The sequence below is a fragment of the Promicromonospora umidemergens genome (genome assembly GCF_024171995.1).
GTDB lineage: Bacteria > Actinomycetota > Actinomycetes > Actinomycetales > Cellulomonadaceae > Promicromonospora > Promicromonospora umidemergens.
Window position 1 is genome coordinate 57672 of the sequence record NZ_JAMTCT010000010.1, and the last position, 56160, is coordinate 113831.

A 56160-nucleotide genomic window follows, 5' to 3' on the forward strand; every position below is an offset into this window, starting at 1 on the left:
ATCGCCAAGTACAACCAGCTGCTGCGCATCGAAGAGGCGCTCGACGAGGCAGGCACCTACGCCGGCCGGTCGGCGTTCCCGCGCTTCCAGGGCTGATTCGGGGCCCGTACCGAGAGGTCCGCGCCAACCCAGGGATTCGGTCCATAACCATGCACGGTTGTGGGCGGAATCGCTGGGCTGGGGCGGACTTTCGCGTTTCGACACACGGCGCGCCGGAGGTAATGCCCGTACAACGGCCCGGCGAATCGGCACAATCGACCCATGCCTTCCTCACGTCGCCCGGCGCGGCCCTCGGGTTCGGCCCGCGGCTCGGGCGCGCGCCCGTCGTCGGCCCCGGGCGCGGGGTCGGGTGCCAAGGCTTCGGGCGCGAAGAAGGCCAAGGGGACAGCGCCGGTGGCCAAGGGCAAGGCCGCGCCGAAGAAGCAGTCCAGGTCGTCGACGAAGGGCACGTCGGCGAAGGGCACGTCCGCGAAGCCTGCCTCCCCGAGGGCCACATCGAAGGACGCGCCGTCGAAGGGCGGGTCGGCCGCGCGCAAGCCAGCCGCACCGTCGTCGGCGAACCGCCGTACCGCTGCGCCCCGGAGCACGCCCGCACGTTCTTCAGCAGCGCGCCCGACAGCACGCCCGGCAGCGCGCCCGGCAGCGCGCGCGGGTACGGCGGCTCCGCGGGGTGCGCGGCCGACGTCGGGCGGGGGAGCGAAGCGGCCCACCCAGCCGCGCCGCCGAACTGCGGCCACGGGCAGCGTCGCACCGCCGACGCGGCCGGCACGTGCCGACCGGAAACGAGGCAGCTTCGGGCTCGTGCTGCCTGAGGTGCTGACGGTCCGGGCGATGGTCCTGTCCGTGGTGGTGCTCCTCGCGGTGGTGCTGCTGCTACCGACCGTGCGGGCTGTCGTGACGCAACAGGCCGAGCTGCGTGAGCTGCGCTCGGAGCTGAGCCAGCAGCAGGACCAGAAGGCTGAGCTCGAGACGGAGCTGGCGCGCTGGGACGACCGGTCGTACGTGATCGAGCAGGCACGGTCCCGGTTCCGGTTCGTCATGCCGGGCGACAAGGTATGGCGCCCGCTCGACACCGATGCGGTGCAGGAGGAGGAGCCGGCGGCCGGTGCCGTCGAGCCCTCGCCAGGCGCGGCCGAGGACGCGGACACCCCCTGGTACACGAGCGTCTGGGACTCCGTGCGGATCGCGGGCGGCGAGGAGTAGGTCTGCGTGGCCCAGTCCGCGGACTGGGCCACAATGGGTGGGTGAACACCGCGACTGAAACCGTGTCCGACGACGATCTGCGCGTCCTGGCCGAGCAGCTCGGCCGCGAGCCGCGCGGCGTCGTGGGGATCGCGGCACGTTGCGTGTGCGGCCGGCCGACCGTGGCGCGCACCGCGCCCCGGCTGCCCGACGGGACCCCGTTCCCGACGGTCTTCTACCTGACGCACCCCGGCGCGGTGGCCGCCGCCTCGACGCTCGAGGCGAACGGTGTGATGAAGGAGATGACGGCGCGGCTCGAGTCGGACGACGAACTCGCCGCCGAGTACCGGAAGGCGCACGAGCACTACCTCGGGCAGCGCGAGGCCATCGCGCACGTCGACGAGATCGCCGGCATCTCGGCCGGCGGTATGCCGACGCGCGTCAAGTGCCTGCACGTCCTCTTCGCGCACGCTCTCGCTGCCGGCCCGGGCGTGAACCCGCTGGGCGACGAGGCCCTGGCCCTGGCGAGGGACACATGGAGCCCGTCCCGCTGCACCTGCTGAACCTTGTTGTGAGCGGTTGTGAGCGCGACCGTTGCGGCTACGCGACCGTTCTGGGCGCAACGGTCGCGCTCACAACCACGTGAGGTTTCTCCCGAACCCGGCACGTCCGACGTCCTCGGGGCGCTGGGGCTGGAAGAATCTTCGCGTGACTTCCTCTCGCGTAGCCGCGATCGACTGCGGCACCAACTCGATCCGCCTGCTGGTCGCGGACGTCGATGCCGCCGGAAACCTCACCGAGCTCGACCGCCGCATGGAGGTGGTGCGGCTGGGCCAGGGGGTGGACCGCACCGGTGAGCTGGCGCCAGAGGCGCTGGGGCGCACCCTCGCGGTGACGCGAGAGTACGCGGCCGCGATCGAGGCCGCCGGGGCGCAGCAGGTGCGGTTCGTGGCGACGTCAGCCACGCGGGACGCGCGGAACCGGGACGAGTTCTTCGACGGCGTCCGCGCCGCGCTCGGCGTCGACGTCGAGGTCATCACCGGTGCGGAGGAGGCGCAGCTGTCCTTCCGCGGCGCCACCGGCGCGGTGGCCGAGGCGCACGCAGGACCGTTCCTCGTGGTCGACCTCGGCGGGGGATCCACCGAGCTGGTCCTCGGCACGGCATCGGTGGACGCGAGCGTCTCGATGGACATCGGTTCGGTGCGGATGACGGAGCGCCACCTGCACAGCGATCCGCCGTCGGCCGCCGAGGCCGCGGCGGCCCGTCGGGACGTGCGGGCCCACCTGGACGACGCCGCCCGCGTGGTCCCGCTCGCGAAGACCGCGACCCTGGTCGGGCTGGCCGGGTCGATCACGACCGTGACCGCGCACGCGCTGGAGCTGACCGAGTACTCGCGCGAGCGCGTGAACCAGGCGGAGCTGCCGGTCTCGGCGGTGCTGGCCTCCTGTGAGGCGCTCCTCGCCGCGCCGCGAGCCGAACGAGCGGCGATGGGCTTCCTGCACCCGGGGCGGGTCGACGTGATCGCTGCGGGCGCCCTCGTCTGGTCCGAGGTGGTCACCCGTGTCGCGGCGGAGGTCGCGGCGGCGGGCGGGTCGCTGACCAGCGTGGTGACGAGCGAGCACGACATCCTTGACGGGATCGCGCTGTCCATGGCGTGAGCTGCCACGAGATGAGATCCGCGGACGTCGTCGCGCTATTACGCATTGCGCGGTACCGTGCATCTCGTGGACACGACGCAGCTGCTCAAGGGAGTGCTCGACGCCGCGGTGCTCGCGGTCGTCGAGCAGGAGGACGGCTACGGGTACGACATCGTCCGTCGGCTGCGGGCGAGCGGTGTCGAGTCCGGTGAGGCCTCCGTCTACGGCACGCTGCGCCGCCTGTACGCGAGCGGCTCGCTCACGAGCTACGTGGTGCCCTCGGAGTCCGGGCCGCATCGGAAGTACTACGGCATCACTCCGCACGGGCGCCAGGTGCTGAAGACCCAGCGCAAGGAGTGGCAGGAGTTCGCCGACACCGTGGCCGGACTTCTCGGTGAGAGGAAAAGGTAGCTCGATGAACACCATCACCAGCAGTGACGCCCTGTCCGCCCGTGCCGACGCTCGAGGCGACGCAGGCCGACTGACCCGGCCCAGCACGACGGACTTCCGCCGACCGGGAACTACCGGTGGGGGTGGTCCGTTGTGGTGGCCAGAGGATCGAGGAAGTTCCTGCAACGGCGATGGCGGCGTGGTGTGCATCACGCACACGCCGCTCTTCGTCGTGTCGGTAGAGATGCGAGGCGCGCGGTACCCTGGGAATCATGCCTCAGAACGACCTGACCTCGGTCAGCCATGCTTCCGATCCGGCGAGCACGCCGCGCCCGCGGAAGGTGCCGCGCATCGTGGTGCTCGGCGGCGGGTCCGTCGGCCTCTACGTGGCGCGCCGGCTGCGTAAGAAGCTGAAGAAGCGGGAAGCGGCCATCGTGGTCGTCGACCCGCGGCCGTACATGACGTACGCGCCCTTCCTGCCCGAGGCGGCCGCTGGGTCGATCGACGCCCGCGACGTCGTCGCGCCGCACCGCAAGGCCCTCAAGGGCATCGATGTGCTGCAGGGCAAGGTCAGCGCGATCGAGCACGGGCGCAAGGCCGTGAAGATCCAGCCCGAGTCGGGCGACGAGTACGAGGTGTCGTACGACCAGCTGGTCGTCGGCCTCGGCTCGGTGTCGCGCACGCTGCCCATCCCGGGTCTCGCGGAGGCGGCCATCGGCTTCAAGAACGTGGAAGAGGCCATCGCGGTCCGCAACCACGTGATCAACCGCCTGGACGTCGCGTCCTCCACGTGGGACGCCGACCTGCGCAAGCGCATGCTCACGTTCACGTTCGTGGGTGGCGGGTTCGCCGGTATCGAGGCCCTCGCCGAGATCGAGGACATGGCGCGCTATGCGACGCGGCAGTACAACACGATCGAGGCGTCCGACCTGCGGTTCGTCATGATCGAGGGCGCCGGCCGCATCCTGCCCGAGGTCACCGAGCCGATGGGCGAGTACGCGCTCGCCGAGCTGAAGAAGCGCGGCATCGAGTTCCACCTCAACACCTTCCTCTCGTCCTGCGTGGACGGGCACGTGGTGACGTCGACGGGCGTCGAGTTCGACACCGAGACCATCGTGTGGACCGCCGGCGTCAAGGCGAACCCGGTCATCAAGGAGGCGTCGGACCTCCCGTTCGACAAGATGGGCCGCGCCATCGTGCTCCCGACGCTGCAGATCGCGACGGAGGACGGCGAGGTCGTCGAGGGCGCCTGGGCCGCCGGCGACTGCGCCGCGGTGCCGGACGTGAACAACCCGGGCAAGTTCTGCCCGCCGAACGCGCAGCACGCGATCCGCGAGGCGGTCCGCCTGGCCGACAACATCGTGGCGCTCTACAAGGACAAGCCCGCCGTCGACTACGACCACAAGAACCTGGGCGTCGTCGCGTCGCTGGGTCTGTACAAGGGCGTCGCCGAGCTGTTCGGCTTCGTCAAGCTCCGCGGGTTCCCGGCCTGGGTCGCGCACCGTGGCTACCACGTCATGGCGATGCCGACCGGTAACCGCAAGGTCCGCATCCTGATCGGCTGGGTCGGACAGTTCCTCATGGGCCGTGAGCTGGTCTCGCTGGGCTCGCTGCACGACCCGCGCCAGGAGTTCCGCAACGCCTCCGTGCCGCCGAAGCCGGTGGGCGAGAAGGTCGATCAGCGGGCGGAGTCATCCGCCTCGCGCGCGGAGTCGGGCGCGCGGGACTGACCCTCTGACGCTGGTCGGCTCCGGCTGTGCCGTCGCGGCCATGTGATCCTCCGCGGGCCATGCCATCTTCTGCGCTCTCGACCTCTGGAACGCAGAACTGGCGTGGTCCGCCGTTTGTGCGGAGGGCTCGGTAGTCTCTGCGGTGCGCCCCCATAGCCCAACTGGCAGAGGCAGCCGGCTTAAACCCGGCACAGTCCCGGTTCGAATCCGGGTGGGGGCACCGGCGTCGGCCTTGAGCTCACCACCGTCTTGGTGGGTCTGCCCACCTTTCCGGGTGGGGTGATCCGGTGCGCGACTCGGGGGCTGGCGCCCTGCCGCAGCGGTGACGCCGCCGGAAGACTGGATGCAGAGCGACGCACCTCCGACAGGGAGGTCGCGCTTCCAGTGACGGAGATGGCATGCGAGCCCTGAGGTTCATCGGCAAGACCCTGGCGGGCCTGCTCGCCACCGCGCTCGTGCTGATCGGCGGCTTCACCGGCTACCACCACATCATGCTCCGCCACGAGGCGAGCGAGCTCGAGCCCGTGGGGCAGATGACGACGGTCGACGAGCACCAGATGTCCGTGAGCGGGCAGGGGCCGAAGAACGATGAGCCGACGATCGTCTTGATCTCCGGGGCAGGGACGGCCGCGCCGATCTACGCCTTCAAACCGCTGACGGATCGCCTCGACGACGAGTTCCGCACCGTCGTGGTCGAGCGGTTCGGTTACGGGTACTCCGACACCGTCGACGCCGATCGGGACGTGGCCGCCGTGCTCGAGAACACTCGCGAAGCGCTGCGTCAGGCCGGGGAGAAGCCGCCCTACGTCCTGGCGGCGCACTCGATGGGCGGGCTCGAAGCCCTGTACTGGGCGCAGACCTACCCGAACGAGGTGGCCGGTGTGGTCGGCCTCGACATGTCTGTCCCGCACTCCTACGACTCGCTCGACTTCGAGGCTGAGAAGGCCACGATGGACCTGGGGCGAAAGCTGAAGCTCGTCGGGCTCTCAAGGGTCCTGGGTGGTGACGACCTGACCGCTGGGCTGGACGGCGACCAGATCGCCCAGCAGGAGATGCTGACCCACCGCAACTTCCTCAACGACACGCTGTACGCCGAAGGCCTCGCGCTCCTCGACAACGCGGCAACCGTGCAGGCGGGCGACATGCCCGACGACCCGATGCTCATGTTCGTGTCCGACGGTGAGGAGATCGGCGACTTCTGGGTGCCCGCCAACACCGAGTTCGCCGACCAGGCGGGTGCGGAGCTCGTCCAGCTCGACGTCGGCCACTACGTGTTCCAGTACGAGCCGGACCTGATCGCCCAGCAGACGGCCGCGTTCATCGAGACCCGCCTCTGATCGCTGGGCGCCGGGCGTCGGCGTGTGGGCGCGGCACACGATCAGGCGAGCAGCTCGGCGAGGTGGCGGCCCGTCAGCGACCTCTCCTCACGGGCCAGGTCGGCGGGGGTGCCCTCGAAGACGACACGTCCACCGTCGTGCCCACCGCCGGGGCCCATGTCGATCACCCAGTCCGCGCGGGCGACGACCGACAGGTTGTGCTCGACCACGATGACGGACCGGCCCGAGTCGACGAGCCGGTCCAGCAAGCCGGCGAGGTTGTCGACGTCCTGCATGTGCAGGCCCGCGGTGGGTTCGTCGAGCACGAACGCCGGGGTGTCGCCCCCCATCTCGATCGCGAGCTTGAGCCGCTGCCGCTCGCCGCCGGACAGAGTGTTGAGGTGCTGCCCGAGCGAGATGTAGTGCAGCCCGACGTCGAACAGCCGGGACAGCATCGGCAGCACCGACTTCTCCGTGAAGAAGCCCAGAGCCTCCTCGACGGACATGGTCAGCACGTCGGCGATGTTCTTGCCGCGCAGCGTGTAGCCCAGCACCTCGTCGGTGAACCGCTTGCCACCGCACGCTTCGCACGGGCTCGCGACGCCCGCCATGAAGGCGAGGTCGGTGTAGATGAGGCCCACACCCTTGCACTCCGGGCAGGCGCCGGCCGAGTTCGCGCTGAACAGCGCTGGCTTGACGCCGTTCGCGCGGGCGTACTGCTTGCGGATGGGCTCGAGGATCCCGGTGTAGGTGGCAGGGTTGGAACGCCGCGACCCGCGGATCGCGGACTGGTCCACGAACGTGACACCGTCACGCGGCAGGCAGCCGTGGATGAGCGAGCTCTTGCCCGACCCGGCCACGCCGGTCACCGCCACGAGCACCCCGAGCGGGACGTCGACAGAGACGTCCTGGAGGTTGTGCAGGGTCGCGTGCTCGATCCGGAGCACTCCCGTCGGGGTACGCGGTGTCTGCTTGACCGTGACCGCCTGGTCCAGGTGCTTGCCCGTCGCGGTCCCGGAGGTGCGGAGCCCGGCGAGGTCGCCCTGGTAGACGACGGTGCCGCCGTGCGTGCCGGCGCCAGGGCCCATGTCGACGAGGTGGTCGGCAGCGGTCATGACCTCGGGCTTGTGCTCGACGACGAGCACCGTGTTGCCCTTGTCTCGCAGGCGCCGGAGCAGCGCGTTCATCTGTCGCACGTCGTGCGGGTGCAGGCCGATGGTCGGCTCGTCGAACACATAGGTCATGTCCGTCAGGGCCGACCCCATGTGCCGCACCATCTTGGTGCGCTGGGCCTCTCCGCCGGACAGCGACGACGACTCCCGGTCCAGCGACAGGTACCCCAGCCCGATCTGCTCGAACGTGGAGAGCAGGTCGCCCAGGCCGTCGAGGATGGGCTGGACCTGCGGGTCGGCCAGGTCGCTCACCAGCTCGGCGAGGTCCGTGAGCTGCATGGCCGCGGCCTCGCCGATGTGCTTGCCCTTGACGAGCGACGACCGTGCCCGGTCGTTGAGCCGTGTGCCGCCGCACGCCGGGCACGAGGTGAACGTGGCGAGCCGGTCGACGGCGGCCCGCATCGCGCCCTTCATCGACTCGACGTCCTTGACGAGGTAGAGCCGCGTGATCTTGGGGACCAGCGACTCGTAGGTGACGTTGATGCCACCCGAGACGACCTTCCGCTCGGCGCCGTACATCAGGTCGTGCCACTCGGTGTCGGTGTAGTCCGCCAGCGGCTTGTCGACGTCGAACAGGCCGGAGTCGGCGTAGACCTTCCAGTACCAGGTGCCGACCCCGAAGTTGGGGAACGTGATGGCACCATCGGCCAGCGACTTGCCGCGGTCCACGAGGGCTTCCGTGTCGATGGCGGAGACGCGGCCCAGGCCCTCGCAGCTGCCGCACATGCCTTGCGGGTCGTTGAAGGAGAAGAGGTTGGACCCGCCGATGTACGGCTGGCCGAGCCGCGACCAGATGACGCGCAGCATCGTGTAGGCGTCGGTGGCCGTGCCGACCGTCGAGCGTGCGTTGGCCCCCATGGGTTCCTGGTCCACGACGATCGCCGCCGACAGGTTCGACAGGGTGTCGACGTCAGGTCGCGGGCGGGACGGCATGAAGCCCTGAAGAAATGCCGGATACGTCTCGTCGATCAGGCGCCGCGACTCCGCGGCGACGGTGCCGAAGACGAGCGAGCTCTTGCCCGACCCGGAAACCCCCGTGAACACGGTGAGCTTCCGCTTGGGGATGTCGATGGAAACTCCCTGCAGGTTGTTCTCGCGAGCCCCGCGCACCTCGATAGATCCGAACACCACTGTCCCTTCCTGGTCGGTGGTCCCATGGTGCCAGGAGCTACTGACACGCACCCTGCCGCTCCCGTCCCTGCTCCCGGCGTTTACGCCAGGAGCAGACGCCGGAACGACCCGGAGCGTCAGTGGGGTTGGGTAGCGTGACGGGTACCAACGGCGGGAGTGGGCAGATGGCATTGATCTCAACAGGTACCGCACGTACGGCTGGGCTCGGCACCACGGACGGGGGCGGGCCCGGGGGCAGACCCGGCACCCTCGAACACGCCCGTGAACCGCTGCTGCGTGACCTGGTGGGTGGCATCCTGCGGACCACGCGCCGCGAGCAGCGCCGCACGCTGGCCGACGTCGCCACGGACGCACGGGTCTCCACGGCCTACCTGTCGGAGATCGAGCGCGGCCGCAAGGAGGCCTCGTCAGAGGTGCTGGCCGCCGTGTGCGAGGCGCTCGGCATGCGTCTGGTCGACCTCGTGGAGCGTGCGTGGGCCGAGCTCGCTCTCGCGCTGGCTGCGCAGGAGGAGAAGAGCAGGGTTCGGGTGCTGTCGTCAGCGGCTCGCCGTGCGGCCGGCTTCTCGTCGTCCCGGCACCCGCTCCAGCCCGAACGCGCGGCACCGACCGGCACCTCCGGCGTCGGGCAGCGTGGCGAGGTCGTGCTGCTGGCGGCATGAGACGCGCAGGTCGCCCAAGCCAGTCGCGCGCGACGCGGCCGCGTGCTCAGAGCCCGGCGCGCCGCCTTCCGCCGGGCCGGACGTCGTTCACCTGGTCCACGATCTTGTCGACCATGCCGTAGGCCAGTGCCTGCTCGGCCGTGAACCAGCGGTCGCGCTCCGAGTCCGCGGCGACCGTGTCGGCGGGCTGGCCGGTGTGCTCCGACTGCAGGCGGATCATCAGGTCCTTCACGTGGCGGATGTTCTCGGCCTGGATGACGACGTCGGCCGTCGTGCCGCCGACACCGCCCGACGGCTGGTGCATCATGATCCGCGCGTGCGGGAGCGCGTACCGCTTGCCCTTGGTTCCCGCGGCGAGCAGGAACTGCCCCATGCTGCCCGCGAACCCGACGGCGACGGTCGAGACGGCGTTCGGCAGGAGCTTCATGGTGTCGAAGACGGCGAGCCCGGCGCTGATGGATCCGCCGGGGGAGTTGATGTAGATGCTGATGTCCGCGCCGGAGTCCTCGGCGGAGAGCAGCAGGAGCTGCGAGGTCACGCGGTTGGCGACGGCGTCGTCGATCTCCGTGCCGATCAGGACGATCCGCTGGTGCAGCAGACGTGTCGCGAGATGGTCGTCGAAGGGCTGGCTGTGGCTTGTCTCGGTCATGTCTCCACCATTGCCCCGTACAGGCCGGCGGGGTAGTGATCTCTGCCCGCCGCAGATCTGCTCACGGCAGACCGCGTACTCAGCCCGTGTACCTCAGAGCGGGTTCCCTGCCGCGTCGACCGTGGGAAACACGTCGAAATGGACCTCGAACGGCATGGCTCCGGGCTCGCCCTCCTGCGTGCTCAGCGGTTCGAGGTGCTCCGCGGCGAACCGTTCCCAGGCTTCGACGATCGCCGTCATCTGCTCCCGCGTCGCCCACCTGTTGACCGTGGCGAACGTAGCGGCCCCCAGCCACGACTCGAGCACCTCCTCGTCCACGTCCTGCCCCGCACGGGCGAACGCTGCCACCCGTTCGTTGCGGAGGCGAAGAAACTCCATGTTGACGGCCTCGGCGGTCTGGCGACCCGCCGGGGAACCCTTTCCAGCACTGGAGATGCTGAATCCGCCGGGCGTGCGCTCCCACCAGCGCTCCCGGGCCGTGCCCTTGCCCTCCACCTCGCGGACCAGGCCGTGCTTGGCGAGCTGGCGGAGGTGGTAGCTCGTCGAACCACTGGACTCGCCGACGATCTCGCCGAGCTTGCTGGCGGTGAGCGGCCCCCGGATCGGCAGCAGATCGAGGATGCGGATGCGCAGCGGATGGGCGAGCGTGCGTAGCGCCGCCGGGTCGAGCTCGGCCGGTCGGCCCGCGGCCGCTGGCTCGGACAGGTCCGGCACGGCCCGCGGTGCCGGTGGCCCCGAGCGTGAGCCGGCGTCTCGGTCCGCCGGTCTGCCCGGGGAGTCCTTGTGTGCTGTCGCCATAGGCAGGACGTTACCTACTCACCGTCGATCGGACCGGATCGTCGACGCAGGACGGCGGCGGTCGACGGCTGGCAGTCAGCGCAGGGCGAGGGGATGGCGTGCCGCCTGGTTGTCGCGCACGCGATCGGCCTGGGCGCGCTGCCGCTCGGCACGCTCGATCTCGCGGCGCTGCGCAGCCCGGTCGCCGGCGCCCGGTGCGGCGGATCGCCGGCGAGCGGCGGCAGCTGCCGCGACGGGAACCCCGACGGGCTGTGGTACGGCGGTACGGACGGCGGGTGCATAGGCGCTCATCGTGGTTCTCCTGGCTCTTCGGTGTGGTGGTGCGGTGGGCTGGCTCGGGCCCCACCCTACGCATGCCAACACGTCTTTGCAAGGAAACCTTTGCAAACGGTTCTTGGGTCGACTTCGCCGTCTGCCATCGCACGGGGAACGCTCTGACCGGCAGGCGCTGCCGAGCAGCGCGCTACCGGACAGAGCGGATCAGCCGGCGAACATCGACAGACGCTCCCAGGAGCGGTGCATCCCGAGCGCGTCACGCAGGGGCTGCACGCAGTCCCGCACGCTCTCGCAGGCCAGCACCCCTGGCGCCGAGGTGTCGACGCCGGTAGAGGTGAGCAGGTCGACGCCGTCGCCGAGCGCCACGACCGGCTTCCCGTGCCGGAACGCCTCCTGGAGCAGGACGGCGGTGCGTGGCTCCGCCGCCACGACGCTGCCGGCGACGCCCGTGGCGATCACGACGGCGTCGTACTCCACGGAGCGGGTGGTGAGCAGCGTGCGGTCCGCTGACTCCGTCTCGCCCGAGCTGCCCGAGACCTCGCCGCCGTGGGTGGCTATGACGCGGACCACCACGTGCTCGTCGGCGTAGGCGGTCCGGAGGTCGGCGACCGGTGAGAGGTCACCGCCGTCTGCCACCAGGACGCCCACGACCCGGCCGTCCACGCGGCCGGGCTCGGCCGGGATCTGGGACAGCGCGGGGGACGGCACGACGCCGTCCGGCACCTCCCCGTCGGGGACCGGCAGCCCGAGGCCAGCGGCCACCCGTGCCACGAGGTCGGTGTCCACGCACGCCAGGGACGCGAGCACACCCTCCTTGACCTCCTGGCGCAGGCACTTGCCGAGCTCGAACGTGAACGCCTCGACCTCGTGCGCCTGCTCGACCGGCGTTAGCGACAGCCAGAACAGGCGGGCCTGGCTGAAGTGGTCGGTGAACGACACCGGGTGGTGGCGCCCCTTCTCGCCCGACACCGGCGTGGGGATCGTCACGAAGGCGTCCTCGCCCTCTGGCGAGGTCCGCGGCAGGTCGTCGTCGATCTGGTTCGGCTTGTAGGCCACGATGCCCGAGTGCACCGCCTGCTGGTGCATCCCGTCACGGAACATGTCGTTCACGGCGGTCCGGGGACGGTTCACCGGCAGCTGGGCGAAGTTGGGGCCGCCGAGCCGCGTGAGCTGGGTGTCCAGGTAGGAGAACAGGCGGCCCTGCATGAGCGGGTCGTTCGTGACCTGGATACCGGGCACCACGTGATCCACGTGGAACGCCACCTGCTCGGTCTCGGCGAAGAAGTTCTCCGGAGCCTCGGTGAGCGTCAGGAGCCCGACGGCCTGCACGGGGCAGATCTCCTCCGGGACGATCTTGGTGGGGTCCAGCAGGTCGATGCCCTCGAACGTCTCGTCGACGGTGTCGGGCATGATCTGCAGCCCCAGCTCCCACTGCGGGAACGCGCCCGCCGCGATGGAGTCGTAGAGGTCGCGGCGGTGGAAGTCCGGGTCGGCGCCCTGCGTGATCTGGGCCTCCTCCCACACCTGGGAGTGGATGCCCAGGGCCGGCTTCCAGTGGAACTTCACGAGCGACGTCGTCCCGTCGGCCGCCTCCATCCGGAACGTGTGGACGCCGAACCCCTCCATGGTGCGGTAGCTGCGCGGGATGCCGCGGTCCGACATCGCCCACATCGCCATGTGCGTGGACTCGGTGTGGGAGCCGATGAAGTCCCAGAACGTGTCGTGCGCGGTCTGCGCCTGCGGGATCTCGCGGTCGGGCTCCGGCTTGCCCGCGTGGATGATGTCGGGAAACTTCACGGCGTCCTGGATGAAGAACACCGGGAAGTTGTTGCCCACCAGGTCAAAGGTGCCCTCGCTGGTGTGGAACTTCGTGGCGAAGCCCCGCACGTCACGCACGGTGTCGGCGGAGCCGCGAGAGCCGAGCACCGTGGAGAACCGGACGAAGACCTCGGTCTCCTCGTCGGGCGTGGCGAGGAAGGCGGCCTTGGTCACGGACGCCGCGTTGCCGTACGCCCGGAAGGCACCGTGCACACCGGCACCGCGGGCATGCACCACGCGCTCCGGTATGCGTTCGTGGTCGAAGTGCGTGATCTTCTCGCGCAGGTGGTGATCTTCGAGCAGCACAGGGCCGCGGGGTCCTGCGGTCAGGGAGTGGTCGGTGTCGTCGACACCGGCGCCCTGCGCCGTCGTCAGACGGTCGCCCTCCTGGGCGTGCAGCTCGGGGACATGGTTGACGGGATTCCTGTCGCGCGCCATGGTGCGCCCTTCCGATCGGGTTCAGGATCGGGGCCCGGCTTCTTCAGGTCCGCAGACCACGATGGCGCAGCGCGAGGCAGCCTGCGACCGGAACGACCGAGGCCCCGCGGTCCGCACCGGGCGTCCCGGAGGACGTCGGTGCGGGCCGCGGGGCCGACGCGCAGGTTGCTACGCGTCCTGGAGCTTGAGGCGCGTCGCCGCGCCGGCCAGGACCAGCACCGTGTAGCCGGCCAGCACGCTGATACCCACCCAGGGGTCGAGCGCGTCGGGGACGGCCCCGGCGGTCGGGGTGATCTGGGCGCCCGCCACGCTGGGCAGCAGCTTGGTCACCCACACGACCCAGTCGATGTCGCTGGCGAAGGCGGCCGCGCCGGTGAAGATCGTCGGCACGACGAAGAACAGCGCAACCACGGTGAAGATCGCTCCGGCGGTGTGGCGCAGCAGGGCGCCGATTCCCAGGGAGAAGAGCGCCACGAGCACGACATAGAGCACGACGCCGCCGAGCTGTCGCACCTGCGTGCCGTCCGAGAAGTCGACCGTGGAGTTGTTGGCGTCGAGGATCGGGTAGGTCACGGCCCACGCGATCGCGAGCGACACGGCCGTCAGTACCGCGGTGACCCCTGCGAGAACCGTGGCCTTCGCGAAGAAGGCGGTGAGGCGGTCGGGCACGGCGGCGAAGGTGGAGCGAATCATCCCGGTGCTGTACTCGCCGGTGATGATCATGGAGCCCAGCACCGCGACGACGAGCGCGGCGGTCTCGAACCCGAAGGCCACGACCAACGGCCCGGGGATTATTCCGCCCGCCCCTGCGGCCTCCACCTCGGGCCCGGCCTCGGCCATCTGGTCGCCGAGGAACTGTGCCACGAGCGCCATGGCGAAGGCGAAGCCCACCATCACCGCGACGGTCGGGCCGAGCGTCCACCACGTCGAGCGCAGCGTCCACAGCTTGATCCACTCCGAGTGCAGCGCTCGCCAGAAGGTGACGTTCTGCACCGGAGTGCGCCCCACCGTCGGGCCCGACGCCGGTCCGCGCGGAGCCGTGACCGTCGCGCTCATGCCTTGCTCCCCTCGAGATCGGACCGCGTGCCCGCGTGGGCCGCTATGTCCTCGGACTGGTACTCGACCGAATCGGCGGTCAGTGACATGTAGGCCTCTTCGAGCGTGGACGCGACGGGCGTGAGCTCGTGCAGCACGATCTTCGAGGAGGCGGCGAGCTCGCCGACGGCGGCCGCGTTGCTGCCGCGGACCTCCAGCAGGCCGGGCTCGATGTCGTCCACCTGGGCGTTCTGTCCCTTGAGGAGCTCCGCGAGCTCCGTGGCCTGCGGCGACCGCACCCGCACGAGCTTGCGCTCGGCGCCGTCGAGGATCTCCGAGACGGGGGCGTCGGCGAGGATGCGGCCCTTGCCGATGACGAGCACGTGGTCGGCCGTGAGGGCGACCTCGCTCATCAGGTGGCTGGACAGGAAGACGGTGCGGCCCTCGGACGCGAGGAACCTCGCGATGTTGCGGACCCAGAGCACACCCTCCGGGTCGAGCCCGTTGACGGGCTCGTCGAGGATGAGCGTGCGCGGGTCACCGAGCAGGGCCGCGGCGATGCCGAGGCGCTGCCCCATGCCGAGGGAGAAGCCGCCCACGCGCTTGCTCGCGACGGGCTGCAGGCCTGTGAGGTCGATCACCTCGTCGACACGCTTGGTCGGGATGCCATGGGTGGCTGCCATGGCGAGCAGGTGGTTGCGCGCGGTGCGGCCGGTGTGCACGGCCTTCGCGTCGAGCAGCGCGCCCACCTCCGCGAGCGGACGGCGGTGTGCGGCGTACGGCTTGCCGTTCACGGTGACCGTGCCGGCGGTGGGCCGGTCCAGACCCACGATCATGCGCATGGTGGTCGACTTGCCGGCGCCGTTCGGGCCCAGGAAGCCCGTCACCTGGCCCGGCTGTACGGTGAACGTGACGCCGTCAACGGCTGTCTTCGCGCCGTACTTCTTCGTCAGGCCTCTGGCCTCGATCATTGCTTGCCCTTCCATCTGGCATGCGGGATGGCTTCTGCGGTCACTGGCGTTCATGACAAGACTGGTCACCATGAGACTAGGCAGCGGATGGCACCCGCCGCACCCATAACCGGCCGGGATCATCCCTTGGGCGGACTCAGTTCATCCCAAGGTATGACCCGGGAACTCCTGAGAGCTCCCCAGCGTTCCCTAGGATGGTCCGACAGACCAGGAGGAGCAGATGAGCAACCCCGTCTTTTCGAGAAGCGACGTCTTCGGTGAGCCCCGTCGCAACGGTGCAGCAGGCGCACGTCGCGGCGGCACCACCACCCACCCCAACCAGACTCCCGCATACGGCACTGCGCCGCAGCCCGGCCAGTACGGCCAGTACGGCGCCGCGGGTCAGCAGCCGATGGACGCGTCGGAGCTCGACGCGATGTACCAGTCGCCGTCCGCCACCACGGCGGACACCCGGCGGATGACCTATGACGACGTGATCATCAAGACCGGCGGGCTGCTCGCCCTCCTGGTCGTGGTGGCCGCGGCGACGTGGACGCTGGTTCCTCGGCCGATGCTGGGCATCGTCATGATCGTGGGCCTTGTCGGTGGCCTGGTCCTCGGTCTGGTCAACGCCTTCAAGAAGAACCCGAGCCCCGCCCTCATCGTGGCCTACACGGTGTTCGAGGGCGCGTTCCTCGGCGCGATCTCGCTGATGTTCAACCAGATGGCCGAAGGTGCCGTGTGGCAGGCGGTGCTCGGCACCGCGTCGGTGTTCGCAGTGAGCCTCTTCCTGTTCAGGAGCGGCAAGGTCCGGGTGACGCCCAAGTTCACCCGCTGGCTGATGTTCGCCCTGATGGGTTACGCCCTGTTCAGCCTGATCAACTTCGTGCTGATGATCACTGGCGTCCTGGACGGGTTCGGCATGCGTAACGGTCCGATCGGCGTGATCGTCGGACTGGTCGCCGTCGGCCTCGCGGCGGCGTCCCTGATCGTCGACTTCGACTCCATCAAGCGTGGCGTCGAGGCGGGCGTGCCCGCCAAGATGGCGTGGTCGGCGGCCTTCGGCCTGCTGGTGACGCTGATCTGGCTGTACCTCGAGCTGCTGCGTCTCGTGACGATCATCAGCAGCTTCGGCAGCGACTGACCTACCCGCTGTACCGACGACGGCCCGGCACCTTCCCCACGGAAGGTGACCGGGCCGTCGTCGTGCGTGCGGTGGCGGACTACACGCGGCCGGCCCGGGAACGTGCAGCCACGGCGACCAGGACACAGCCCGCCGCGACGAGGAACCCGTGCGTGATCCGCAGCCCCGGGCCACCGAAGAACTGGGGGAGCACGAGCACGAGGCCGATCGCGAGCGGCACGCCGGCCCACCTCGGGCGCCCGCCCGCTCGCCACAGAGCGACGGCGACGAGCACCCCGGCCACGGCGAGCAGGAACAGCCCGGCGCCGAACAGCGCGATGGCGCCCGGCTGCATGCGCAGCACCTCGGCGTGGGCGAGCAGGCCGAGGTCGTTCTCCCGCAGGGCGGCCTCCGCGAGGGTGCGGAGACCGAAGATCTCGGCGCCGAAGTAGAGCGCCGCGCACCCGGCGCCGACCCACGCGGTGATCAGCGCCCAGGTCGCGGTTCCGACGCCTGCCCTGCTTCCCGCACGCGCACCGGCCCCCGCAGCCGCATTCGCACCTGCACCGGCACCCGGGCCCGCACCCGCGTCGTCGTCGGCGGGACCGGCCTGGGCGAGGATCGTCCGCAGGCCGAGCAGCGCGGGGGCGAGGAGGGCGAGTCCGAGGATCCCGCACAGGTGCGCCAGCACCCAGCGGTCGGACGCGAAGGCCGTGGCGAGGTCCGCCGTGGCGACGGACTCGTCGGGCCACGGCCGCAGCAGCGGGAAGAGCAGGAAGGCCAGGCCGGCCGCCACGAAGGCGGCAGGGGTCCAACGGGTGGCGGTCATCGGTCGCTTCCGGTGGTGGCCTGCGCAGGGTCGGGCGCCGCGAGCGCTGCGACTCCCGCGACGAGCATGTCGAGCAGCACGGTGAAGCTCTGGTCGACGTCCTCCCGCATGCGGAAGCCGGCGCCGAGCTCGAGGGTCACGAAGCCGTGGACACCGGCGCGGACCGCGCGAACGGCGTCGACCACCCGCTCGTCCGGAAGGCCGAAGCCGCGCAGGACCGAGACGACCGTCCGGACGCTCTCCTCGCCGGCTGCCCGGTGCACGGCGTCGGCGGGGTCGTCCGGGTCGGCCCCGATCTGGGTGGCCGCGTACCGGCCGGGGTGGGCGAGGGCGTAGCGGCGCCAGGCGTCGGCCAGCGCGTGGAGCGCGTCAGCCCCGGCCCGGCCCACGGTCGCCGAGGTGCCCGCGGCCGTGAGCTCCCGGACGGCGATCACCGTGACCTCGCGGCGGAGGTCGGCCAGCGAGCCGACGTGCTTGTAGAGGCTCGGGGCCGCGACACCGGCCCGCGCGGCGACCTTGGCGAGCGTGAGGTCGGCGAACCCGCTCGGCCCGCCCGCGTCGACGACCTCGAGGGCCAGGCGGACCACCACGTCCGGCGACAGGCCCGCCCTAGGCACGCCGACCGCCGTCCTCGGCCTGTGCGGCGGAGGTGCCCGCGGCACCCGGCAGCGCGGGGAGCCCGGCGAGGAGCTCGAGCACGGCGGGCACGACGACGTCGGGCGTCTGGTGCTGCGGATAGTGGCCCGCCTCGGGGACGAGGACGCCGCGCGCGCCGATCGTGTCGGTAGCCCAGGCCAGCTCCGCCGCGGGGTCGGCGAAGTCGGGGTCGAGCGCTCCGACGATGACGAGCGCCGGGGCCTGCACGGCGGGTAGCCGGGCCTCGACGACGGAGTGGTCGAGCGCCACCGCGAGGTCGCGGAAGGAGCTCAGCCGGCCTGGCTCACGCAGCTTGTCCCGTACGGCGGCGACGTGCTCGGCGTGCCGGGGTGAGCGGCGTCCCTTCGAGATCATGGAGTAGTAGGACCCCCAGAAGGCGACACCCCACGGCTGGGCCAGCAGCACCCGGTAGACGACCCGCATGGCCCGCTGCACGGCCGGGGAGCCGGGCTGGCGCAGGTAGGGGCTGAGCAGGGCCAGGCCGCGCACGAGGTCCGGACGCTCGGCGGCGGCCCAGGCCGCTGCTGAGGCGCCCATCGAGCTGCCGAGCAGCACCGCTGGGCCTGCGTCGAGGTGCTGGACGAGCGCGAGGAGGTCCGCGCCGGTCACGTCGTCGCCGTGCGTGCGGAACGTGGTGTCCGAGTCGCCGTGGGCGCGCAGGTCGGTGACGACGACCCGGTAGCCGGCGTCGACCAGGGCCGGTACGACGTCGTCGTAGGTGGACCGGAGGTCCCCCATGCCGGGGACGGCGACGACGAGCGGGCCCGAACCCGTGTCGCTGTAGGCGATGCGGCCTTCGGGCCGCGCGAGGAAGGCGAGCTGGTTGGTCGTCATAGCCGGAAAGCTACGCCTATTAGCCAAAGGTCGCAAGCCCCCGTGCACGCCGAGTGCTGGGCACTTGTCGGATCGGCCTCGACCGACCAGCAAGTGCCCAGCACTCAAAGGGGGTGAAGGGGTCAGACCGGGCGGGGGACTCCGAAGTAGCCGCCCTTCTCGGCCTCGCCGGTCTCCGCCTTGATCACGTGCATCACGGCGTTGATCAGGGCCAGGTGCGTGAACGCCTGCGGGAAGTTCCCCAGGTGCCGCCCGGTGCCCGGCTCGATCTCCTCGGCGTAGAGGTTGAGCGACGACGCGTAGCCGAGCAGCCGCTCGCACAGCGACTTGGCCCGCTCCAGCTCACCGATCTCGACCAGCGCCGACACGAGCCAGAACGAGCAGATGGTGAAGGTGCCCTCCTCGCCCTGCAGGCCGTCGTCGGTCTCCTCCGTGCGGTAACGCAGCACGAGACCGTCCTCGGTGAGCTCGTCCGCGATGGCGAGCACCGTGGCCCGGACCCGGTGGTCGTCCGGCGGCAGGAACCGCAGCAGCGGGACGAGCAGCAGGGACGCGTCGAGCGCCGGGTCGCCGTATCGCTGCGTGAACACGCCACGCTCGTCCACGCCCTTGGTGCAGATGTCGTCGGCGATCTCGTCGGCGATCTTCTGCCACGACTGGGCGTAGTCGGGCTCGTCGTACAGCCGGGCGAGCTTGGCGCCGCGGTCCATCGCCACCCAGCACATGAGCTTGGAGCTGGTGAAGTGCTGCGGCTCGCCCCGCACCTCCCAGATACCCCGGTCGGGCTCGTGCCAATGCTTCGTGGCCTCCTCGACCTGCCGCTTGAGGATCGGCCACAGCGACTCGGGCAGCTGGTCACGCGACTTGGCGTGCAGCCACACGGAGTCCAGCACCGCACCCCACACGTCGTGCTGCCGCTGGTCGTACGCCGCGTTGCCGACCCGGACGGGCTGGGCGCCCTCGTAGCCCGACAGGTGCGGCAGCTCGAACTCCTCGAGGGTCTCCTCGCCGCCCACGCCGTACATGATCTGCAGCTGTCGGTTGTCGCGACAGACATCCTGGATGAACGCGAAGAAGTCGTTCGCCTCGCGCTCCAGGCCGAGGGTGTACAGCCCCCACAGCGCGAACGTGGAGTCACGGATCCATGCGTACCGGTAGTCCCAGTTGCGCTCTCCGCCGGGCGTCTCGGGCAGGGAGGTGGTCGCGGCGGCGATCAGCGCGCCCGTGGGGGAGTAGGTGAGTCCCTTCAGGGTGAGCGCCGACCGCTGGAGGTAGGCACGCCACGGGTGGTCCGGGAACTCGCCCTGCGTGATCCAGTCACGCCAGAACCGCTCGGTGCGCCACATCGCGTCGAGAGCGCCCGCGTACGTCGTCGGCGCGCTCTGCGAGCCCCACGACATGGCGACGAAGTGCGTGGCGCCCTCCGTCATCCGGGTGCGGGCGGTGGCACGCTTGCCCTCGAGGCCGAAGCGCAGGCTGGAGCGCAGGTGCAGGTTCGGGTTGGAGTCACCGGTGTCGGCGACCACCGACGAGTAGCCGCTGTTCTCGTACTCCCAGTCCACCTCGGACCGCGCGTAGTCGGGGCGGGGCTCGCACACGACCTCAAGGTCCACGGTGCCCGACACGCACTTGATGGTGCGCATCAGGATGTGCTCGGCGTCGTCGTCGGTGGGGGTGCGGCGGTGGGTGCCGGAGCGCGACTCGAGGTCGTGCCACGGCCCCATCAGCATGGCGTCGCGCACGACGAGCCAGCCGGTCGGCGTCTGCCACGTGGTCTCGAGGATGAGCGTGCCGGGCAGGTAGCGGCGCGCGACCGGCACCCGCACGCCGTGCGGCCCCACGCGGAAGTAGCCGGCTCCCCGGTCGAGGATCTTGGCGAAGATGCTGGGTGAGTCGGGTCGGGGTACGCACATCCACTCGACGCTGCCCGACGGCGCGATCAGCGCGTTGGTCTCACAGTCCGAGAGGAATCCGTACTCGCCGATGTGGGGGAACTTGCTGCGGCCGTCCCATGCGCGCGGGGAGGCGCCGTCGCTCGACGTGTGCCCCTTGACCGGGCCCCGGTCCGTGGACTTCGGGGTCTTGCGGCGCCGAGGGGCCGTGCCGGATGCCGTGGAGGCGGCGTCGGCCTCCACTGGCTCAATCGATTCGAGCGTCATGAGACTCAAGGGTTCCGCACGTTCAGCGCACGTGGCAAGCCGCACCTGTGTGACGCGCAGAACCGTTGCCGTGCGCTGCACAGGGCTTGCACAAGCCCTGCGCGCAACCCTCGACGGACCCACGCGAAGCTGATCGTGGAACAAGTTCCCGGACGTGTCGATCGAGCGGTTTCCCATTCGACCTGTGAGTGAGAAGGTCCCATCAGGGGCCGCCGACCACAGGAGAAGGAACCATGGCGAAGTACATGCTGATCATGCGCTCGACGGACGAGACGTGGGCCGCGTTCGCGGACGTCGACTTCGAGACGATCATGAACGAGATGGGCAAGTTCAACGACGAGATGATCCAGGCCGGCGTGCTCGTCGCGGCCGAAGGGCTCGAGGACGCCGCCGACACCGTGGTCGTCGACTACTCGTCCGAGACGCCCGTCGTGACGGACGGCCCGTACGGCGAGACCAAGGAGCTGTTCAACGGCTTCTGGATCCTCGACGTCGCCTCCAAGGAGGAAGCTGTCGAGTGGGCCAAGCGGGCGCCGCTCGCCGGCCCGGGCAGCAAGGCGGAGATCCGCAAGGTCAGCCAGATCGACGACTTCCCGCAGGACAACGAGTGGATCCAGAAGGAACGCGCATGGCGCGAGTCGACCGGCCAGCTCTGAACGAGCACGACGCCGCGCGCCGGGCGGTCGAGGCGGTCTGGCGGATCGAGTCCGCGCGCATCGTCGGCGCGCTCACCCGCTACACCCGCGACTTCGAGCTCGCCGAGGACGTGGCCCAGGAGGCGCTCGCCGCGGCGCTCGTCTCCTGGCCACGCGACGGCACGCCGCGGGACCCGGCGGCCTGGCTCATCGCGACCGCGCGACGCCGGGCGATCGACGCCTACCGACGTCGGGCCGGGCGCGACGAGCGGTACGCCGCGCTCGCGCACGGCCTGGCCGAGGGGGAGGCGACCTCGGGAGCCGGGGGAGCCGTAGCCGCCACGACGAGCATCGTCGCAGGTGAACTGGGTTCTGACCCGGAGGTCTATGACCCTGACCGGATCGATGACGACGTGCTCGCCCTCATGTTCGTGGCCTGCCACCCCGTGCTCTCCCGGGAGGCGCGGATCGCCCTCACGCTGCGCGTCGTGGGCGGTCTGACGAGCGACGAGATCTCCCGTGCCTTCCTGGCTCCGGTCGCGACGGTGCAGGCGCGCATCAGTCGTGCGAAGAAGACGCTGGCGGCGGCGCGGGTCCCCTTCGAGGTGCCCGACGGCGCGGACCGGGCCGACCGGCTCTCGTCGGTGCGCGGTGTGCTGTACGTGATCTTCACGGAGGGGTCGTCGGCGACGTCGGGCGGCGATCATCCGCGGCAGGGCGGCGCTGCGGCGCGCCGTCGGCCCGTCGGGGATGGGCGCCTATGCCCTGCAGGCCGGGATCGCGGAGTGCCACGCGGTGGCGAGCTCGGTGCCGCGGACCGACTGGGAGCGGATCGTCGTGCTGTACGAGGCGCTCGGCCGGGTGGCTCCCTCGCCCGTCGTTGACCTGAACCGGGCGGTGGCGGTCGCGATGGCGCACGGTCCCGACCTCGGGCTGCGCATCGTGGACGGGCTGGTGGCCCAGGGGCAGCTCGCCGGGACCCACCTGCTGCCCGGCGTGCGGGCCGAGCTGCTGTCGCGGCTCGGCCGCACGGCCGAGGCCAGGGCCGAGTACCTGCGTGCGGCGGAGCTGTGCGGCAACGCGGCGGAGCGGGCGGTCCTGACCCGCAAGGCAGGCTCATCACCCTCGGCGGAGCGGGCGGGAGGTTAGCGCAGCTTCAGCGTCGCTACGAGCACGCCCGCCAGGCACAGCGAGCCGCCGACCAGAGCGATCGGGGTGGGCACCTCCCCCAGCAGCGCCCACGACATGAGCAGAGCGAGCGGCGCGGCCGCGTAGGTAGCGGCGCCGAGCCGGCCCGCCGTCGTGCGGGTGAGGGCGAAGCCCCAGGTGGCGAACGCGATCGCGGTGGGGAACACGCCCAGGTAGACCATGCTCAGCGTGGCCGACGTCGGAGCGACGGCGAGCTCGTCCAGGAGCACCGGGGTGAACGGGAGGCAGGCGACGGTGCCGGCGAGGCAGCCCAGCCAGGTCATGGTGAGCGACTCCACCTTGGGGAGCAGCCGCTTCTGCATCATCGTGCTGCCCGCGTAGATGACGGCGGCAGCCAGGCCCAGGGCGACGCTGACCCCGCCGGAGGCGCCGCTCGACGTGGCCAGCGCGATCCCGGCGACGCCCGCGAAGGCGATGCCGATGCCGAGCAGGAGCCGGGCGGGGAAGCCCTCGCCGAGCGAGATCCCCGCGAACACGGCGATGAGGATGGGCGCTAGCCCGACCAGCAGCGAGGCGGTGCCCGCGTCGAGGGTGCGCTCTGCCGCGTTCAGGGCGAGATTGTACAGCCCGAACCAGAGCACGCCCCAGACGATGACGCCCACCAGGGTGCGGCCCCGTGGCAGTCGCAGCTTGCGGGCCAGGGCGGCCATGACGGTCAGCGTGATGGTGCCGACGAGGATCCGGCCCAGGGCGAGGGCGCCCGGTGAGTAGTCGAACCCGGCAGACCGGATGCCGATGAACGCGGAGCCCCAGAGGACGACGGTCACCGCGGCGGCCGCCGGGACGAGAAAGCGGTGCGTGGCTGGCGGGGCCGGCGTGACAGGTGCGACGGGCGTGGTGTTCGTCATGGTGCGATGGTGACCCCGAAGCACTGTGAAGCACCAGCGATTGTTCCTTCATCTGAATTCAGTTTCGCTGTACAGTGGCGCCATGCTCGACGTCCACCGCCTTCGCGTCTTCCGTTCCGTCGTCGCCTCCGGATCCATCGGTGCGGCCGCGGCGAATCTCGGCTACACGCCGTCCGCCGTCAGCCAGCACGTCTCCGCGCTCCAGCGCGAGACCGGGCTCAAGCTCCTGGCGCGGCACGGCCGCGGCGTCCGCCCCACCGCCGCCGGGCATGCCCTGGCCGCCCAGGCCGACGGCGTGCTCGAACGGCTCGGCGAGGCGGAGTCCATGGTCGCCGACCTGCGTGCGGGCCGCACCGGCTCGCTCTCGGTCGCCTATTTCGCCTCGGTGGGCTCGGCCTGGCTGCCCGACGTCGTGCGCGCCGTCACCACGCAGTTCCCGGGTGTCCGCCTCGGCCTGGAGCTGGCCGAGCACATCCCTGACAAGACCGAGGACCGGGCCGACCTGCAGGTCTGCGTGGCGCAGGCCGGGTTCGAAGCCGGGAGCGGTTTCACCGCGCACCACCTGATCGACGACCCGTACGTCGCCGTCCTGCCGCGCAGCCACCGGTTCGCCGACCGGGACGAGATCGAGCTCGCCGAGCTCGCCGACGAGTCCTGGGTCGACAACGACTTCGCGCGCGGCTGGTGCCGGCGCAACCTCCTCGAGGCGTGCACCGCGGCAGGCTTCAGTCCCACCTTCCACGTCGAGGCGCACGACTACGCGACGGCTGTCGCGTTCGTGGAGGCAGGGATCGGCATGACCGTGCTGCCCCAGCTCGGCGCCGTCCACCTGCCGCAGGCGACGGTCGCCGTGCCCGTGGTGCGCCCGACTCCCGTGCGCTCGATCTATGCCGTGATGCAGGACGCGGTGGCGCACACGCCGCCGGCCGTGGCGGCCCTGGACGCGCTGCGGCAGACGGCCGCCGCTTCGCGGGCAGCCGTGGTGGCCGCATAGGGTGGGCGGGTAACGGCGCCGGGCCTGCTCGGTGCCATCCCGATCGAGAGGCAATCCTCGTGACCACGCTTCCTACCGCCTCCGGCGCCTTCGGTGACAAGCCGGAGCTGACGTTCCCCGAGGGTGGCGCACCCGCCGGCCTGCAGGTGCAGGTGCTCTCCGAGGGCAACGGCCCGGTCGTCGAGTCCGGACGCACCATCGTGGTGAACTACCTGGGCCAGACCTGGGGCGGCCACGTCTTCGACAACTCCTACGACCGTGGCACCACCATCGACTTCCCGATCGGCGTCGGCGCCGTCATCGGTGGCTGGGACAAGGGCATGGTGGGCCAGAACGTCGGCTCGCGCCTCATGCTCTCGATCCCGCCGGAGCACGGCTACGGTGCACGCGGCGTGCCGCAGGCCGGCATCGCCGGTGGGGACACGCTGGTCTTCGTGGTGGACGTCGTCGGGGTTCAGTGACACGTTCGCCGAGGTAGAACCAGAGCTGCAGCGCACCCCGGCGGGGTGCGCTGCAGCTTCTTCCCGCCCTGGTTCGCTCGCGGGAGGGTCGGAGCCGGGTTACGGGTAGGTGACGACCTGGGACTTCTGCGTTCCCTGCTGGACCGCGGCACCGGTGTCGTTGATGACGTGGTTGATGCCGCCCGAGCCGTTGAGGAACACGGCGGTCATCGACCCGAACGACACGCCGGGCGCGTTCGGCGCCTGGATGCCGGACTCCAGGCGGATGTCCTGGCCCTGGTTGAAGAACGAGTACGTGCCGGTACCGATCGCGGAGTGGTTCTGCACGTCGTCGGCGACTCGGTAGGCGGCGTAGCCGAGGCGGTCACCGTCCATCCACGCGGCCTGGTTCGGTACGTCGTAGGGCAGCTCGTTCTGGTAGAAGAGCGTCTGGCCGTCCTCGCCGTTCCAGATGGTCTGCTCCTCCTGGTAGTGCTCCACGAACAGGCCCGTCGCGGTGACCCGGTCACCGTTGACGATGACGCCGTGGGCGCCGGTGTTGACGTCCCACCCGATGCCGTTGCCGTGATCACCGCGCCAGGCCCAGATGTGGTCCAGGAGCGTGTCGGGGCTGTTCACCTCGATGGAGGTGACGGCCTTGCCGGCCCAGGGGCCGCCCACCCGGACGAAGACGTCGGTGAGCGTGGTCGGGTCGGCGGCGTCGGAGACGGTGGCGCCCGTCGGGCCGACCTTGATGAGCGTCTCTGACTCGGGGACGTTGGCGTCGGCGGTGATACCGGCGATCTTGACACCCGCCACGTCGCCGACCTCGACGACGGCGTTGCCGGCCGTCGGGGTGAGCGAGGCGTAGCCCAGGCCGAGCACCACCGTGTCGGCGCGGTCGATCTGCAGGGCCGCGTCGAGCTCGTAGACACCGGGGGTCAGGATGAGGTTCTTGCCGGCGGCCAGCGCCGCGTTGATCGAGGCGGCGTCGTCGGACCCCTCCTTGGCGACGTAGAACTCGGAGACGTCGATCGACTCACCGGCTTCCGGTCCGGTGGACCAGTCGGTGCCGCTGCTGTCCGTCTTCGCCTTCGGGACGAAGACGGCGAGCTCGCCGGAGCCGTCCCGGTACAGGAACGGGGCCTCACGGCTGACCGGCGTGGAACCGACGGTCGTCGTCACGCCGACTCCCTCCCCCACCGGCTGGCCGAAGTCGTTGGCGGGCGCACCGGTCACGCCGGAGAAGAGCATGTTCCACACGCCGCCTTCCCACGCGCCCACCTCCGAGTTACGGGTGAACCACTGCTGCTGCGAGCCGGACTCGATGGTGCCGGAGACGCGCGAGTTGGCCAGGTAGCCGCCGGAGGCGAACTCGCCGTACCGGCCGAAGATCGTCAGGTCACCCTGGATGTCCATGCGCCGCATCGGCGCCGCCTGCGAGACGGCGAAGCGCATCTGGTGCGGTTGGGTCACGCCCGCCGGGTACGGCAGGGCCGCGTCCTCGCCGATCGGGCGCTGGATCGGGTTGATCCCCATGTTGGAGATCGACCGCCAGAAGCGGGTCAGCGAGCCAGGGTCGGCGCACGCCCAGGGCTGGCTGGGACAGCCGACCACCGGCTCCACGTGCAGTGCGCCGTTGATGTGGACGTCGTCGGGCTGCGCGCCGAGGCCCGATATCGACTCGTAGTAGCCCACGTGGGCGTTGACGATGCCGGTCGCGGTGGCCGGGTCGTCCTGGCCCGCGGCGCTCCCGTAGGTGCCGGGCTCGAAGAACACCTGGTGCCGGTCGAGGCTGAACTCCGCCTCGTCGTTCACCGTCTCGAGGAACTCGTTGATCCGGTCGACGGTCCAGGTCTCGTCGATGAACGTGACGTTGGCTCCGAAGTCGGGGTCGGCAGCTGCCTTCTTCGGCTTCTTCACCTTCGGCTTCTTCGGCTTCTTGGTCTTGTGCTCGGACTTTGACGTCGCGTCCTGCTCTGCCTTCGCCACGGAGGCCTTCGCCATGGTTCTGCCCTCGTTCATGGCGGTCGGTGCGGCGGTAGCCGGCAGAGCGGTGACCGCGGCTCCCGCGGCGAGCGATGCTGCGACGGCCGCGACGGCGGCGCCGCGCAGGGTGGTCCGGAGTGTCCTCATCGACAGATCCTTCGAGCTCGGGGCAGGCCGGCGAAGACCGGGCGTGCTGCCGGTGCGGATGCGCCCGGGTGAGCGCCCAGCCAGGCTAACCGCCCGTTACTGACTGTTCTGTAAGTACTTTCCGCACACTCCGGGTCACGGTGAACCTCGGGTTCTGGGCCACGTGCTCCGTCGGCCCGACGGCGCGCTGCAGCGCGCCGCGGTAGCGCAGGCCCGTGTTGAAGACGGTCCACAGCTCGCCGCCGTCACGCAGGACGCGGCCCGCGGCGGCGAACATGCGGTGCGCCGCGTCCGTGCTCAACGCCGTACGGTCGTGGAACGGCGGGTTGAGCAGCACGAGGTCGGCCGTGCCGTCGGGGACGGGGAGCAGGTCCCCTGCGTCGCCCCGCACGACGGCGGCCCTGACGCCGTTCGCGGCGAGCGTCGCCTTCGTCGAGGCGCAGGCGGCCGTGCTCCGGTCCGTCGCGATCACGTGGGCGCCGGGGAAGCGCAGCGCCAGGACGGTGGCGAGGATGCCGGTGCCGCAGCCGAGATCGACCGCGATGGGGCGGCCGTCCATGAAGTCCGGGTCGTACGTGGGGGAGGCCGGGCCGGCCTGGGCACCTGACAGGCCGGGCCAGCGGTGGGCCTGGGCCAGCAGGAAGCGGGTGCCGAGGTCGAGCGTGGCACCGGCGAAGGCGGCCCCGTGCGCGACGACGGTCAGCCCCGCGTCCGCTTCCTCCGGGGCGCCGATGGCGTCCAGGATCTCGCGGTCGGTGAGCCGGGCGGTGACGGGATAGGTGAGCGGGCCGACGTCGGACCGGGGTGCCCGCGCGATCAGCAGCCGCGACTTCTGTCGCGCGAGTGACGGGCTGACCTGCCCGAACGAGGCGCTGAGCACATCGTTCATCGCGTGGGTCATGTGCTTGACCCGGCCGCCGGCGAGCAGGGTGAGCGCCGGGTCGGCGTGCCGGGCGACGTGCTCGGTGATCTCGGTCAGCTCGGCGAGCGACGGCGGCAGCTGGAGCAGCACGAGCCGCGCGCCCGTGAGCAGGTCGGGACCGAGCTCGTCGTGGACGGTGAAGCCGACTCGGGCGGGTTCGTGTGGGACGGGCGCGTTCTCGGCGGCCTGTTCGCGCCCCGCCCACAGGGTCTGGGACGCGCGCGCTGAGTTGGCGGAGAGCGCGGCCTCGGCAGTGATCGCGTCCTGGTACACGTCGACGTTGCGGGCGCCCAGCGCCAGCGCACCCAGGGTGAGGGCACCGAACCGGTCGCCGATCACGACCACGCCGTCCGGGTCCCGCTCGATCAGCGGGGCGGCCTCGTCGAGGAGCAGCCGGTCGGTGGCGTCGACGGCGACGGGGCCGTCGGCGCGCGAGCCGTCCTCGGGACAGGGGAGGAGCTCGGCCAGGACGGCGTCGGCCTCTGGGCTCACCGTGCGGAGCGGGCCTTCTTCTCCGCTGCCTTGCGGGCCTCCTCGACGCGCTCCTCCTCGGCGCGCACCTGAGCGGCGATCTCGCGCTCCTGGGCCAGCCACGCGGGCGGGTCGTCGCGCAGCTCGTTGATCTGCTCGGTGGTCAGCGGCTCGGTGATGCCACCGCGGGCCAGGCCGGCGATCGAGATGCCGAGGCGCCCCGCCACGACGGGCCGCGGGTGCGGGCCGTTGCGGCGCAGCTCGGCCAGCCACTCGGGCGGGTTGGTCTCCAGCTCCTCGAGCTCGGCACGCGTGACGGGCGAGTCCTGGAACTCCTGCGGCGTGGCAGGCAGGTAGACGCCGAGTCGCTTGGCGGCGTTGGACGGCTTGAACCGCTGCGAGGCGAAGGAGGAACTCATGGGCCCAGCCTACTTGGGCGTAGGCCCAGGCATCCCGCCGACGGGTCGGGTGACGCTGTGAGGTCGGGCGGTGTTCTGCGGGCTGGGGTGGTGGTGGGCGGGCGGCTGCTGTGGGTGTCGGGCTGCACTGCTCGGCCGGCTGGCGCTGGGGGTCCGGCTGCGGTCTTGTTGGCGCAGACCGGCGCCGAGTGCAGAGTTGGCAGCGGTGCCCACCGGCGACTGCAGACTTTGCTGCGGTGGCAGCTACTCCATCCGCAACAAACTCTGCAGTCGGCGAGCGGTGGCGCGACGAAGTCTGCAGTCGGCGGGTACGGCGGGTACGGCGGGTACGGCGGGTACGGCGGGTACGGCGGGTGGCGCTGCCGGGCTGGTAGGGGTGTCACATACTCGGTCGGCTCCGCGGCCGGGGCTGGAGCGGGCCACAGGGCAAGGCGGGCCCCGTAGCCTTGAGGTGTGAGCCACCCTGAGCCCCCGGAGCCGTTCCGTCTTGCCTATGCGCCCGGCGCGACGCCCGGCAAGTGGGCGAGCGTGTGGCGCGAGCGGCTGCCCGACGTGCCTCTCGAGCTGGTGCAGGTCGAGGCATCCGCCGTCGCGCGCGCACTGGAGGCGGGGGAGGCCGACGCCGCGATCGCCCGGCTGCCTGTGGACAAGGAAGTGTTCTCCGCCATCCCGCTCTACGAGGAGGCGTCGGTGGTCTGCTTCTCGCGCGACCACCTGCTCGCTGCCCTCGCCGACGAGGAGACCCTGTCCAGCGCCGACATCGCGGAGGACCCCGTCTGGGTTCCCGCCGACGACGTCCTCTTCGCCGCGCACCCGGTTCCCGGCGTCGTACCGGCGGATCCGGAGGGGAACCCGCTGGACCCGGTCCCGACCACTGCCGACGCCGTGGCCACCGTCGCGGCGAACGTGGGGGTGGCGGTCCTGCCGCTGTCGCTCGCGCGGCTGCATCGTCGCAAGGACGTGACCTACCGCCTGCTCGAGGACGGGCCGACGGCGCCCGTCGGGCTGGTCTGGCCCACCGACCGCACCACGGACCTGGTCGAGGAGCTCATCGGGATCGTCCGTGGCCGCACGGTCAACAGCTCGCGCGGTCGTGGTGGCCCGTCCACGCGGTCGGCGCAGGAGGGGGCGTCGGGGGGTGGATCCGCCGGCAAGGCGGCAAGGACCGGCGTCAAAAAGCCGGCGAAGGGCGCGTCGAGCGGGGCTGCGGGACGCGCCGGTGAGAGGCGTGGCGGTGCGAAGGCGGGCGGTCGCGGGGGAGTGCAGCGCGGTAAGGGTGCGCGTCCGGTCCCGAAGGGAAAGAAAAAGGGCAAAGGGAAGTAGTGGTATCTAAAAGTCTATGTAAGATATTTCGATAAGATAACGGCATATTGGCGATCTGCACCATTGTCGCTACGCTCCGGGAGGCGTGCCGGATGTTCGGCACCGAAACCACCCCCGTCTCGAAGGAGCGCCCAGTGCGCAAGATGACCGTCTTGGGAGCCTCCGCGCTCCTTGTCGCCGGCCTCATGGCCTCTCCGGCTGCTGCGTTCGCCGCACCGATTGCCGGTGCGCCGGCCGCGATCACCGGTGACGGCGAACGCCTCGACGACCAGGTGTGTAAGGACTACGACTCCGGCAAGATCGAAGCGGAGGAGAACGCCGGCGAGGTTTACGTCGAGGCACCTGAGGGCCAGCTCATCTCCGGCTACTGCGTGAAGGCCGGTTCCAAGAACCAGGACGAGGGCGAAGGCGGCGCGTACTTCGTCGAGCTGGACGAGCCTGCCGCGTCGTGGACCATCACCTACCCGTGGGGCGGTGGCCGTGACATCAGCCACTACGCGCTCGTCTACACGGACGCGTCCACCGTGCCGAGCCAGGAGCCGACACCGGAGCCGACCGTGCCGGGCGAGGAGCCGACGGACGAGCCCACGAAGCCGGGCGAGGAGCCGACAGGCGAGCCCACGAAGCCGGGCGAGGAGCCGACAGGCGAGCCGACGGACGAGCCCACCAAGCCGGGCGACGAGCCGACAGGCGAGCCGACCGACGACACGACCACCGAGCCGGGTGAGCCGGGCGATGAGCCGACCACGGACGTCACCGAGCCTGCTGGCGAGTCCGCAGCCCCGGCCGAGGACGACGCCACGCCTTCCCCCTCGGCCTCCGCAGAAGCGCCCGGTGTGCTCGCCTCGACCGGTGCCAGCACCGTCATCGGCTTCACCCTCATCGCGCTGGCCCTCGTGGGTGGCGGCGTGACCCTGATCGTGCTCCGCCGCAAGGGTGTTCTCGGTAGCTGAGGGGCTCTCGCGCCGGCGTAGAACACCGACGTAGAACACCGACGTAGAAGGAGGGCGGGACAGAACCGGAATCCGGTTCTGTCCCGCCCTCCTTCTACGTCGTGCGGCTCTATTTCGGCTCGGTGGCCGTCACCTGGATGATCAGCGCCTGCATCGGCCACAGCGTCGGCAGCTGCAGCCCCACGCCGGTCAGCACCGAACCGGGCATGTCCATCGCGTCCTTGCCCAGCCAGGCCGGGGTGATGCCGCCCAGCCACTTGGCGGAACCGACCTCGTCACGGACCCGCACGCTGTATCGCAGGGCAGGGTCGAGCCCGTCGAGCCGTACCCGTTCGGTCAGCGCATCCTGCGGTGATGCCATGGTCGCGACGGTCCACATCCCGGCGGTGCGGTCGGGGGCGACGAAGCCCGTGACCCGCAGCGCCGGGTCCACCGTGTCGGCGTGCACGACGGTGCCGGTGTGCACCAGGGACCGGAGCTCCTTGTAGAGCGCGGCGTATGCCGAGACCGCGACCAGCTCCTCGTCGGTGCAGGTCAACAGATCCCACTCGAAGCCCGCGTGGCCCTGCAGGGCCGTGGCCACCCGGAACGTGAGGTCAGTGGTGCGCCCCGACGAGTGTGCCGGTGACGGGCCGACGTGGGCGCCCACCAGCTCGGGCGGCAGCACGAGCGACGTCCACCGTTGGATGTCCTGGCGCTCCAGGGGATCGTTGGAGTCCGACGCCCACACGCGGTCGGTGACCTCCAGGATCCCCAGATCGGTCCGGGCGCCGCCGGAGGAGCACGACTCGATCTCCAGCCCGGGGTGGTCCGCCTTGAGCCGCGCGATCAGCGCGTACGTGGCGCGGGTCTGGGCATGAGTGCCCGGCCGTAGGAGGCCGTCGGCCCCGCGGTGGACAGGCTCGGCGAGGTCGCGGTTGTGGTCCCACTTGATGAAGTCGATGCCCAGCTGTGTCACCAGCGCCGAGATCTGGGCGCGCAGGTACTCCCACGTGTCGCGGTTCGCGAGATCGAGCACGTACTGCGTGCGGAACGAGAGACCGTCCGGCGACGGGATCGCTGCCGGGTTCGACAGGATCCAGTCCGGGTGGGCGCGCGCGAGGTCGGAGTCGAGGTTGACCATCTCGGGCTCGAACCACAGGCCGAACTGCATCCCCAGCTCGTGCACCAGCCCGGCCAGCGGGTCGAGGCCGTCCGGCCAGACGTCGTGGTCCACCACCCAGTCACCCAGGCCTGTGGTGTCGTCACGTCGGGAGTGGAACCAGCCGTCGTCGAGCACGAAGCGCTCCACGCCGACAGCGGCGGCCCGCCGCGCGAGCCGCTCCAGCTTGGCCGGCGAGTGGTCGAAGTAGACGGCCTCCCACGTGTTCAGCACCAACGGCCGGGGGCTCGTCACATGCTGCGGACGTGCCCGCACCCACGTGTGGAACCGGTCCGCGACGCCGTCCAGGCCTGCCGGCGACCACGCGAAGTACGCGTCCGGCGCGTGGTAGGTCTCGCCTGCCGCAAGCCGGATCTCGCCCGGCCGCACCAGCTCACCGGCACCGAGCAGCGTGGTGTGCTCGGTGAGGTGGTCCACCCGGTGCGTGACGTCGGCGCTCCACCCCAGGTGGGTGGCCCACACCTCGCCGGTCCGGTTGCGCGGTGTGCCCGACGAGGCCAGGGTCACCCAGGGCGCGTCGTGTCCCGAGCGCCCGCGCCGGGTCTGGCGGGCCGTGCTGCCGGCCGGCATGGCGGTGGTGACCGGCACCTTCTCGCGGGACCAGCGACCGCTGAACTGGGTGAGGTGGTCAGCGGACCTCGGCACGGGCAACGTGGCCTCGAGCCAGTGCACGTCCACCGCGGCCGGGCCGTCGTTGGTGAGCTCGTGACGCAGCAGCACCAGCCCGCCCACGCCGATCTCGAGGTGCGTCCGCAACGTGAGCCCCAGGTTCGCGTCCCGCGCCGTGACGACCAGCTCCGCGGTGTCCCGCTCCGCCTCGGCGACCGTCCACCGCGGGAAGAGCGGAACGCCGTCCGCCACGACGAGCAGTCCGGGGCGGCCCGCCCACCCGTCCGACTCCTGCGGCAGCAATGATGGCCGCCAGGCCGAGTCGAGCGTGCCGGGCGCGGTCTGACGGCTGGTCGCCGAGTCGAGAGCCCGCAGGTCCGCCGGCGTGAGCTCGCCCAGGTCCTGGCCCCAGTGGAGCACCAGCGGCAGTCCCACCTCGGGGTGTGCCACTACGACTGCGACACCGTCGCGGCGCAGTACTGACCAGCTGGATTCCTCGACAAGCCCGTTCATGTGGTGTCCCTCCGCCCCCTGGACCACACCGTATGCGTGGTCACTGACATCGAATCGGCCCGACCCTAGCCCGCCGTGCGGACCAGGTCGTTCTCGGTGCGCAGCACCGGCCGGGAGACCAGCGCCTCCTGGTCGAGACCGCGGCTCGTCACGTGGAACACCGCCGTCGCGCCCGCCGGAAGGTCGACGACCTGCTCGTCCACCTGCGCGTCCGGGTCGAGGCGGTCTGCCAGCAGCGTGACGCCCAGGGCCAGCGACGTCGCCGTCACGTCCACGCGGTAGCCGCCGTCCTCCGCCGTCACCGTGGTCCGTACAGGGGCAGGATCGAGCGCCAGGTCCTTGCTCTCCGCCCACCGGTGGATCGCGCGCGCCTCCCCGAGGGTCACCACCAGCACCTCGCGGGCCGAGTCGCTGACGGCGGCCACGTCGCCGGCCAGCGGGACGAGGGTCACTGACCGTGGTGCGACGGTCACCGCCTCTGCGCCCGCGTCCGACGTCGCCAGCACCGCACCACCGAGGGTGGTCCGGGCTGCCTCGACCTGCCCTGTCCACGGCTCGTCGGTGTCGTTCACGAGTGCCGCCACCAGGTCGGCGCCTCGGGGCTGCACCGTCACCATCCGGTCGGCGAACGCGTGCTTCATCGCGTACCAGAGCGGCTTGCGCCGGCCGTCACCGTCGACGGCGGCCCACGAGGTCACCGGCCAGCAGTCGTTGAGCTGCCACACGATCGCTCCGGCGGTACGCGGCCACCACGACCGGTAGTGCTCAAGGGCGTACTGGATCGCGCGTGCCTGATTGAGCTGCGTGGCCCAGTGCCAGTCGGTGAAGTCGTCCGGGACGTCCAGGTGCGGGGCGAGGCCGCGGTCGAGCTTGCCGTTGCCGTCGATGGCCTTCTGGTGCAGCAGGAAGACCTCTGAGTCCTTGAACCTCGGAGGTACGGTGTCGCCGTCGGACAGGATCGCCCGCCGCATCGTCGCCCATGTCGCGGGGCCCTGAAAACCGAACTCCGACGGGAACCGCGGCACGTCGTCGCGGTAGTGCGTGTAGTCGACCTGGTTCCAGACGGCCCACTGGTGGTGTGTGCCGTGGTCCGGGTCGTTGGGGTGCGTCTCCTCGGGTGCGAGACCGGGGGAGTACGGCGATCCGTCCGCGTACGGCCGGGTCGGGTCCACCTCGGCCAGGATCTTCGGGAAGAGCTCGTAGTAGTAGCCTGCACCCCAGGTGAGGTCGCCCAGCGGCTTCTTCCAGTCCCAGTCCTCGTGCCCCCAGATGTTCTCGTTGCCGCCGTTCCACAGCACGAGCGACGGGTGCGGCGCCAGGCGGGCGGCATTCTCACGCACCTCCGCCTCGAGCTCGGCCCAGTGCGGGTCCTCCTCCGGATACGCGGCGCAGGCCAGCAGGACGTCCTGCCAGACCATGACGCCCCGCTCGTCGCAGACGTCGTAGAAGTCGTCGGACTCGTAGATGCCGCCGCCCCATACCCGCAGCAGGTTGAGGTTGGCGCCGAGCGCCTGGTCGACGCGCTGTTCGAGGCGCTCGCGGGTGATGCGGGTCAGCAGGTGGTCGTCAGGGATCCAGTTGGCCCCGCGTGCGAAGACCGGTTTGCCGTTGACGACGAACGTGAAGCGTGTGCCGTGCTCGTCGGGTGTGCGGTCCACCTCGACGTTGCGGAACGCGACCCGGCCGGACCAGGCGTCCAGCGGGTCCGAGCGGTCCTCGCCGTTGCCCTCGTAGAGGGTCACCGTGATCGGGTACAGCGGCTGGTCGCCGTGCCCGGCGGGCCACCACAGGTCGACGTCGGGCACCTCCAGCTGTCCCGTCAGCCGCATGACGCGGGCCGAGTCGTTGCCGCCGGACGTCCCGATGGTCAGGCCACGGCCGCCGACGGCGACGTCGAGGGTGAGCGAACCGACGTCGGACAGGCCGGAGGTCTCGACCTCGACCCGCACATCGACCAGCCCCGTGCCGTCGTCGGCCACCGTCACCAGGGGTGTCACCCGGGCGAGGCGCGCCACGCGCCAGCGCTGGACCCGCACCGGCTTCCACAGCCCGGCCGTCTGCAGGTCCGGGCCCCAGTCCCAGCCGAACGAGCACGCCATCTTGCGCACCATGTTGAAAGGGTGGGTGTTTGCCGAGGGGCGGGCGCCGAGACGCTCCGCCTCGGCCTCCGCGGTCTCGAGCGCCGAGTCGAGGTCGACCACGAGGTTGGCCGGCGTGCCGACGAGCTCACGCACGTCGTACCGGTAGGAGCGGTGCATGTTCGCGGTGCGGCCGAGCTCGGTGCGGCCGTGCGCCACGTCCGTGTGCTCCACGTCGGTGTCCACGGACACGGTGGACACCGTGTCGATGCCCTCGAAGAGCAGGTCGACGCGCTCGTCGGGTTCCGCAGGCGGCTCGTCGAGGACGGTCGCGCACCGCCAGGTGGCGCGCTGCATCCAGGCGAGCGAGGTCTCCTCGGTGCCGAGATACGGGTCGGGGATGAGCTCCTGCTCCAGCAGGGCGGTGTGGCTCGTGCCCGGGACGGTCGCGGGGACGGGAACCCCGGCAAGGTCCGCCGGTACGGGTCCGCCCGTCGGGGTCAGGGTCCAGTCGGTCAGGTCGCGGCTGATCTTCATCGATCCTCGTCCTCCCAGAGCGGTGCGCTCAGTGCGTGTGCGAGCGAACCCGAGCATAGGGCCGGGCGGCGCGTCGGATCGAACCGATATCAGCGCGCCTCGAGCGGACCGTGCCTGCGCAAAACAGGCGACTTCGGCGGCCGCTCCCGCCAGGATGGCCGGTATGGACGAGGTCGAAGTCGTCGTTGCCCACAGCCAGCGTGCGACGCTGCGCGTCGGCGACGTGTTCCTGAAGGTCGACGGTGACCCTGCGCACGCCGACCTTGAGGTGCGCGCGATGGCCATGGCGCCGATCCCGACTCCGGCGGTCCTCTGGTGTGAGCCGCCCGTGCTCGCGATCGCAGCCGTGCCTGGAAAGGCGCTCGGCCTCCTTGGTGAACCCTCGGGCGCGTCACCGGCGGCGTGGGCGGCGGTGGGTGCCGCCATCCGCAGGCTGCACGACGCGCCGTTGCCGCCGTGGCCGGGGGCCAGGCTCGACGACGTGGCGGCGGACCTCGACAGCGAGTGCGCGTGGCTGCTGTCCAACGGCGTTCTGCCCGCCGAGGTGATCCGGCGCAACCGCGAGATCGCCGAGGGCGCGCTCCGGCCGTGGAGACCGGCGTTCATCCACGGTGACCTGCAGATCACCCACGTGTTCGTCGACGGCGACGAGGTCACCGGTGTCATCGACTGGTCCGAGGCCGCCACCGGGGACGCCATGTTCGATCTCGCCACCTTGACGCTCGGCCACGAAGAACGCCTCGACGACCTGCTTGCCGGCTACGGCGACGGCGCGGACCGGGACGTGATCCGCGCTTGGTGGTCGCTGCGCAGCCTGGTGGCGTCGCACTGGCTGATCGAGCACGGCTTCGATCCGGACGCACCGGGGTGCGAGTTCGACGTGCTCAGGTCCCGGATGCGGGAAGACGGTGTCACCACACCCAACAGGCTCGATCGACGGGTCTGACCCCAGGTGCCCGTCAGGATCTGCCAGCGACTGGCTGTACTCGTTCAGTCCGGCCGGACCACGAGCCCGAGCGTCTCGGCCAGCAGGATCGCCTGGGCCTCGCTGACCACCGCGCCGGTGACCGTCGCAGAGAGCGGGTCGAGCGTCGACAGGTCGCTCCCGCGCAGGTCGGCGTTGGTCAGGTCAGCCTGCTCGAGATCCGCGCCCGACAGGTCGCAGCCGACCAGGACGACACCGTTCGCCTTGATCCCCGCCAGGTCGGCCTCGCGAAAGCGGACGCCGTCGAACTGCGCGCCGGCCACGGCGGCGCGGTGGAGATCGGTGAACGACCAGTTACCGCCCTCGACCTTGAGCAGGTCGAACCGGCAGTCGGCGAACTGCGAGCCGACCAGCTTGCAGCGCTCCAGCTTCGCGTCGAAGAACACGCACCCGTCGAACACGCACGAGGTGAACGCGAACTCCGTGAGGTGGGCGCTGTTGAAGCGCACACCACGGAACACGCACGAGTCGAACGTGGCGCCCGTCCCCGAGGCCTCCGTCATGTCGACGTCGACGAACAGCGTGGCCATGTGGTCCTCGCCGGACAGGTCGCGGGCGTACCAGTCCTCGCCGTTGACGGTGAGCTCGGTAGCGGGCATCCGAATCATGGGGCCGACCCTACGGCGTCCCACTGACACCGCCGGGAGAATGGTTGTGGGCGCGATCACTGCGCCTACGACGGTCGCGTTGTCGCAACGGTCGCGCCCACGATCAAGGGGTGGGTCAGGCCGCTTCGGGGAACGGGACGCCCGTCGTCGCGTGGCAGCGGTAGCCGTTCGGGTTCTTGGCGTCGGACAGATACTGCTGGTGGTCGTCCTCGGCGTAGTAGAACGCTCCGGCCTCGGCGGCGGGCGCGATCTCCGTCGTGATCGCGTCGTACCCCTTGGCGCTGAGCACCTCGGTGTAGCGCGCAGCGGTCTCCTTGGCGGCCTCGGCCTGCTCCGGCGTCGTCCAGTAGATCGCCGAGCGGTACTGCGTGCCGACGTCGTTGCCCTGGCGGAAGCCCTGCGTGGGGTCGTGCCGCTCCCAGAAGATCTTGAGCAGCTCCGCCTCGGTGACCTTGGCCGGGTCGTACGCGACGAGCGCGGTCTCCGTGTGGCCGGTGCGCGCGCTGCAGACCTCCTCATACGTCGGGTTGGGCGTGGTGCCACCCATGTAGCCGACGGCGGTGCTCACCACGCCGGGGAGCTGCCAGTAGATCTCCTCGGCGCCCCAGAAACAGCCCATCGCCAGGTACAGCACGCGCGTACCGGGCTCCCACGGGCCCGTGATCGACGAGCCGAGCACCGTGTGCGGGCGCGGTGCCTGGAGCACCGGCGCGGAACGGCCCCGCAGGGCGTCCTCCGGAGCGATCATCGTGGTCTTCGTGGAGCCGGAGCCGGGGCCGAAGAGGGAGTTGAGGAACGTCATAGAACACTTCCTTACGTCTACTTGCGCGGGTAGCGCTTTCATCATGGCAACACACCTTGACGCGGTGGTGTTCCGGCGCTGTTACGCCGCGAGTGGGACCTAAGCGGGCCACCAGCCGCTCGACCGACCTATCTGTACGCGGCGCTCACCTCTGCCGCGAACTCGTAGTCGCGCTGCCAGTCCGTGCCGGTCGGTGCCAGGATCACCCGCTCGACCCCGGCCGCTCTGCCGCCGGCAGATCCCGGTGGCGGCACGGCGCCGCGCACGCCATGGTCAGCCTATGAGCAGCGAGGTCGGTGCGGTAGCGGTCCTGTCGGACGTCCACGGGGTGCTTCCCGTCCTGGACGCGGTGCTCGCCGAGCCGGACGTGATCGCAGCCGACCGCGTGGTCGTCACCGGTGACCACGCCGCCGGACCGCAGCCCGTCGCCGTGCTGGGCCGCCTGCGGTCCCTGGGGGAGCGGGCCCTCCTGGTCCGTGGGAACGCGGACCGTGAGCTGGTCGCCCTCGCACGCGGCGGAGGCACCAGCATCCCCGATCCCGTCGCGCCCTGGGCCGCGGCCCAGCTGCGGCCCGACGACGTCGCGCTCCTCGCCGGCCTGCCGCACCCGGCCGAGCTGACGGTGCGCGGGTTCGGCCGCGTCGTGTTCTGCCACGCCACACCGCGCGACGACGAGGAGGTGGTGCTCGTCGACTCCTCCCTGGAGCGCTGGGCCGAGGTGCTGGGCGGGCTCGATCCCGCGGTGCGGACTGTCGTCATGGGGCACACCCACATGCCGTTCGTGCGGCTCGTCGACCGGCGCCTGTGCGTCAACCCCGGCAGCGTCGGCATGCCGTACGGCCGCGCGGGCGGGTCCTGGGCGCTCCTGCGGGACGGGCAGGTCGAGCTGCGCCACACACCCGTCGACGTCGCGGCGGCAGTGACCGCCGTCGCCACCGGAAGCACGTACCCCGGCGCGGAGGAGTGGGCGCGGGAGTACGTGACCTCGGCCAGCAGTGACGCTGACGCGCTGCGGGCGTTCGGTCCGCGGGACGGCCGTCCGACGATGAAGGGACGTCTGCGGTAGCGCGGCCTGGCGCAGCGCACGGACCAGCTCCTGGACGGCCTCGGCAACTGACCTCCAGGGCACTGTCGGTGGCTCGGCGTAGCGTGCTGCCCATGGCCGACACCGACCCTGAGCTCCTGCTCGCTGACACCGCCGCGTGGCGCACGTGGCTCGACGAGAACGAGGCGACGTCGAACGGCGTCTGGTTGATTCTCGCGAAGAAGGGCAAGGGCGCCCCGACGAGCCTGACCCGCGACTCCGCGCTCGAGGAGGCGCTGTGCAGCGGCTGGATCGACGCGCAGGCACTCGGCCGCGATGATGCGACCGCGCTGCAGCGGTACTGCCCGCGCAGATCACGGAGCCGCTGGTCGGCACGGAACGTAGGGATCGTGGGGCGCCTGACCGCGGAGGGTCGCATGCGGCCCCGCGGCCAGGAGGAGGTCGACAAGGCCAAGGCGGACGGCCGCTGGGACGCCGCGTACGAGGGCAGCAAGAACATCGAGGTGCCGCCCGACCTTGCCGAGGCGCTCGCGGCCAGCCCACGCGCGACGGCGATGTTCGCGATCCTCACCGCCCAGAACCGGTACGCGATCCTGTTCAGGATCACGGGAGTCAAGAAACCGGAGACCCGGGCACGGAACATCACCAAGTTCGTCGGCATGCTCGAGCGTGGTGAGACGGCGCACCCGCAGAAGCGGAAGCTGGAGGCCTGAGATCTGCCCACGAGTTGCCCAGGAACCGCCCTTGAGATTCACGAGAAACCTCAAATAGGGTCCCCAGGCAACGTCGAGACCGGGGAGGGCCGTGGACAGCGAGGTCGTACTGCGGCTCGACGCGGGGGACGTGCTGGTCACGTTCGTCCCCACGGTCCCGAGGACCCTGCTCGACGTAAGGCGTGCGACCCCCGACCCGGACCCAGCCCCGGGCCCGGCAGCCGTCGATCCGCTCGCAGCGGTGGCCGCGCGCATCGCCGCCGACGGCGTCCCGGTGCACCCCGGCCTGGAGGCGCTCCTCGATCTTCCGGAGGCCGCGCCGTTGCTGCGCACGCTGGAGACCTACCTGGAGCTCGCGGGTAGCGCGCAGGCGACGGCGGAGGCGCTGCACCTGCACCGCACGTCGCTGTACTACCGGCTGCAGCGCGTCGAGCTGCTCGCCGGCACCGACCTCAAGAACGGTACGGAGCGCCTGGCGCTGCACCTGGCCCTCAAGGTGGCCAGAGCCGCGGGGCGGCTGACCGGGCCCTGAGGCCGCGGTCCCGACAGGTTCGACCATCGACGGGTGGGCTCAGCGCACGGCCAGATCCCTGATGGCCGTGCTGAGCTCGTCCCCCTCCACACCCTCCGGCCAGCCGCGCAGCAGGCTGCCGTCCTTGCCGACCAGGGCGACGAGCGGCGGCTCGGCGACGGCGTACCTGAGCGTCGCGTCGCCGCTCGGGTCCACGGCCACGGGGTAGGTGATGTCGTTGTCCTCGACGTACGCAGCGACCTCGGCGGGTTCGGAGAGGTTCGCGACGCCCACGAACAGGACCGCGTCCTCGTACTCCTCGACCACGTCGTTGATCGGCGCCTGCTGGACCTCGCAACGCGTGCACCAGGTCTCGAAGAACACGAGCACCACCGGCCGCTCGTCCCACTGCTCGGCCAGGTCGAGGGTTGTGCCGTCGGTCAGCTCCAGGGTGAGCAGGGGCGCCGGAGGCGCGTCGTCGGGCGCGGGGCGGAACTCCACGCCAGAGGGCACCGGTCCCGGCAGCCGCCCACGGGTCGGCTCGGAGCACCCGGCGAGGGAGGTCACGACGAGGCCGGCCGCCATGATGCCCCTGAGGGCACTGAGGGAGGCCCTCATCGCAGCACCGCCTCGGGCACGTCGTCGAGGGCCGGATTCGGGTCGATCGGCACGGGGCCGTGCTCGCCGATCATGAGCTCGGCGTCCGACAGGTCGATCGAAGCGGGAACATCGAGCGACATGACGCACACCGTGGGCTGCCGGTCCGAGCCCAGGTCGATCGAGAAGGCCTTCTCGGCCCGCCCTTCCGGGAGCGCGCCGGCGGCGAGCACCGCGCCGTCCGCCAGCACCTCGAACGCCGCCTCCGGGTGCGCGTACCGGAAGGCGCGTGCGCCCGAGCACGGGTCGGCCGGCTCGCGGATGTTCGCGTCCGGGACCACGAGGCGCACCGCCTGCGTGGCCTCGGCGCCGTCGGCCCCACCGGAGCACGCCGCCAGCAGCCCGCTGAGGCACAGCCCGACGCCGAGCACGGCGGCGCCCGACCGACCGCCGACATGGGCCCGTCGCCCGGCGTGCCCGGCAAGCCCGGTGAGCCCGGTGAGATCGGTCCCTTGTCCCGAGATCGGTCCATCGATGGACCGATCTCGAGGCAACCGACCGAACTCGGCGTCCGGGGTCTCGGAGCCCCGTAGCGTCACTCGGCCTCCCGCAGGTCACCGGCCGCCGCGGAGAGCGCGGCGGCGGCGAGGTTGCGCTGCCCGACGTCGGCCAGACCCTCCGCGTCCTGTGCGAACCGCGCGAGCGCCGCGTCCGCCGAGCCGCCAGGTGCCCCGGAAGCGGCTCGCAGGTGCGCCCCGAGACGCCGGGACTCGTCGCCCGTGAGCACATCGCGGTCCCGGTAGTCCGCCACGAGGGCGGACAGCGACCGCGCCTTCGGCGCCTTGGCCCGCAGCGGCACGCGCACCGTCCTCGCGACGCTCGGGTCGGACTCGCTGGTGACCGTGAGGGTCAGGAGCGCGGCCCGCGCAGCGCCGTCCGACGCCGTCGCGTACGCCGACACGGGCAGCGTGCCGCCCGCCTCGACGGCCGTGACCTCGTACGGGAGCGAGACGTCCCAGCCGTGGCCCCGGACGGAGGCCGAGACCCGGTACACGTCCGAGTCGAAGACCCCCTCGCCGGCCTCACCGGTGTTCCGCAGCGGCACGTTGACCAGCGCGGTGCCGGCACCGACGGGGTGCTGCTCGGGCCGGCCGAGCCGGACACCACGCCGAGCAGGGCCGGCGGCGTCAAGGTTCCGCACGGCGACGTCGTAGGTCAGCTCGCCGTCGGCGGTGCGTGCAGCGTCCAGCACGTAGAGGTGCAGGTTGTTGGGCTCGTCCACGTACTCGTACGCGCTGCCCGACTCGGTACCCGCGTGGAAGGTGCCGTCGTCGAGCTGGCGTGGGTCGCCCCGCACCACCGGCACGGGTGTGCCGTCAGGGCGGTAGTAGTCGATCCGGTCGATGTTCTCCGGGTTGGCGTCCACCAGCCACTCGCGCGGGGTGCCCCGTGGCTGGTTCTGCGCCAGGAGCACGCCGTGGCCGGCGGTGAACGAGTCGTTGCCCACCCGGTCGACGACCTCCATCGTGAAGTCGGTCCAGCCCGTGCCGTCCGGGCACCAGAAGTCCGGGTCCTCCGGCGTGTCCGCCGCGCACTGGCCTGCGGTGTACCCGCCGTCGAGCGTCACCTCGAGGCCGACCTTGCCGCTGCTCCCGCCGCGCGACTCCGGCACCGAGGAACGGGCCTTCAGGGTGGCGACGGCCGGGCCCTGCTCGGCGAGCTCCGACCGGGTCAGCAGCACCTGGTCGTCGTCGGTGAGCACACCGAGGTCCTGCTTGTAGTGGAGCATGTGGTGCGGCCCGAGCGCGGAGCCGCCGGCGTTCGGGATCTGCCACCGGTTGTGGGTTCCGCCCGGGCCGTTGAACGAGCCGCGGCTCATCATCTCCCAGTAGCCCGTGTAGTTACGGGTGTCGTCGGCGAACGGGTTGTTGTAGTTGTCCGGCAGGCCGCGCAGGTGGCTGAACTCGTGTGCGAAGACGCCGAGGCCGGAGCTCTCCGCCTGGGTGGAGGTGCCGCCGCCCGCGTTGGGCCAGTGGTTGGCCGCCGACTGCCAGGACGTCCACTCCACGTACCGGGTGGCCGCCCAGTTCGGCATGGGGTCGCCGTTCTGGTTCAGCGGCGCCTCGCCGTTCTCCGCGCGCGGCGGGCCCAGCTCGTCCGGGACGTCCTCGGGGGACTCGAACATCATCTGCCCGAACTCCTCCCACGTGGACGTCTCGTCGTGCCCGGCAGTCACCCAGAAGCCGTTGTCGAAGCCGCAGAGCTGCTCCTCGCAACCGCCCATGTCCTCGTGCCAGGCCGCGAACCCGGCCTCGCGGATGTCCTTGCCGCACTCGTCTCCCTGCGGGCAGAACTCCTCGACCGGCTGGTTGAACCGGTCGTAGCCGTACTCGTGCAGCTTGCCCGGCAGCGTGTACGGGCCGAACACCTCCACGTCGACGCCGATCCGGCCGTGGCTGTCCTCCATCCAGTACCCGTGCAGCGTCTGCCCGCCGTTGTACTCGTTCGGGGTGGCGTAGTAGTCGTAGAACCACTGGTTCACGTCGCCGGTGGCGACCGGCTGGAACCCGCTGGCCGGGTTGCCGAACGGGTGCGTCAGCGGATCCTGCGTGATGAGGAACGGCTGGTCGGAGAACTCCAGCAGGATCACCGCCGTCCGGTACTGCACGTCGCTGCCCTCCGAGGTGTCCGCGGAGTCCCACTCCGCCGGCCGCACGGAGGCGTAGTCGTCCCACGTCATCTCGGCCTGGTCGGTCCAGTCCTGCGGGTCGGGCGCGGCGATCGGGCTGCCCGACGCCGGGGCGGTCACCTCGGCCGTCGACGTCGTCCCCACGAGGGGGAGCGTCAGCGGGACGGCGAGCGCTGCGGCGGCGGCGACGGCCGCCGCCCGCCGGGACATCCACCCGGTGGTCCTGGGTCCTGGTGTCGGTCGTGTGCCTGATCGGAGCCTCATGCGGGTGCCGCCCTCCGGGATCGTCCGGGACACGACCCACCACGGGCCGTGCCGTGAGGCTACGGGCTCGAACCCACCACGTCATCGGTCAGGTGTCGGGTGTTCGTTCCGACATCTGTCGGATCCGTGCGCGCACGGTGCACCTTTCGTGCGGCGCGTGAGCAGGCCACCAGGGCGTCCGTGTGCTCCCCTAGGGTGTTATCCGTGTCGCAGACCGAGGAGACCAGCGTGACGTCGAGCCAGACCACCGCGCCGCCCACCGACGAGTCCGGCGCCGTCCCGCCAGCCATCCGGGCGGCCGCGTCCTGGTCGTGGCGCATGCTCCTCATCGGTGCGTTCATCGCTGCCGCGCTGTGGCTCTTCACGCTGCTGAAGACGATAGTCATCCCGGTGGCGGTGGCCCTGCTGCTCACGATCATGCTGACGCCGGTACGCCGGGTGCTGAACGAGCGGCTGCGGCTGCCGCGCGGGCTGTCCGCCGGGCTCTCCCTGATCGGCCTGATCGTGGTGGTCGCGGGCCTGGTCACGCTGGCCGGACAGTCGATCGCGAACGGGTTCGCCGACCTGACGGCGCAGGCGATCAGCGGCTTCGAGGAGCTCTGGGCACAGGTCTCGGCGACCTTCGGGCTGCAGGACCAGCTGAACAGCTACAGCCAGGACATCCTCGATCAGCTCGAGGCACAGCAGGGAGCCATCGTGAGTGGTGCCCTGGGCGCCGCCGCGACGGCGGGAAGCCTGCTGGTCGGGGCACTCATCGCGCTGTTCTGCACGTTCTTCTTCCTGCACGACCCGCGTGGGATCTGGACCTGGATCGTCGGCCTGCTCCCGCTGTCCTCCCGGGAACGCGTCAACCAGGCCGGCCGGCGCGGCGCCGTCACCCTGGCGGCGTACACCCGCACGCAGATCCTCGTCGCTGCCGTGGACGCGGTCGGCATCGGGATCGGTGCGGTGTTCTTCGTCCCGACGCTCGCCCTGCCGATCGGCATCCTGGTGTTCGTCGGTTCCTTCGTGCCGGTGGTCGGTGCCATCGCCACCGGCGCCATCGCGGTGGTCGTGGTGCTCGTGTCGAACGGCTGGGTGGCCGCCCTCATCATGCTCGGCGTGGTGCTGCTGGTGCAGCAGATCGAGTCGCACGCGCTGCAGCCGTTCCTCATGGGGCACGCCGTCTCGCTGCACCCGGTGGCCGTGATCCTCGCCGTGGCCGCAGGTTCGTACGCGGCGGGCATCGTCGGTGCCCTGTTCGCCGTGCCGCTCGCGGCCGTGCTGAACACCGTGATCCTCTACCTCAACGGGCACGACAAGTTCCCGGAGCTCGGCGACGAGGACGCGCTGCCGATCCGGTGGCGCGCGGCCGACGCGCCACCGATCCCCCTCCGGCTGCGCCGCACGCCCGGCGTGATGGCCGAGACGGCCGTCACGGACGTCGGCGTCGACGAGGATCGCGACCCTTCAGAGGGTGGTCAGAAGCGCTGAACGTGCATCTGGGGGCGGAGTCGGGCAACATGCCCGCTGTGCCCTTGGATCCGTTCGACCTGGAGTCCTACGGCGGCCACCTCACGGTGACCGCCGACGACGCCCGCGCCGCCGCCGACCTGCTCAACGGTGTCATCACGCGGACACCGATCACCGAGAGCCGCGCGCTCTCCACCATCGCCGGTACGAAGGTGCTGCTCAAGTGCGAGAACTTGCAGCGCGCCGGCTCTTTCAAGGTGCGCGGCGCGTACGTGCGGCTCGCACGTCTGTCGCCCGAAGAACGGGAACGAGGCATCGTGGCGGCCTCGGCCGGCAACCACGCGCAAGGCGTAGCGGTCGCCGCGGGAATGCTCGGCATCGACACCGTCGTCTACATGCCGGTCGACGCCGCGCTGCCCAAGGTCGCGGCGACCCGCGGGTACGGCGCGGAGGTGCGGATGGTCGGGTCGTCCGTGGACGAGGCGCTCGCCGCGGCCCGCGTCGAGTCCGCTCGCTCGGGCCGGGTGCTCATCCACCCGTTCGACCACGTGGACGTGGTGGCGGGCCAGGGAACCGTCGCCCTGGAGATCCTGGAACAGGTGCACGACGTCGCCACCGTCGTCGTGCCGCTGGGCGGTGGCGGGCTGGTGGCCGGGATCGCCGCCGTGCTGGCCGAGGCCGCACCGCACGTCAAGGTCGTGGGTGTGCAGGCGGCGTCCGCTGCGGCCTACCCGGGTTCGCTGAAGGCCGGCAAGCCGCTGGCGGGGACGCTCGGCTCCACCATGGCCGACGGCATCGCCGTAGGGCTGCCTGGAGACGTGCCGTTCGGGATCGTGCAGAAGGAGGGCGTCGAGGTCCGGACCGTCACCGAGGACCAGCTCTCGCGTGCGCTCCTCGCCGTGCTCGAGCGCTCGAAGCTGATGGTCGAGCCCGCCGGCGCGGCAGCGGTCGCCGGCATCATGGCCGCCGGCCCCGGAGTGTTCAAGGGTCCGATCGTCGCCGTCCTGTCGGGCGGCAACATCGACCCGCTGGTGCTCCTCCGCGTGGTCCAGCACGGCCTCGTCGCGGCCGGACGGTACCTGAAGCTGCAGGTGCGGCTGATGGACAAGCCGGGCGCTCTCGCCCGGCTGGTGGAGACGATCGCCGCGGCCGGCGCCAACATCGTGGCCGTCGACCACACGCGTACCGACGTCTCGCTCGCGGTGTCCGAGGTCCGGGTCAACCTGCAGCTCGAGACCAAGGGCACCGGGCACCGGGCAGCCGTCGTGGAACGGCTGGAGTCCGAGGGCTACGAGGTCGTCGCGAACTGAGTGCCGTGCGGTTCCTGCGGACGGGTCAGGAAAACGCCGACGGGCCTGTCGGACGGTCGGCTCACCGAGGTGATCCGAGCATCTGACAGGCCCGTCGGTCTGCGCTGCGGTGCGGCTCAGGCTCTATGGACAAGGGCTGAGCCTGCGGTTCCGCTCCGGCTCAGCCCTGGAAAGGCTTCGCTCCCGTGATCTCCACGGGGATGTCGCGTCCGTTGGGAGCCTGGTAGCTCGTCTTCGCACCGATCGACTTGCCGTCGATCGCGGCGCCGAGCGGCGACGTCGGCGAGTAGACGTCGAGCTCCGTGGAACCCGCCATCTCACGCGAGCCGAACAGGAAGCTCATCTCGTCGCCCGCGACCACGGCGGTCACGACCATTCCCGGCTCGACCTTGCCGTCGTCCGCGGGGGTACCGACCTGGACGTTACGAAGCTTCTCGGTGAGCTCGAGGATGCGCAGCTCGTTCTTTCCCTGCTCCTCGCGCGCGGCGTGATAGCCGCCGTTCTCCTTGAGATCGCCCTCGTCGCGGGCGGCCGCGATGCGCTCGGTGATCTCCGCACGGTACGGGCCGGAGAGATGCTCCAGCTCAGCCTTGAGCTTGTCGTGCGCCTCCTGGGTGAGCCAGGTGACAGAAGCGTCGGCCACGGGGGCTCTCCTTTCGTCGTTGCTCGATCGAGCCACAGTTACGGCCGCGCGCAAAACCCGACCGACGGAGCGGATCGGGCACGCGCGTCAGCCGGTCAACACAGCGTGTGAAACGACCAGAATACCAATCCCTGGGAAGAACATGCCGAAACTGTCCCGGGTTCCGCTCTGAGCGGACGCTGCTACTCGTTCGGCTCGCTCTCACGCACGTCACAGTGGTCGACGACGCCGGTGGTCGCGAGCTCCGTCGTGGCGATGGTCACCCTGTGTCGTGCGGTGCGTGCGGAGTCCGGGCCCACCTCGACGTCGACGGCGCCCACCTCCGCGAAGCTCTGGCTGAGCGCGGTCACCGTGCACACGGCCTCGGTCCCCGGTGGCATGCTCACATCGAACGTCACATCCACCGCTTCGGTGCTCGTCACCGAGAACCCGACGTCCGCGAAGGTCACGGGGTCGCGCTGGGTGTCGACGATCGTGAACCACGCGGCGATGGCCACACCGGCGGCCAGCGCCAGGACGACCGCGATCCGGGCACCCACCGACAGCTTCGGCCGGGGGCGGACGTCGTCGGACTCGTCCCAGGGGTCCGACCCGCCGGGCAGCGCCGCCGGCTGCTGCGATCGGGGCCTTGTGCGGCCATAGCGCTCGGCGAGGCTCGGCGCCTGCGCGGGCGCGCTGCCGGTCGGAGCGGCGGGGTCTGGGTCGGTCATCATGGCTCGCTCGGTTCGAGGTGTCAGTGGTTCGTAGCAAGATTGTCCCTGGACCATCATGGTCCATGTGAGTGATTGTCCCAGTACTCATCCCACACAGGAGGACCCAGTGTCCGTACCCGAGCGCGAGCCGCTCCGTCTGATGGCGGTGCACGCGCACCCGGACGACGAGTCGAGCAAGGGAGCCGCGACGACGGCCCGCTACGCCGCAGAGGGGGTGGAGGTCCTCATCGTGACGTGCACAGGGGGCGAGCGGGGCGACGTGCTGAACCCGACGTTCGAGGTGCCGGAGGGCCACGAGTTCGAGTCGATCGAGGGCCGCCGCGCGGTGCGCCGGCTGGAGATGGCTCAGGCCGCCGCTGCGATGGGCGTCCGCCAGCAGTGGCTGGGCTTCGTGGACTCGGGCCTGCCGGAGGGCGACCCCCTGCCACCGCTCCCCGACGGCTGCTTCGCGCTGGCCCCGCTGGAGGAGGCCACCGCACCGCTGGTCCAGGCCGTGCGCGAGTTCCGGCCGCACGTCATCACGACGTACGACCCGTCGGGCGGCTACCCGCACCCCGACCACATCAAGTGCCACGAGGTGTCGTACGAGGCGTTCGCCGCCGCCGGTGACCCGGACCGCTACCCCGGGACGGGCGAGCCGTGGGAGCCGCTCAAGCTCTACTACAACCACGGTTTCTCGATGAAGCGCATCCGCGCCGTGCACGAGGCCATGGAAGGTGCCGGGCTCGAGTCGCCCTTCGGCGACTGGGTCGAGTCGCGTGACGCGCGCGAGATCCCGGAGCGCCAGGTGACCACGCTGATCCCCGTGGCCGACTACTTCTCGAACCGGGACGCCGCCCTGAGGGCGCACGCCTCGCAGATCGACCCGACGGGCTTCTTCTTCTCGGTGCCGCGTGACCTCGAGATCGACGTGTGGCCGTGGGACGAGTACGAGATCGCGGAGTCCCGCGTGCCGCTGCCCGAGCGTGCCGCCGGGGAGTACGAGGAGGACCTCTTCGAGGGTGTCCGCGCGGAGGTCCCGGCATGAGCCGGCTGGTCGCCGGTGCGCTGGCCCTCGCGACGGACCCGTCACCGAACCCCACCGAGGGCACGCTCCGTCCGGGCCTCGAGGAGTGGCAGGTCTCGCCTGGGCTCATCGGCTTCATCGCCACCTTCGCGCTGGCGCTCGCTTGCGTCGCCCTGTTCCTGAACCTGAGCAAGCACCTGCGCAAGGTCGGTCACAACGCCCGCGAGCAGGGCCTCCCGGTCCCGGAGCCGGAGGTCATCACGTTCCGCCGCGCGGGCAGTGACGCCGCGCCGGGCTCCGACGCCCCAGCGCCGTCCGACGCGAGCACCTCACCCTCCGATGCGGGGAGCTCGCCCAGCAGCAGCAGCGGGTCGGACAGTGCCGGGTAACCCCACCGGCGTCGTGCGCGTGACGGTCGCCCAGGTGGCCGTCACCGCCGACCACGCGGCCAACCGCCGAACCGTGGTCGACGCCTTCGAGGTGGCAGAGCAGGCCGAGGCGAATCTCCTGGTGCTGCCGGAATACGCGTCCGCCTACGACCCGCACGGCGTGGGGCCTGAGCACGCTGAACCGCTCGACGGTCCGTTCGTCACGCTCCTGCGGGCCAGGGCACGCGAGCACGGGGTCGCCGCGATCGCAGGCGTGACCCTGCCGGGCTCCGACGGTGTCCACGCCGTGAACGCGCTCGTCGTCGTCGACGGCGCCGGCGAGATCGCAGGGGTCTACCGCAAGGTGCACCTGTACGACGCGTTCGGGTACCAGGAGTCGGACCGGCTCCAACCAGGCCCCGCCGACGCCGAGCCGGTCACCCTGCGGCTGGGCGGACTCACGTTCGGGGTGCTCACGTGCTACGACCTGCGGTTTCCCGAGTCGGCCCGCCGGGTGGTCGACGCCGGAGCGGACGTGCTGGTGTACCCGGCCGCCTGGGCCGCCGGCCCCCTCAAGGCCGAGCACTGGCGCACGCTGCTCCAGGCGCGGGCGATCGAGAACACCGCTGTGGTCCTCGGTGTCGGGATGACGGGCAAGGGGGTCACGGGGCGCACGCTCCTGGCGGGACCGGACGGCGTCGTCGGGCTGGAGCTGGGCGAGGAGCAGGCCTACCGCACCGTGGAGCTGGACCCCGCCTCGCTCGCCGCGGTCCGCAAGACCAACCCGTCGCTCGCGAACCGTCGCTACACGGTCGTGCCCGCCGAGAGCTGAGCGCTCTCGGGCACCGGCGAACGTCGTTTCCATGCGGCTGACCGGCGAGCACGATGGCTCTGTCGGTCAGCTCCGGTCAGCTCCGGTCAGATCGCAAGGTTGGCCAGGTAGATCGCGACCAGGTGGCACAGGAACCCGATCACGGTGAACACATGGAAGATCTCGTGGAAGCCGAACCAGGTCGGGCTCGGGTCGGGCTTCTTGGTGCCGTAGACGATCGCGCCGATCGTGTAGGCGAGGCCGCCCGCCAGGATGAGCCAGACGATCGCTGGGCCACCGGTGGCCCAGAACTGGCCCATGTAGGCGACGGCGACCCAGCCGAGCGCGAGGTAGACCGGCACGTAGACCCAGCGGGGCGCGTTCAGCCAGAAGACGCGGGCCAGCAGCCCGAGCAGCGCGCCGCTCCAGACCAGCCAGAGCAGCACCGTCCCCTGGTCCCGGGGCAGGAGCAGCACCGCGAGCGGCGTGTAGGTCCCGGCGATGATGAGAAAGATGTTGGTGTGGTCGAGGCGCCGGAGCACGGCGTCGGCCCGGGGCGACCAGTTGCCGCGGTGATACACGGCGGACACGCCGAACAAGAGGCAGGCGCTCAGCCCGAACACCGACGCGGAGACCTTGCCAGGCACGGTCGGGGCGAGCACGATCAGCACGATGCTCGCCACGAGCGCCAACGGGAACGTGCCCGCGTGGATCCAGCCGCGCAGGCGCGGCTTGATCTTCTGCTCGACCTTCTCGACCGTGGAGGACACCGAGGTGGAGACGACCTGCACGACGTCCGTGGCCTTGTCGCGCACCTCGTCGAGCTTGCCGGTGTGCTGGTCCGCCGCCTCGCCCGAGCTGCCGCCCGAGCTGCCGCCCGAGGTGCCGGCCGAGTCGTCCGGCTCGTCCGTGTGAGCTCGCACGCTGCTCTCCTCCGTGTTCGGCAACCGGCGCCCTCCTGGTGCTGTGGCGCAACCTACGGTTGCGTAAGTTACTCCAGCGTAGGTTAGGCGTTCGACCGCTGGACAACTGCCTTGTGAAGATCCTGCGCTGGGTTGGCGGGAGTCGCTCGCCGGGGCGCCGAGGGAGGGCCTGGTGCGCGGAAACCCCCGTGTTCGGGGAGTACCTTTGTCCACGTCCTGCCGGGTACTCGACCCTGCGCAAGAGCTGCCGTGCGGACCGCGCCTCGCGGCTCCCACTGGCCCGACCCACTGAGGAACCCGTGCGCCTGCCCAGCCCGCTGTACCGCCTCTACGAGCGACGCCTGGCGTCAGCACTGCACGGCGCGACGCTGCCCCGGCACATCGGTGTGATGCTCGACGGCAATCGTCGCTGGGCGCGCTCGTTCGGCGAGACCGCGACGACGGGTCACCGCCGCGGCGCCGACAAGATCACCGAGTTCCTGGGCTGGGCGGAGTCGCTGGGCATCGAGGTCGTCACGCTGTGGATGTTGTCGACGGACAACCTGAGCCGGTCGGCCGGCGAGCTCAGCAACCTCCTCGACATCATCGAGGACGCCGTGTCGGACCTCGCCGAGTCCGGGCGCTGGCGTCTGCGCGTCATCGGGCGGCTCGACCTGCTCCCGGCCCGCCTGGCCGGCGCCCTGCGCTCGGCGGCGGACCGGACGGCGGGCGTCAAGGGCCTTCAGGTCAACGTCGCGATCGGGTACGGGGGGCGGACGGAGATCGCCGACGCCGTCCGCTCGTACCTCACCGAACGTGCGAAGGACGGGGCCACGCTCGCGGACCTCGCCGAGTCGATCGACGTCGAGCACATCGCCGAGCACCTGTACACCAAAGGGCAGCCCGACCCGGAGCTGGTCATCCGGACCTCCGGCGAGCAGCGCATCGGCGGGTTCCTCATGTGGCAGAGCCAGCACACCGAGTTCTACTTCTGCGAGGCGTACTGGCCGGCGTTCCGGCGCGTGGACTTCCTGCGCGCGCTGCGCGACTTCTCGCTCCGGGAACGCCGTCTCGGACGGTGACGCCGCGTCGTCCGCGGCCGGTCAAGACGCCCATCTCGCGGATATTCGACATGGTGAAATTCGCCACCACCCGCGCGGCTAGGTGAGCGAAAGTTCAGTCGGGTAGCGTGCCGTGGATGACGAGAAGGGCGCGCGGGTGACCGAGCGAGGTGTGCCGTCGGCTCGCGAGGCCGCCGAGGCCTGGGAGTCGCTGTTCCGCGCCCAGGTGACGGTGATGCGTCGGCTGCTGGCGGACGACATCTGGGGCGATCTCAGCATGCGCGAGTACGACGTGCTGTTCACGCTCTCCCTCGCGCCGGGGGAGACGCTGCGGCTGCGTGAGCTCAACGAGAACATCCTGATGGCCCAGTCCTCGCTGTCGCGCATGGTGGAGCGGCTCGAGAAGCGCGGCCTTGTGCACAGGCATCCCTCGCCGGACGACGGCCGAGGCGTTCTGGTGAGCCTCACCGAGGAGGGCACGGCCACTCAGAAGGAGCTCGGCCGGCGACACGTGCGGTCGATCGCGCACTACGTGACGCCCGCGATGGATGCGGAGGACCTGCGTCGGCTGCGCGAGCTGGCGGAGGCGCTGCGGGCGGCCCAGCCGGACATCGAGGACTTCTGACCGCGCCCTGCCCCCACAGGTCTGCTCGAACGGTCTCTGCCGGGCCGCAACCCGGATGACCTGCGGAAACGATGATTCAGGCGGAGCGCGCCTGGTGGCGCAGAGCGTCCACCACGACCCGCACGGCCGCCCGGTCCATCATGGTGCGGCGCGCGATGAGGTGGATGTCGCGGCGGGGCGGGTCGATGAGGTCCAGCGTGCGCACGGCGTACCGGTCGTGGACGGCGAGCAACGGCAGCAGCGTGACCGACAGCCCTGCCTCGACATGGCCCAGCAGCGTGCCGTGGCTCTCGAACCGGGCGACCGTCCGCGGCGTGAAGCCCGCACGCCCGCAGAGGCGTTCGGCGAGGTCGGCCAGGTGGGCGCCAGGGTGCTCGAAGGCCCACGGCTCGTTCGCGAGAGCGGCCAGGTCGACGCGTCCCGTGCGCTCGCCGGTCGCCGTCTCGCGCGCCGTCACGAGCACCACGCGGTCGCCCGCCAGGGGGAGGCGCGCGAGGTCGGCGTCGGGTGGGACGGGGGCGTCCGGGAAATCCGCGCAGACGGCGACGTCCACCTCGCCGCGTTGCAGCGCAGGGCGGCTGACCAGGGGTTCCGCCTCGGTGAGCTCCACCTGGATGCGGGGGTGCTCCTGGGCGAGGGCGGCCACGGCAGGCACGACTATGCCGTGGAACGCGCTCGTGAACGCGGCCAGCCGCACCACGCCGGTGGCCTCGGAGTGCAGGCCCGCGAGGTCGGCCTCCGCGGCCGCTATCCGGTCGAGGATGTCGGAGGCGTGGCCCGCGAGCGTGATGCCGGAGGGGGTGAGCCGGATGCGGCGGCCGACCCGCTCGAAGAGCTGCGCCTTCGCCTCGGTCTCCAGCGTGGCGAGCTGCTGGGACACGCTCGACGGGCTCATGTGGGCCGCCTCGGCCACGGCGCGCACCGTGCCGAGCAGGTGCAGCTGGTGCAGGAGGCGTAGTCGCCAGGGGTTGAGCATGTGCTCATCTTTGTGCAGAAGCGCCGAACATTCTATTCGGGAATGGCGCCTAGACCCGCACACCGTGACGTGATTACCGTCACGTTATGGACGTTGGCGTACCTTCGGAGATCAAGAACAACGAGAACCGGGTGGCACTCACGCCTGCCGGCACCCACGAGCTGGTCCGCCGCGGCCACGCCGTGCTGGTGCAGGCCGGTGCCGGGCGCGGTTCCGGCTTCGACGACGACGCGTACCGGATCGCCGGTGCGCGCATCGCCGACACGGGCGAAGAGGTCTGGGCCTCGGCAGAGCTGCTGATCAAGGTCAAGGAACCGATCGAGCCCGAGTACCCACTGATGCGGCCTGACCTGACGCTCTTCACCTACCTCCACCTCGCGGCGTCCGCGCCCTGCACCGAGGCACTGCTCGCGGCGGGCACCACCGCCATCGCGTACGAGACGGTCCAGCTCGCGGACCGCTCGCTCCCGCTGCTCAGCCCCATGAGCGAGGTCGCAGGGCGGCTGTCCGCGCAGGTGGGCGCCTACCACCTCATGCGGCCCCAGGGCGGTGCCGGCGTGCTGATGGGCGGGGTGCCCGGCACCCCGAAGGCGAAGGTCGTCGTGATCGGCGGCGGCGTGGCCGGCGAGCACGCGGCGGCCAACGCCCTGGGGATGGGCGCCGACGTCACCATCCTGGACGTCTCCATCCCTCGGCTGCGTCAGCTCGAGGTGCGGTTCGGGGGCGCGGTCAGCACCCGTGCGTCGACGGCGTACGAGGTGGCGGACCAGGTCACGTCCGCGGACCTGGTCATCGGGTCGGTCCTCATCCCTGGCGCCGCAGCACCCAAGCTCGTCACCGACTCCATGGTCAAGGCCATGAAGCCGGGTGCCCTGCTCGTCGACATCGCCATCGACCAGGGCGGCTGCTTCGAGCACTCGCACCCCACCACGCACGACGCGGCGACCTATACGGTGCACGACACCCACTACTACTGCGTGGCGAACATGCCCGGTGCGGTGCCGGTGACCGCGACGAGGGCGCTGACCGCCGCGACGCTGCCGTACGTCGCGGCGATCGCGGAGCAGGGCTGGCGGGACGCGCTGCGTGCTGACGCGGCGCTCGCGCACGGCCTGAGCACGCACGCCGGGCGCATCACCAGCGGCGCCGTGGCCGAGGCGTTCGGGGCGGACGCCGTTCCAGTGGCCGAAATCCTGGCGGCCTGACGCCTCCGACGGCCTACGATCAGCGCGTGGAGCCGCTGCACGTCGTTGTCTGTCCCGACTCGTTCAAGGGCAGCCTGTCTGCTGCCGAGGTCGCGTCCGCCGTCGCCGACGGGGTGCTGGACGCCGCCCCGGACGCCGTCGTGACCCGCCTGCCCATGGCCGACGGCGGTGAGGGCACCCTCGACGCGCTGCTCGCCGTCTGGGGCGGTGACGCGCTGGTCACCGAGACGGTTGACGCGATCGGCCGGCCGACGTCGGCCCGGTGGGCCGTGTCGCCCGACGGGCGCACCGCCGTCGTCGAGCTCGCCGAGGCCAGCGGCCTGCCAGGCGTGTCCGACGCGCCGCTGCAGCCGTTGCACGCGAGCACGCGCGGCACCGGCGACGTCGCGCGCGCCGCGCTCGACGCGGGGGTCGCCGAGATCCTGGTGTGCCTTGGCGGCTCCGCCTCCACGGACGGCGGGTCCGGCATCCTGACCGGCCTGGGCGCCCGCCTCCTCGACGCGGCAGGCCGGCAGGTGCCCGACGGCGGCGAGGGGCTGGCCTCCGTGGCGGCCCTCGATCTGGCCGGGCTCCACCCACGGGCTCGCGAGGTGCGCTGGCGGCTCGCCGTCGACGTCACCAACCCGCTCGTGGGCGAGCACGGTGCCGCGCACGTGTTCGGGCCGCAGAAGGGTGCGCGGGACGGTACGGCGGAGTTCCTCGACGACGCGCTGCGGCACTGGTCGGACGTGCTCGAGCGGGAGACGGGCGCCGCGGTCGCCGAGGTACCCGGCGCGGGGGCGGCCGGCGGTGTCCCCGCCGGGCTGATCGCCGTGCTCGGCGCCGAGATCACCCCGGGCGC

The 56160-nt window shown here is 71.1% G+C and carries 54 protein-coding genes, 1 tRNA gene and 1 pseudogene (2 of these 56 running past the window's edge); 29 read left to right on the top strand and 27 right to left on the bottom strand.

The genetic code is table 11. From position 1 onward, the window contains the following. The 8 genes from eno to APR04_RS16500 all read left to right on the top strand — a co-directional run. Positions 1-96: the 3' end of a phosphopyruvate hydratase gene (gene eno / locus APR04_RS16465; RefSeq protein WP_253872029.1), read on the top strand. Its footprint begins 1185 nt before the window's first position; 96 of the gene's 1281 nt are visible here — the last part of the coding sequence; its start codon lies beyond the left edge, outside the window; the stop codon is at positions 94-96. A gap of 165 nt (positions 97-261) precedes the next feature. Further along, positions 262-1203, top strand: a complete 942-nt coding sequence (locus tag APR04_RS16470) for a septum formation initiator family protein (RefSeq protein ID WP_253872030.1) — start codon at positions 262-264, stop codon at positions 1201-1203. Positions 1204-1244: 41 nt separating this feature from the next. Next, entirely contained in the window at positions 1245-1745 is a 501-nt protein-coding gene (locus APR04_RS16475) for a DUF501 domain-containing protein (protein WP_253872031.1), read from the top strand. A gap of 145 nt (positions 1746-1890) precedes the next feature. Beyond that, on the top strand, positions 1891-2841 hold the full coding sequence (locus APR04_RS16480) for a Ppx/GppA phosphatase family protein (protein ID WP_253872032.1): 951 nt from the start codon (positions 1891-1893) through the stop codon (positions 2839-2841). 66 nt (positions 2842-2907) lie between these two features. Then, on the top strand, positions 2908-3231 hold the full coding sequence (locus APR04_RS16485; RefSeq protein ID WP_253872033.1) for a PadR family transcriptional regulator: 324 nt from the start codon (positions 2908-2910) through the stop codon (positions 3229-3231). A gap of 251 nt (positions 3232-3482) precedes the next feature. After that, entirely contained in the window at positions 3483-4940 is a 1458-nt protein-coding gene (locus tag APR04_RS16490) for an NAD(P)/FAD-dependent oxidoreductase (protein WP_253872034.1), read from the top strand. A gap of 146 nt (positions 4941-5086) precedes the next feature. Next, positions 5087-5160 (top strand) — tRNA-Leu (locus APR04_RS16495). A 178-nt stretch (positions 5161-5338) separates the two neighbouring features. After that, on the top strand, positions 5339-6277 hold the full coding sequence (locus APR04_RS16500; RefSeq protein WP_253872035.1) for an alpha/beta fold hydrolase: 939 nt from the start codon (positions 5339-5341) through the stop codon (positions 6275-6277). 41 nt (positions 6278-6318) lie between these two features. Here the strand turns inward: APR04_RS16500 and APR04_RS16505 are convergent, their stop codons facing one another. Then, positions 6319-8559, bottom strand: coding sequence for an excinuclease ABC subunit UvrA (locus APR04_RS16505; protein ID WP_253872037.1), 2241 nt, complete (start codon positions 8557-8559; stop codon positions 6319-6321). Positions 8560-8723: 164 nt separating this feature from the next. Here APR04_RS16505 and APR04_RS30595 point away from each other — a divergent pair, with 164 nt between their 5' ends. Next, positions 8724-9218: a helix-turn-helix domain-containing protein gene (locus APR04_RS30595; RefSeq protein ID WP_301312606.1), complete on the top strand. Its 495-nt coding sequence runs from the start codon at positions 8724-8726 to the stop codon at positions 9216-9218. A 46-nt stretch (positions 9219-9264) separates the two neighbouring features. On the opposite strand, the gene APR04_RS16515 is transcribed toward APR04_RS30595, so the two are convergent. The 6 genes from APR04_RS16515 to APR04_RS16540 all read right to left on the bottom strand — a co-directional run bounded on the left by APR04_RS16515 (position 9265) and on the right by APR04_RS16540 (position 15203). Then, positions 9265-9867 (bottom strand): ClpP family protease, encoded by a 603-nt coding sequence (locus tag APR04_RS16515; RefSeq protein WP_253872039.1) that lies wholly within the window; start codon positions 9865-9867, stop codon positions 9265-9267. A gap of 93 nt (positions 9868-9960) precedes the next feature. After that, positions 9961-10665: a winged helix-turn-helix domain-containing protein gene (locus APR04_RS16520; protein WP_253872041.1), complete on the bottom strand. Its 705-nt coding sequence runs from the start codon at positions 10663-10665 to the stop codon at positions 9961-9963. 75 nt (positions 10666-10740) lie between these two features. After that, positions 10741-10956 (bottom strand): hypothetical protein, encoded by a 216-nt coding sequence (locus tag APR04_RS16525; RefSeq protein ID WP_253872043.1) that lies wholly within the window; start codon positions 10954-10956, stop codon positions 10741-10743. 189 nt (positions 10957-11145) lie between these two features. Further along, positions 11146-13197 carry a catalase gene (locus APR04_RS16530; protein ID WP_253872045.1) on the bottom strand — a complete coding sequence of 684 codons (2052 nt, stop codon included), beginning with the start codon at positions 13195-13197 and terminating at the stop codon, positions 11146-11148. 168 nt (positions 13198-13365) lie between these two features. Further along, complete coding sequence (locus APR04_RS16535; protein ID WP_253872048.1) at positions 13366-14253, bottom strand: ABC transporter permease; 888 nt, start codon at positions 14251-14253, stop codon at positions 13366-13368. Continuing rightward, the gene (locus tag APR04_RS16540; protein WP_253872050.1) at positions 14250-15203 is read right to left on the bottom strand and encodes an ABC transporter ATP-binding protein; all 954 of its coding nucleotides are present in this window, start codon (positions 15201-15203) and stop codon (positions 14250-14252) included. Before APR04_RS16540 ends, APR04_RS16535 begins: the two co-directional genes overlap by 4 nt. 220 nt (positions 15204-15423) lie before the next feature. On the opposite strand from APR04_RS16540, the gene APR04_RS16545 reads away from it, so the two are divergent. Further along, positions 15424-16326 carry a Bax inhibitor-1/YccA family protein gene (locus APR04_RS16545; protein ID WP_253872052.1) on the top strand — a complete coding sequence of 301 codons (903 nt, stop codon included), beginning with the start codon at positions 15424-15426 and terminating at the stop codon, positions 16324-16326. Positions 16327-16405: 79 nt separating this feature from the next. Here the strand turns inward: APR04_RS16545 and APR04_RS16550 are convergent, their stop codons facing one another. The 4 genes from APR04_RS16550 to APR04_RS16565 all read right to left on the bottom strand — a co-directional run bounded on the left by APR04_RS16550 (position 16406) and on the right by APR04_RS16565 (position 20784). Continuing rightward, positions 16406-17134 carry a hypothetical protein gene (locus APR04_RS16550; RefSeq protein ID WP_253872054.1) on the bottom strand — a complete coding sequence of 243 codons (729 nt, stop codon included), beginning with the start codon at positions 17132-17134 and terminating at the stop codon, positions 16406-16408. Then, positions 17131-17751, bottom strand: coding sequence for a TetR/AcrR family transcriptional regulator (locus APR04_RS16555; RefSeq protein ID WP_253872055.1), 621 nt, complete (start codon positions 17749-17751; stop codon positions 17131-17133). Before APR04_RS16555 ends, APR04_RS16550 begins: the two co-directional genes overlap by 4 nt. Further along, on the bottom strand, positions 17744-18625 hold the full coding sequence (locus APR04_RS16560) for an alpha/beta fold hydrolase (RefSeq protein ID WP_253872057.1): 882 nt from the start codon (positions 18623-18625) through the stop codon (positions 17744-17746). Before APR04_RS16560 ends, APR04_RS16555 begins: the two co-directional genes overlap by 8 nt. A 122-nt stretch (positions 18626-18747) precedes the next feature. After that, positions 18748-20784 carry a glycoside hydrolase family 15 protein gene (locus APR04_RS16565; protein ID WP_253872059.1) on the bottom strand — a complete coding sequence of 679 codons (2037 nt, stop codon included), beginning with the start codon at positions 20782-20784 and terminating at the stop codon, positions 18748-18750. A 233-nt stretch (positions 20785-21017) separates the two neighbouring features. On the opposite strand from APR04_RS16565, the gene APR04_RS16570 reads away from it, so the two are divergent. Together APR04_RS16570 and APR04_RS16575 are read left to right on the top strand one after the other, a co-directional pair. Next, positions 21018-21440, top strand: a complete 423-nt coding sequence (locus APR04_RS16570) for a YciI family protein (protein WP_253872062.1) — start codon at positions 21018-21020, stop codon at positions 21438-21440. After that, positions 21413-22568: pseudogene (locus tag APR04_RS16575) on the top strand (RNA polymerase sigma factor). Before APR04_RS16570 ends, APR04_RS16575 begins: the two are co-directional and overlap by 28 nt. Here the strand turns inward: APR04_RS16575 and APR04_RS16580 are convergent. Continuing rightward, positions 22565-23476 carry a DMT family transporter gene (locus tag APR04_RS16580; protein WP_253872064.1) on the bottom strand — a complete coding sequence of 304 codons (912 nt, stop codon included), beginning with the start codon at positions 23474-23476 and terminating at the stop codon, positions 22565-22567. The pseudogene APR04_RS16575 and the gene APR04_RS16580 sit on opposite strands and share 4 nt — an antisense overlap. 82 nt (positions 23477-23558) lie before the next feature. Between APR04_RS16580 and APR04_RS16585 the strand changes: the two genes are divergently transcribed. Together APR04_RS16585 and APR04_RS16590 are read left to right on the top strand one after the other, a co-directional pair. Next, positions 23559-24470, top strand: a complete 912-nt coding sequence (locus APR04_RS16585; protein WP_253872066.1) for a LysR family transcriptional regulator — start codon at positions 23559-23561, stop codon at positions 24468-24470. A gap of 59 nt (positions 24471-24529) precedes the next feature. Continuing rightward, positions 24530-24931 (top strand): FKBP-type peptidyl-prolyl cis-trans isomerase, encoded by a 402-nt coding sequence (locus APR04_RS16590; protein WP_253872068.1) that lies wholly within the window; start codon positions 24530-24532, stop codon positions 24929-24931. Positions 24932-25030: 99 nt separating this feature from the next. Here the strand turns inward: APR04_RS16590 and APR04_RS16595 are convergent, their stop codons facing one another. The 3 genes from APR04_RS16595 to APR04_RS16605 form a co-directional block, all read right to left on the bottom strand. Further along, complete coding sequence (locus APR04_RS16595) at positions 25031-27046, bottom strand: pectate lyase-like domain-containing protein (RefSeq protein WP_253872070.1); 2016 nt, start codon at positions 27044-27046, stop codon at positions 25031-25033. A gap of 85 nt (positions 27047-27131) precedes the next feature. Next, on the bottom strand, positions 27132-28460 hold the full coding sequence (locus APR04_RS16600; protein WP_253872072.1) for a class I SAM-dependent methyltransferase: 1329 nt from the start codon (positions 28458-28460) through the stop codon (positions 27132-27134). Beyond that, on the bottom strand, positions 28457-28858 hold the full coding sequence (locus APR04_RS16605) for a DUF5997 family protein (RefSeq protein WP_253872074.1): 402 nt from the start codon (positions 28856-28858) through the stop codon (positions 28457-28459). Before APR04_RS16605 ends, APR04_RS16600 begins: the two co-directional genes overlap by 4 nt. Before the next feature lie 453 nt (positions 28859-29311). Here APR04_RS16605 and APR04_RS16610 point away from each other — a divergent pair, with 453 nt between their 5' ends. Then, positions 29312-30181 carry a LysR substrate-binding domain-containing protein gene (locus APR04_RS16610; protein ID WP_253872076.1) on the top strand — a complete coding sequence of 290 codons (870 nt, stop codon included), beginning with the start codon at positions 29312-29314 and terminating at the stop codon, positions 30179-30181. Positions 30182-30315: 134 nt separating this feature from the next. Then, positions 30316-31134 (top strand): hypothetical protein, encoded by an 819-nt coding sequence (locus tag APR04_RS16615; protein ID WP_253872231.1) that lies wholly within the window; start codon positions 30316-30318, stop codon positions 31132-31134. Positions 31135-31243: 109 nt separating this feature from the next. On the opposite strand, the gene APR04_RS16620 is transcribed toward APR04_RS16615, so the two are convergent. Both APR04_RS16620 and APR04_RS16625 read right to left on the bottom strand, forming a co-directional pair. Continuing rightward, the gene (locus APR04_RS16620; protein WP_253872078.1) at positions 31244-33418 is read right to left on the bottom strand and encodes an alpha-galactosidase; all 2175 of its coding nucleotides are present in this window, start codon (positions 33416-33418) and stop codon (positions 31244-31246) included. Between the two features lie 65 nt (positions 33419-33483). After that, on the bottom strand, positions 33484-36033 hold the full coding sequence (locus APR04_RS16625) for a glycoside hydrolase family 2 protein (RefSeq protein WP_253872080.1): 2550 nt from the start codon (positions 36031-36033) through the stop codon (positions 33484-33486). A gap of 163 nt (positions 36034-36196) precedes the next feature. Between APR04_RS16625 and APR04_RS16630 the strand changes: the two genes are divergently transcribed. Next, positions 36197-36979: a phosphotransferase family protein gene (locus APR04_RS16630; protein ID WP_253872082.1), complete on the top strand. Its 783-nt coding sequence runs from the start codon at positions 36197-36199 to the stop codon at positions 36977-36979. 44 nt (positions 36980-37023) lie between these two features. On the opposite strand, the gene APR04_RS16635 is transcribed toward APR04_RS16630, so the two are convergent. The 3 genes from APR04_RS16635 to APR04_RS16645 all read right to left on the bottom strand — a co-directional run bounded on the left by APR04_RS16635 (position 37024) and on the right by APR04_RS16645 (position 38694). Beyond that, positions 37024-37626, bottom strand: coding sequence for a pentapeptide repeat-containing protein (locus APR04_RS16635; RefSeq protein WP_253872084.1), 603 nt, complete (start codon positions 37624-37626; stop codon positions 37024-37026). A gap of 115 nt (positions 37627-37741) precedes the next feature. Continuing rightward, positions 37742-38428 carry a peptide-methionine (S)-S-oxide reductase MsrA gene (gene msrA / locus APR04_RS16640; protein WP_253872086.1) on the bottom strand — a complete coding sequence of 229 codons (687 nt, stop codon included), beginning with the start codon at positions 38426-38428 and terminating at the stop codon, positions 37742-37744. A gap of 128 nt (positions 38429-38556) precedes the next feature. Continuing rightward, positions 38557-38694, bottom strand: coding sequence for a hypothetical protein (locus tag APR04_RS16645; protein ID WP_253872088.1), 138 nt, complete (start codon positions 38692-38694; stop codon positions 38557-38559). Between the two features lie 14 nt (positions 38695-38708). Between APR04_RS16645 and APR04_RS16650 the strand changes: the two genes are divergently transcribed. From APR04_RS16650 to APR04_RS31065, 3 genes are all read left to right on the top strand, one after another. Further along, positions 38709-39494 (top strand): metallophosphoesterase family protein, encoded by a 786-nt coding sequence (locus tag APR04_RS16650; protein ID WP_253872090.1) that lies wholly within the window; start codon positions 38709-38711, stop codon positions 39492-39494. A gap of 92 nt (positions 39495-39586) precedes the next feature. Further along, on the top strand, positions 39587-40186 hold the full coding sequence (locus APR04_RS16655) for a YdeI/OmpD-associated family protein (RefSeq protein ID WP_253872092.1): 600 nt from the start codon (positions 39587-39589) through the stop codon (positions 40184-40186). A 91-nt stretch (positions 40187-40277) separates the two neighbouring features. Further along, positions 40278-40718: a PucR family transcriptional regulator gene (locus APR04_RS31065; RefSeq protein ID WP_253872094.1), complete on the top strand. Its 441-nt coding sequence runs from the start codon at positions 40278-40280 to the stop codon at positions 40716-40718. 39 nt (positions 40719-40757) lie between these two features. Here APR04_RS31065 and APR04_RS16665 read toward each other — a convergent pair whose 3' ends face one another. Genes APR04_RS16665 through APR04_RS16675 form a run of 3 tightly spaced genes read right to left on the bottom strand, consistent with a single transcriptional unit; the run spans position 40758 to position 44193 of the window. Continuing rightward, positions 40758-41315, bottom strand: a complete 558-nt coding sequence (locus APR04_RS16665; RefSeq protein ID WP_253872096.1) for a TlpA family protein disulfide reductase — start codon at positions 41313-41315, stop codon at positions 40758-40760. Continuing rightward, complete coding sequence (locus APR04_RS16670) at positions 41312-41893, bottom strand: hypothetical protein (protein WP_253872098.1); 582 nt, start codon at positions 41891-41893, stop codon at positions 41312-41314. The genes APR04_RS16665 and APR04_RS16670 overlap by 4 nt, the downstream gene beginning before the upstream one ends. Then, positions 41890-44193 (bottom strand): M6 family metalloprotease domain-containing protein, encoded by a 2304-nt coding sequence (locus APR04_RS16675; protein WP_253872100.1) that lies wholly within the window; start codon positions 44191-44193, stop codon positions 41890-41892. Before APR04_RS16675 ends, APR04_RS16670 begins: the two co-directional genes overlap by 4 nt. 258 nt (positions 44194-44451) lie before the next feature. Between APR04_RS16675 and APR04_RS16680 the strand changes: the two genes are divergently transcribed. Beyond that, positions 44452-45720: an AI-2E family transporter gene (locus tag APR04_RS16680; protein ID WP_253872102.1), complete on the top strand. Its 1269-nt coding sequence runs from the start codon at positions 44452-44454 to the stop codon at positions 45718-45720. A 29-nt stretch (positions 45721-45749) separates the two neighbouring features. Continuing rightward, entirely contained in the window at positions 45750-47009 is a 1260-nt protein-coding gene (gene ilvA, locus APR04_RS16685) for a threonine ammonia-lyase (RefSeq protein ID WP_253872104.1), read from the top strand. Positions 47010-47169: 160 nt separating this feature from the next. On the opposite strand, the gene greA is transcribed toward ilvA, so the two are convergent. After that, complete coding sequence (greA, locus tag APR04_RS16690; protein WP_253872106.1) at positions 47170-47652, bottom strand: transcription elongation factor GreA; 483 nt, start codon at positions 47650-47652, stop codon at positions 47170-47172. A 182-nt stretch (positions 47653-47834) separates the two neighbouring features. Further along, positions 47835-48362, bottom strand: a complete 528-nt coding sequence (locus tag APR04_RS16695) for a DUF4307 domain-containing protein (RefSeq protein WP_253872108.1) — start codon at positions 48360-48362, stop codon at positions 47835-47837. A 142-nt stretch (positions 48363-48504) separates the two neighbouring features. On the opposite strand from APR04_RS16695, the gene mca reads away from it, so the two are divergent. Genes mca through APR04_RS16710 form a run of 3 tightly spaced genes read left to right on the top strand, consistent with a single transcriptional unit; the run spans position 48505 to position 50571 of the window. Continuing rightward, positions 48505-49392: a mycothiol conjugate amidase Mca gene (mca, locus tag APR04_RS16700; RefSeq protein ID WP_253872218.1), complete on the top strand. Its 888-nt coding sequence runs from the start codon at positions 48505-48507 to the stop codon at positions 49390-49392. Further along, entirely contained in the window at positions 49389-49760 is a 372-nt protein-coding gene (locus APR04_RS16705; RefSeq protein ID WP_253872110.1) for a hypothetical protein, read from the top strand. Before mca ends, APR04_RS16705 begins: the two co-directional genes overlap by 4 nt. Further along, a complete protein-coding gene (locus tag APR04_RS16710) occupies positions 49750-50571 on the top strand; it encodes a carbon-nitrogen hydrolase family protein (protein ID WP_253872112.1) in 822 nt (273 codons plus the stop codon). The genes APR04_RS16705 and APR04_RS16710 overlap by 11 nt, the downstream gene beginning before the upstream one ends. An 86-nt stretch (positions 50572-50657) precedes the next feature. Here APR04_RS16710 and trhA read toward each other — a convergent pair whose 3' ends face one another. After that, a complete protein-coding gene (gene trhA / locus APR04_RS16715; protein WP_253872220.1) occupies positions 50658-51341 on the bottom strand; it encodes a PAQR family membrane homeostasis protein TrhA in 684 nt (227 codons plus the stop codon). Positions 51342-51772: 431 nt separating this feature from the next. Between trhA and APR04_RS16720 the strand changes: the two genes are divergently transcribed. Together APR04_RS16720 and APR04_RS16725 are read left to right on the top strand one after the other, a co-directional pair. Continuing rightward, on the top strand, positions 51773-52534 hold the full coding sequence (locus APR04_RS16720) for an isoprenyl transferase (RefSeq protein WP_253872114.1): 762 nt from the start codon (positions 51773-51775) through the stop codon (positions 52532-52534). Positions 52535-52646: 112 nt separating this feature from the next. Further along, positions 52647-53138, top strand: a complete 492-nt coding sequence (locus APR04_RS16725; protein WP_253872116.1) for a MarR family winged helix-turn-helix transcriptional regulator — start codon at positions 52647-52649, stop codon at positions 53136-53138. 76 nt (positions 53139-53214) lie between these two features. On the opposite strand, the gene APR04_RS16730 is transcribed toward APR04_RS16725, so the two are convergent. Beyond that, on the bottom strand, positions 53215-54114 hold the full coding sequence (locus tag APR04_RS16730; protein ID WP_253872119.1) for a LysR substrate-binding domain-containing protein: 900 nt from the start codon (positions 54112-54114) through the stop codon (positions 53215-53217). Positions 54115-54200: 86 nt separating this feature from the next. Between APR04_RS16730 and ald the strand changes: the two genes are divergently transcribed. Beyond that, positions 54201-55319, top strand: coding sequence for an alanine dehydrogenase (gene ald, locus APR04_RS16735; protein WP_253872120.1), 1119 nt, complete (start codon positions 54201-54203; stop codon positions 55317-55319). A 26-nt stretch (positions 55320-55345) separates the two neighbouring features. Continuing rightward, positions 55346-56160: the 5' portion of a glycerate kinase gene (locus APR04_RS16740; RefSeq protein WP_253872121.1), read on the top strand. Its footprint extends 337 nt past the window's final position; 815 of the gene's 1152 nt are visible here — the first part of the coding sequence; it begins with the start codon at positions 55346-55348; its stop codon lies beyond the right edge, outside the window.

Coding starts and splice junctions, on each gene's coding strand:
- APR04_RS16655 (WP_253872092.1), top strand. CDS start 39,587: ATGGCCGACACCGACCCTGAGCTCCTGCTCGCTGACACCGCCGCGTGG.
- APR04_RS16585 (WP_253872066.1), top strand. CDS start 23,559: ATGCTCGACGTCCACCGCCTTCGCGTCTTCCGTTCCGTCGTCGCCTCC.
- APR04_RS16570 (WP_253872062.1), top strand. CDS start 21,018: ATGGCGAAGTACATGCTGATCATGCGCTCGACGGACGAGACGTGGGCC.
- APR04_RS16500 (WP_253872035.1), top strand. CDS start 5,339: ATGCGAGCCCTGAGGTTCATCGGCAAGACCCTGGCGGGCCTGCTCGCC.
- APR04_RS16535 (WP_253872048.1), bottom strand. CDS start 14,253: ATGAGCGCGACGGTCACGGCTCCGCGCGGACCGGCGTCGGGCCCGACG.
- APR04_RS16730 (WP_253872119.1), bottom strand. CDS start 54,114: ATGCTCAACCCCTGGCGACTACGCCTCCTGCACCAGCTGCACCTGCTC.
- APR04_RS16620 (WP_253872078.1), bottom strand. CDS start 33,418: ATGAACGGGCTTGTCGAGGAATCCAGCTGGTCAGTACTGCGCCGCGAC.
- APR04_RS16525 (WP_253872043.1), bottom strand. CDS start 10,956: ATGAGCGCCTATGCACCCGCCGTCCGTACCGCCGTACCACAGCCCGTC.
- APR04_RS16530 (WP_253872045.1), bottom strand. CDS start 13,197: ATGGCGCGCGACAGGAATCCCGTCAACCATGTCCCCGAGCTGCACGCC.
- APR04_RS16695 (WP_253872108.1), bottom strand. CDS start 48,362: ATGACCGACCCAGACCCCGCCGCTCCGACCGGCAGCGCGCCCGCGCAG.
- APR04_RS16705 (WP_253872110.1), top strand. CDS start 49,389: ATGAGCCGGCTGGTCGCCGGTGCGCTGGCCCTCGCGACGGACCCGTCA.
- APR04_RS16470 (WP_253872030.1), top strand. CDS start 262: ATGCCTTCCTCACGTCGCCCGGCGCGGCCCTCGGGTTCGGCCCGCGGC.
- APR04_RS30595 (WP_301312606.1), top strand. CDS start 8,724: ATGGCATTGATCTCAACAGGTACCGCACGTACGGCTGGGCTCGGCACC.
- APR04_RS16635 (WP_253872084.1), bottom strand. CDS start 37,626: ATGATTCGGATGCCCGCTACCGAGCTCACCGTCAACGGCGAGGACTGG.
- APR04_RS16675 (WP_253872100.1), bottom strand. CDS start 44,193: ATGTCCCGGCGGGCGGCGGCCGTCGCCGCCGCCGCAGCGCTCGCCGTC.
- APR04_RS16515 (WP_253872039.1), bottom strand. CDS start 9,867: ATGACCGAGACAAGCCACAGCCAGCCCTTCGACGACCATCTCGCGACA.
- APR04_RS16560 (WP_253872057.1), bottom strand. CDS start 18,625: ATGACGACCAACCAGCTCGCCTTCCTCGCGCGGCCCGAAGGCCGCATC.
- ilvA (WP_253872104.1), top strand. CDS start 45,750: ATGCCCGCTGTGCCCTTGGATCCGTTCGACCTGGAGTCCTACGGCGGC.
- APR04_RS16625 (WP_253872080.1), bottom strand. CDS start 36,033: ATGAAGATCAGCCGCGACCTGACCGACTGGACCCTGACCCCGACGGGC.
- APR04_RS16490 (WP_253872034.1), top strand. CDS start 3,483: ATGCCTCAGAACGACCTGACCTCGGTCAGCCATGCTTCCGATCCGGCG.
- APR04_RS16520 (WP_253872041.1), bottom strand. CDS start 10,665: ATGGCGACAGCACACAAGGACTCCCCGGGCAGACCGGCGGACCGAGAC.
- mca (WP_253872218.1), top strand. CDS start 48,505: ATGGCGGTGCACGCGCACCCGGACGACGAGTCGAGCAAGGGAGCCGCG.
- APR04_RS16550 (WP_253872054.1), bottom strand. CDS start 17,134: ATGACCGCCACCCGTTGGACCCCTGCCGCCTTCGTGGCGGCCGGCCTG.
- ald (WP_253872120.1), top strand. CDS start 54,201: ATGGACGTTGGCGTACCTTCGGAGATCAAGAACAACGAGAACCGGGTG.
- APR04_RS16540 (WP_253872050.1), bottom strand. CDS start 15,203: ATGATCGAGGCCAGAGGCCTGACGAAGAAGTACGGCGCGAAGACAGCC.
- APR04_RS16630 (WP_253872082.1), top strand. CDS start 36,197: ATGGACGAGGTCGAAGTCGTCGTTGCCCACAGCCAGCGTGCGACGCTG.
- APR04_RS16595 (WP_253872070.1), bottom strand. CDS start 27,046: ATGAGGACACTCCGGACCACCCTGCGCGGCGCCGCCGTCGCGGCCGTC.
- APR04_RS16605 (WP_253872074.1), bottom strand. CDS start 28,858: ATGAGTTCCTCCTTCGCCTCGCAGCGGTTCAAGCCGTCCAACGCCGCC.
- APR04_RS16565 (WP_253872059.1), bottom strand. CDS start 20,784: ATGACGCTCGAATCGATTGAGCCAGTGGAGGCCGACGCCGCCTCCACG.
- APR04_RS16665 (WP_253872096.1), bottom strand. CDS start 41,315: ATGAGGGCCTCCCTCAGTGCCCTCAGGGGCATCATGGCGGCCGGCCTC.
- APR04_RS16580 (WP_253872064.1), bottom strand. CDS start 23,476: ATGACGAACACCACGCCCGTCGCACCTGTCACGCCGGCCCCGCCAGCC.
- APR04_RS16545 (WP_253872052.1), top strand. CDS start 15,424: ATGAGCAACCCCGTCTTTTCGAGAAGCGACGTCTTCGGTGAGCCCCGT.
- APR04_RS16650 (WP_253872090.1), top strand. CDS start 38,709: ATGAGCAGCGAGGTCGGTGCGGTAGCGGTCCTGTCGGACGTCCACGGG.
- msrA (WP_253872086.1), bottom strand. CDS start 38,428: ATGACGTTCCTCAACTCCCTCTTCGGCCCCGGCTCCGGCTCCACGAAG.